Below are 57553 nucleotides of genomic sequence, written 5' to 3'. Positions count from 1 at the left end.
TCTGCCGCGCCCTCGATCGGTTGGCTGATCACGGGCCGGGTGGTGCAGGGTATCGGGGCCTCCGCACTGAGCCCCGCTTCCCTGGCCCTGCTCGCCGCCGCGTATCCCGTCCCGCAGGAACGGGTCAAAGCCATAGGGCTGTGGGCCGGATTCAGCGGAATCGGCTTGGCCGCCGGACCGCTGGCCGGTGGCATCCTGGTGGATGCCTTCGGTTGGCCCGCCATCTTCCTCGTCAACGTGCCCATCGGCGCCGTCCTGCTGCTGGCCGGTATGCGCATTCTGGGCGAGTCCCGCAATCCCGCCGCGCCGGCGCTCGACATCCCGGGGACGGTCCTGTCCGTCCTCGGCGTGGGGACGCTGACCTATGGGCTGATCGAGGGCGGTTCCCGCGGCTGGACCTCACCGGTGATCCTGGCGAGCTTCGCCGCCGCGGTGGTGATCCTCGCCGCCTTCGTCGCCGTCGAGCGGCGTGGTGCGACGCCGATGCTGCCACTGCGGCTGTTCCGGCAGCGGCTCTTCACGGTGTCCAGCACGGCGATGGTCGTGGTGGGTTTCGCGCTCATGGGTTCGTCCTTCTTCTTCTCCCAGTTCTTCGTGTACGTCCAGGGCAGTTCGGTTCTGCGCGCCGGCGTGCAGACCCTGCCCGCCACCCTCGCCATGGTGATCGTCAGCCCGTACGCGGGCCGGTTCGCCGCCAGGTACGGCTTCCGGATCGTGGTCACCACCGGCCTCACGCTGGCCGGGCTGGGGTTGCTGGCGATGGGCTTCGTGCACGCGGGCACCGGCTACGGGAACGTGTGGTGGCGGCTGGCCGTCCTCGGCATCGGTTTCGCCTTGACCATGTCCCCGCTGACCGGCGCCGCCATCCAGTCGGTCAGCCCGCAGGAGGGGGGCCTCGCATCGGGCATCAGCAGCACCACCCGGCAGATCGGCGCGGTGCTCGGCGTGGCGGTGCTCGGAGCCATCGTCCGCACCCGTGAGTCCGGCGGCGCCTCCTTCGAGGCGGGCCTCAACAGTGCCTTCGTCGCAGCCGGCGCCGTCACCTTGGCCTGCGCCGTGTTCACCGGCCTGTGGCTGGCGAGATCCGAGCCCCCGGAAGCCTCCGCACCGCGGGCACAACCCACGGTCACGACACCGTCCTGACGATTCCGCGTTCCTCAGCGGGCCAGCCTGGCAATGAGCTCTTCGCGGGCGCTCACACCGGTCTTGCGGTAGATCGCCTTCAGGTGGTCGTTGACGGTGTACGGCGACACGCCGAGGCGGCGGGCGATCTGCTTGGCGGACATTCCTTCCAAGGCGGTTTCGACGACCGCCTGCTCTCTGGGCGTCAGGCCGTGCCAGGCGGCCATCGCCGGGAGGAGTTCGGTGCCGGTGGTCGGCCGGACCGTGACGGCCATCGCGTCAGGGCCCGCGCCCCGCAACGGCTGAGCCTGGAGCGCGGCCCACCCGCCGGCCAGGGGTACCCGCGTCAGCGCCGTCCCGCCGATCCGAGGAGCCAGGTACGCGGTCGCCCAGAGCAGGCTTTGGAACTCGCCGGCGCACGCGTGGGCGGGCCCGCCCGTGAACTCGGCACCCCACTCGGACGCCGACTCCGTGGCCGACGCGGACGTGCCGTCGGGGCGGACGACGACGATCCCCGGCGGCCGCTCCAGGCGGAAGGACTGCAGCGGCCTGCCGGTCACGAAACGCCGCAGCGAGCCGACCAGGGCACCGGTGAGACGTTCGGCGCATGCCGCCTCGGCCGCCGAGAAGGGCCGGCCGCCCGTCCCGCGGAGCAGGGCCAGCGCTCCCCACAGCGACCGGCCGTCGGCCAGCGCGATGCGGAGTTCACTCCCGACCCCCTCGCCGGCCATCACTTCGTTCACCCAGCCGCTGTGCCGATGCCGCGCCGCCCGGGCGTCGATCACTCCGACACGGCACGGGCCGGTGGCCAGACTCTCGTAGGAGAACGCGTCGGCCTTCAACCGATCGTCGCTCAGCAAGCGGCGCGCGGCCGGCGAGCCGTAGCCGTGCCGCCGCGTGTAGAGGCACATGCCCCGGGTGAGCGGATCCAGCCCGGTGAGCATGTACCCGTCATGCGGCACGGCCCGTCCGAGCTGCCGTGAGACCTCCGCGCCGAGCTCGGCCACGGTGCCGACCTCCGCCGCGACCCCGGTGACCTCGACACTGATCGCCTCGACTCCGCCCCCCACCTGGCAAGTATCACCGACCCGCCCCGACACGCACAGGGCCGGTCCACCCAGCGGACCGGCCCTCGAACGCCCTCGAACCACTCCCGCCCCTGGAAGCTCGCTCTGCGGTCAGCGAAGGGGAAGCGCTTTGACCCCCGACAGCAGCGGGATGGGTGCGTAATTTCCGTCACCGTTGCCGCAGGTGGGGTCTGCGTCTTGGGTTCTGGAGACTTTCGTCCCGGCGGTGAAGCGCCCGTCGCTGCTCGGTATGACCGTGCTGAAATGGTTGGTTGCGGAGTTGGAGTAGTACATGCACTGGTGCAGATTTAGGTAGCGCCCGGTGCTGAGGTCGAGGGTCTTGACGCCAGAGAGCAGCGGGATGGGTATGTAGTTTCCGTCTCCGTTGCCGCAGGTCGGGCTCGTGTCGGGTGTGTTGGAGATCTTTGTTCCGGCGGTGAAGCGTCCGTCCTTGCTCGGTATGACCGTGGTGAAGTGGTTGGTCGCGGAGTTGGAGTAGTACATGCACTGGTGGATGTTGAGGTAGCGCCCGGTGCTGAGGTCGAGGGATTTGGCGCCTGAGAGCAGGGGGATGGGTCCGTAGTTTCCGTCTCCGTTGCCGCAGGTGGGGCTGGTGTCGGGTGTGTTGGAGACCTTGGTCTCGGCGGTGAAGCGTCCGTCCTTGCTCGGTATGACCGTGGTGAAGTGGTTGGTGGCCGAGCTGGAGTAGTACATGCACTGGTGCAGATTCAGGTAGGTGCCGGCCAGTTGGCGAGCGTCCTGCGCCGGGGCCGGCCGATGCGGACGAGCCGTGAGATCGGACCCGGCCGCCGACGCGTCGGCGGGTGTGGCGACGTTGGCCGAGAGGGGCGTCGTCGTGGCCAGCACGCCGACGACGGCGAGACGGTAGAACGCACCGGACATGGGAGCATCTCCTCATTCGATTGACTGCTCCCTCGACTTTGTCGGGCGCTGGCCATCGGCGACATCCCGAGAATTAGGGATGGCGATGGCGTGCGCGCCCATGCACGACTGCACTGGTCACTGGTCACTGGTCGCTTTCGCTCCCGTGGACGGGCGGAGGATCGAGGCTGACGATCTGGTTGAGCAGCCCGGCCGTGGCGCCGATCGCGGTCCCCGCGTCCAGCAACGCCCGGGCGAGCGACCCGGAGGAGGCGAAGGACAGGAGCCCGGCGGTGGCGCCGGCAAGGCAGGTGACGCCCAGGGCCACCACGGCGCGGACACGGATCCGCCCGGACGGCACCGGACGAGGCTTGGAGCACACGTCGTCTTCCCCTCTTTCAAACCGTGTCGGCGGCCGGGTGGCGCCGGAGGATTCCAGCAAGCCAGACCTGGGCGAGGTTGCACCACGCCGCAACGACGGCCGTGAGGGTGTTGCGACGTATGGCAACACCCGGCCGTGGCAATGAGGCTGCGCCGTCCGGGCGCGGACGCCGATGATGGACGGTATGAACAACCTCGCCCCCCAGGCACCGGCCGTCCTCAAGCCGCTGGATCCCGCGCTCAGCCCCCAAGTGCGGACTTGGGCGAGTGAGTTGCGCACGATTTGGGCGGCCTCGGGGATGTCGATCAACCGGTTCGCGCACCTGCATCCGGTCGACAAGGGCACCCTTTCGCGCTACCTCAACGGCAGGCGCGTGCCCCGCGACCACTGGTTCCTGGACAAGCTGCTGGCCGTCCAGGCCGAGCAGGGCAAAGAGGTCTCCCAAGAGGTCCGCGAACACCTCACGCGGCTGCAGCTGGAGGCGCTGCAGGTCGCGCATCCGCAGGAGTACCGGGTGCGGCTGGTCAGCGACGAGCTGGAACTCGCGGTCGTCGGCCAGCGCGAGGCCGAACGCTACGCCCGCTCACTGGAAGAACAGCTCGCCGACCGCAACCACCGGCTCGAAGAACTCACCGACCAGCACGGACGGCTCCGCGCGGCCTGGGACGCCGACCGCGCCGCCACGCAGGCCCACAAGAACCGCCTGGACACCGAGATCGCCGACCTCACCCGCCACCTCGACCAGGCCCGCCAACGCAGCACCCACGCCGAACAACGCTGCCGCAACCTGGAAGACCTCCTCGACCGTCTGGACACCCCACCTGCCAGCGCCCCAGACTTCATTCAGGGCATCCCCCTCACCGGTCCGGACGTCGTGGCGCAAGCGCTGGAGTTCCTGTGGAACATAGGTGCTGGTACGCAGGTCGCGGCACTGGCCGAGCGGGCCGCCGCCGAATTTCCGCTCACCGATCCGGTCGCTGTGGCGCGAGTGCTCGACTCTCTAATCGGAGTGGGTGCCGGTGCGCAGGTGGTGGTGCTGGCCGAGCGGACCGCCGAGGTCCCGCTGACCGACCCGGCCGCCGTGCTGCAGCTATTGCCCTCTTTGCGGGACGCGGGCGCCTGTACGGAGGCTGCGGCGTTGGCTGAACGGACCGCGGCCGAGGTCCCGCTGACCGACCCGGCCGCCTTGGTGCGATTGCTGAAATTCTTGCTCGGATTCGGTACAGGTGTGCATGGCAGGGTGCTGGCCGAACGGGTCGAAACGAGCTTTCCGCTCGCCGACCCCGCCGACGTGGCGGGGTTGCTGGTCTCCTTGCAGGACACGGGAGCCGACGCAAATGTTGTGGCACTGGCTGAACGGGCCGCCACTGATGCCCCGCTTACAGACCCGTACAACGTGGCGAAACTGCTGAAATCTTTGCGGGCGATAGGTGCTGGTGCGCAGGCCGCAGTGCTGGCTGAACGGGTCGCCACTGATGCCCCGCTCACCAACCACTACGGCGTAGGGCGGATGCTGGAATCCTTGCGGGTAGTAGGCGCCGGTGCGCAGGCCACGGCGTTGACTGAGCGGGTTGCCACCGAGTTTCCGCTCCGTGACCCGGCGGCCGTCGGGCGGACGCTGGATTTGTTGCTCGGATTCAGTTGCGACGCACAGGCCATGGCGCTGGCGAAGCGGGCCGCCGCCGGGGCGCCGCTCAGCGACCCGGCGGCCGTGGCGCAACTGTTGGACTCTCTGCGGGCGATGGGCGCCGACACGGAGGTCAGGCTGCTGAACGAACGTGAAGGGCAGTTCAGGAGGAGCCAAGGTCACACTCGGGCGCGGGCGCGGCCTTAGCGTGACCTCTCGTCCGGTACCGCTATCTGCCGGTGTAGACGGGGGTGCGGCCCTCGCGGAGTGCGGTGAGGCGTTCGGCGAAGTCTTCCGTGGCCAGGAGTTGGTACAGGGCGGGCAGCAGGTCGGCGTAGACCTGGTGGGCGTGGCCCTCCCAGGCGCGGCGGCCGAGCTTGAGGGTTTCGCGGAGCGCCAGGGGAGGGTTCGCGGCGATCTTGTCCGCGAGCGCGATGGCCCTCGGCAGCTGGTTCCCGGGGGCGACGACCTCTTGGACGAGGCCGAGGCGGAGGGCCTCTTCGGCGTCCCAGGTCTCGCCGGTGAGGATCCAGCGCATGGCGTTCGCCCAGCCCACCTCCAGCGGCATGCGGATGCCGCCGCCCGCGGCCGGGGTGGTGCCCCGGCTGGGCTCGCTCTGGCTGAACCGCGCGTCGGAGGCGGCGATGCGGATGTCGGCGGCGAGCATCAGTTCATGGGCCATGGCTCCGACGTTCCCCTGGACGGCGATCACCAGGGGCTTGGACAGGCGCGTCGTCGTCCCGAACGGGTTGATCTGGCCGGGGCCGTCGGTGCTGAACGTGCGGTTCTGGAGGGTGGGGAGGAAGCTCTTGGGGTCGAGGCCGACGGAGAAGTCGGGGCCCGCCGCGTGGAGGACGACCGCCACGATGGCGTCATGCTTGTCGGCTCGGTGGTAGGCCGCGCCGAGGGCCTGGAGCGTCGGCGGGTCGATGGCGTTGGAGGTGTCCGGACGGTCCAGCTGGATCAGTGCCAGCTTGCCCCGCCGCTCGTAGTGCACGGTCGCGCTCATGGGGTTCGGCTCCTTGTCAGAGTGCCGGCAGGGGGAGTGGCGGCAGTGCCGCCTCGATCGCCTCCCCGATGGCCAGGAGCCGGGCATCGCGGGACGCGGGGCCGACGAGTTCGAGGCCGATCGGCAGGCCGTCGCCGGACAGCCCTGAGGGGAGCGACAGGCACGGAAGGCCCGCGGTGCTCGGGGCGTCGGTGTTCCGGATGTAGGTGAGGAAGGTGTCGACGTCCTTGCCGTTGAGTTCGACGGTGCGGTCTTGCCCGGCGGGCTGGTGAGGACGAGCCGGGAGCGGCGTGGTCGGGACCAGGATGGCGCTCACGTCGTGGCCCGAGAAGTAGTCGGCGTAGGCCGCGCGGAGTGCGGGCCGGTGGATCGCGAGGGCGTCGCGGTAGTCGGCCGCGGCGACCTGGTCCTCGTCCAGGATGGATTCGAGCGTTTCCCGGACGGAGTCGGTGGCCACCTGGCGCACGAGTTCGCGCAACGTCATGGGGGCGTCGTGCTGGTAGAGGTAGGCGGAGAGCTCTCTGCCCACCTCGTACAGCACCACGGGGAAGCTGGCGAGCTCGTTCAGCCGCTGGACGTCCGGGAGGTCCTGTTCGACGAGGACGACGCCGCGTGCGGCGAGGTCGGACAGCGCGTGTTCGGTCACCGCGGCCACATCCGGGTCGAGATCCTCGTAGTAGTGCGTGCGTGGCACGCCGACGCGCAGCCCGGCCAGGTCGACGGTGATGCCGGGGTCCGCGCCGTCGGGGGCGCAGAGGCCGTCGACCAGGCGCACGTCCGCCACGGACCGGGCGATCGGGCCGACCGTGTCGCGCGTGGACGAGATCGGGACGACGCCGCGCTGGTCGTAGCGTCCGTGCGAGGGGCGGAAGCCGACGCAGCCGCACAGGGCGGCCGGGATCCGGCAGGATCCGCCGGTGTCGGCGCCGAGCCCGAAGGGGACCAGCCCGGCGCTCACGCCCGCGGCGGTCCCGCCGCTGCTGCCTCCCGGGATGTGGTTCTCGCCGTAGGGGTTGCGCACGGTTCCGAACGCGGGATTGTTGCCCGTCATGGCGAACGACAGCTCGCCCAGCGCTTGTTTGCCCATGAGGGTTCCGCCCGCGTCGAGCAGTTTCTGGGCGATCGGTGCGTTGCGCGGCGGCCGCGAGTCGCGGAGCGCCGGTGTGTTCGCGGTTGTGGGAAGGTCCGCGGTGTCGATGGTGTCCTTCAGCGCGAAGGGCAGACCGTGGAGCGGCCCGCTCGGCCGCGGGTCGTCCTTGAGCGACCGCCTGATGAGGGCGGGGTCATGCGAGATGTAGGTGTTCAGGTGCGCGAGTCGTTCCGTCCGCTCGATGAGCGCTTCCACGTATTCCGCAAGCTTCAGCTCGCCCCCGCGGAGCCGGCGGACGGCTTCGACGGCGGAAAGCCAGTGCGGCTCTTCCGGCATTGGGTACCGCCTAGTGAGCGATGGTGAGGGCGAACGGGACCATTCCGTGCCGGCGCATGATTGCCGGCACGAGCAGCATAAGTGCCTCCGGTCCCCGCGCCGTGGTGACGTCTCCCAGATCCTCGATCCACTCGGACGGCCAGCCGAGGTCTCCGAGCAATTGGCGGACGGTGCGCTTCGCGTCGTCATCGTCGCCGGACAGGAACGCGGTCGGGGCGGCCTTGATGCTGTGCGGGTCGACCATGACGGTGAAGAGCATGGTGTTGAGGGTCTTGACGACCGCCGTTTCCGGCAGGGCGTCCTGCAAATGCTCGGCGAGGCTGCTGCCCGGATAGCAGAGGTCCCCCGGCATCCCGCCCGGTCCCCGTTCGGTGGCATTGGAGACATCGACAAGGATCTTGCCCGACAGCACGCGGCTCAGGGCGCTGAGACGCTTCAGGGAACTGTCGCCGGGCGTCGCGTTGACGACCACGACCGAGTGCTCCACGGCGGCGGCGGGCTCCGCGACCGATACCGCCTTCCCTGCCCAGGCCGGCGCGGTGTCGGCGGGGTTCCTGCTGCCGATGGTGACGTCGTGCCCCGACGCGGCGAGACCGGTGGCCAGTGCGCCGCCGACGCGTCCGGATCCGAGAATGGCGATGGTCGTCATGATGTCGCTCCTTGCGGTGAGGTTGGGAAGGGTGTTGTGAGTGGGCGGCTCATCCGTTCTGCGCCAGCCATTTGTCCGCCTTGGCCAGGGTGGCCGTCCGGTCGAAGGCGTTGACCTTCTGCAGGATGTCGGTCACGAGGAAGTTCTTGAGGTCCAGGGAGCGGTCGGTCACGCCGGCTTGGAGGAGGAGCCTCTGGGCATTGTTCCACCGAGCCGGCTTGATCTCACCGAAGTTCTTCCCGTCGAAGGGGACCAGGGTCGCGGAAAGCGCCTTGAGCAGGTCTCTGGACTTCTTGGGGTCGCTCCATTCCTCGGGCGCCGCCTTCCGCGCTGCCGCCTCCGCCGCCTTCGGGCGCTGAAGGCCGGCGAACGTCGCCCGAGCGAGGGCCCGGAAGAATCGCACCAGCACGTCGCCTCTCTTGAGGGTCTGCGCCCGCACGAGGTAGCCGCCGACGGGAAGTCCTTCGAGGCCCTTGGGGGTGATGTCCCGTACCGGCAGTCCGGCCTCGTCGAAGGCGAAGAAGTCGGTGAGCGTCCCCGCGTAGGCCGCGATGCGCCCGGATTCCAGCGTCCGCGCCACCGATGGGCCGCCCGGCCCGACGACCGTGGTGTCGACGTCGCCGATTTTCAGCCCCGCCTTTTCCAGAGAGGCGGTGAGATAGGCGCGGTCCTGGTCGGGTGAGGCGAGGCCCACGTTCTTCCCCTTGAGGTCGGCGACCCCTTTGATACCGCTGCGCTCCGGGACGACCAGGCCGACGAGGAATCCGTTCCCGCCGGTCCGCTCGTCATAGGGCATTCGCAGGTCGTCGGTCCTGAGCGCCGCCGCGATCGCGTCGGTCGCCGCGACGAGGCCGATGTCCGCCTTGCCGCCTTGCACCAGGCCCGCGATCGGGATGTTGTCGGTCACCGGGGCGAGCTTCACCGTGAGGCCCTCGTCCGCGAAGAAGCCGAGCCGCTCGGCGATGACCTCGTTGAAGGTGAACAGCGAGTTCGGTGCCGGGGTGGCGAGCGTGAGCCTGCCGTCCGCGCCGTCCGAGGTCGTGCCCCCGCCGCCGCAGGCGGACGAGGCCGTGGCCAGCAGCGCGGCGACCAGGCCGCCCGCGAGCCATGCGCGTCGCCTGGACCGTGGTCTCCTCATGGGGTCCTCTCCTCCGAAGCCGCTGGTCGTGCGGATGCCGCCGTCCGCGTGGCGTCGTGCTCCGCCGGGTCTCCCGAGAGCCGCCGGCGGACGCGCCTTCCCCGGCTCCTCGTCCTGGACGGCAGGCGCCCGGCGTGGCGCCAGAAGACGAAGGTGCGGTCGGCGCACCCGATGGCGCCGTAGAGCAGGAGCCCCATCGCGGTCAGGACCACGACCACGGCGAAGGCGTCGTCCTGGTTGAGCTGGGAGCTGTACCGCTGGACGAGGAACCCCAGCCCCTTCTGCGCCGAGACGACCTCGGCGACGACCGCGCCGGCCAGGGCCAGCGTGAGCCCGATCCGCAGCCCCGCGAAGATCATCGGCGCCGCGGTGGGGAGGAGCAGGTGGACGAAGGTCCTCTTCTTGCCGACGCGCAGCGACCGGAACAGCTCCTCGGCGTCGGGGTCGGGGGTGAGCAGCCCGGTGAGCGCGTTCACGAAGATCGGGAAGAAGGAGATCAGCCCGGCGATGACGATCTTCGAGGTGGAACCGAAGCCGAACGCCGAGATCAGGATCGGGACGATCGACAGCATCGGCAGGACCTGCAGCGTGACCGCGTACGGGTAGATCATCTTCCTGAGCAGGGGGGACGATCCCGCCGCCACGGCCGAGCCGATCCCCAGGAGCGCGGCGAGGGCGAAACCGGCCAGCGTCTCGTAGAGCGTCGTCCCCAGATGCTCCCAGACGAGTCCGGTGGAGAAGAGGTCGTAGGCCGCGACGGCGACGGCGCCGGGCCGGGGCAGGATCAGGTCGCTGACCCAGCCCTGCGTGTTCGCCAGGTCCCAGACCACCAGGACGATCGCGAAGAGGGCTAACGGGGCGAGGACACGGCCGCGTCCGGACGGCGCCGCCCCCCGCGCGGGCGGCTCGGGTGGTGCCGGGCTCTTGGACTGCCGGATCAATCCGATCACTCTCCTCGCCGTCGATCGGCCTGGGGGAGCTGGATGCCCTCGCGCACCGTCAGAGCGATCTCCTGGAACCGGGGGGAGTAGGTCATCTTGAGCGAGCGCGGCCGCTCCAGGTGGACGGCCACATCGGCCGCGATCCGTCCCGGCCTGGGCGTCATCACGATGACGCGGTCCGCCAGCAGGACGGCCTCGGTGATGTTGTGGGTGACGAAGATCGTGGACGACGCCGTCCGCTCGTGGATCCTCAGCAGTTCGAGGTTCAGGAGTTCGCGCGTCAGCTCGTCGACCGCGCCGAAGGGCTCATCGAGGAGGCGGACCCCGGCGCCCGTCATCATCAGCCGGGCCAGGGCGACCCGCTGCTGCATGCCCCCGGACAGCTGCTGGGGGAAGTGGTGCTCGAAGCCTTCGAGGTGGAAGAGGCCGAGCAGCCGCATGGCCTCGCGGAGGTCGTCGTCCTCGACCCTGCGCCGCATCCGGACGGGGAGCAGCACGTTCTCAAGGGAGGTCTTCCAGGCCAGGAGGGCGGGCCGCTGGAACATCATGCCGACGTCCCGCCGGGGCGCCACGACCGGCTCGCCGTGGACCTCGACCGAGCCGCTCGTGTTCGGGACGAGCCCCGCGATGATCCGCAGCAGGGTGGACTTGCCGCAGCCGCTCGATCCGACGATCGAGACGAACTCCTCGGAACCCACCGAAAGGTCCAGGCCGCCGATCGCCTCGACGCCGCCGCCGAATCTCTTGCCGACCCCGCGCAGCCGCACCGCCGCGCCCGTGGAGAAATCCGCGGGCACATCCGTGGACACGCCTTGGCCGACCTTGGCGCCCTGCGCGGAATTCGGGTTTCCCGGTGTGGTGCTAATGCGTGCCTCCTTGGTCGAGGCCAACGGATCGCCCGTTCGCAACACGTCGGTCCGGCCAACTTAAGACGGCACGACAAGCAACCACAAATGCATGCTTGATACGCGTTGATTTACTGAGACGCAACCATGGGACGGCGGTCGGGGTTCCTCTGGTCAGCCGCCCGCGGCGGCGTGCTCCGGCGGCGTCCGCGCGGCGTCCGGGCGGCGCCGCAGGCCGTCGAAGGCGACCTTGCAGACGGCGTCGGCGATGTGCGCGCCGGTCGCGCCGCCGTGCGGCTTGTACCACTCGACCAGCGAGTTGACCAGGCCGAACAGCAGCCGCCCGGTGATCGCCGGGTCGATGTCGGGCCGGACGTCGCCCTCGGCCTCGGCCCGCGCGACGAGCGCGGCGACCAGCCGGTCGAACTCGCGGCGGCGGGCGAGCGCGCGCCGCTCGACCGGCGTGTTGCCGCGCACCCGCAGCAGGAGCGTGACGAAGGGGAGCCGCTCGACCAGCACGGTGACGCTGGCCCGCACGAGATGCTCCAGCCGGTCGACCGCGCGCCCGTCCATGGCCGCGGCCTCGTCGGCGGCGGCGAACAGCCCGTCGAGCGCGCGGTCGACGGCGAGCTGGAGCAGTTCGTCCTTGCGGGTGACGTGGTGGTAGATGGCGGACTTGGTGATCCCGAGCCGCTTGGACAGCTCCTCCATGCTGGTGCCGTCGTAGCCGCGCTCGTTGAACACCTCCACCGCGACCAGCAGCAGGGACTCCTTGTCGTAGCCGGGACGTCCCCGCCGGGCCGCCTGCCTGCCGTCCGCGTCGCTCACGTCGGCCAGTATCCCAGCCTGCCGGGTCCTCCCAGCCGAGCGCACCGGCGCGCGGCGCCGCGCGATCGGGGCCGCGCCGCTCCACGGCACCTTCCCAGCCCGGCACGGCCCGCATATACTGACCGAATGGACGGTCACTAAATCGGGTCGTCGAGACGACGGGGAGGGCCGCGGATGGCTCCGCTGCGCAGTTACGTGTCCGGTGCCTGGCATGTTCCGCCGGACGGCGGCGCACCGCTCAGGGACGCGGTGACCGGCGAGGAGATCGCCGGGATCTCCTCGGCCGGGATCGACATGGCGGCCGCGCTCGCACACGGCCGCGGCACCGGCGGCCCGGCGCTGCGGGAGCTGACGTTCCACCAGCGCGCGCTGCTCCTCAAGGCGCTGGCCCTGCATCTGCGCGAGCACCGCGACGAGCTGTACGCGCTGTCGGCGCGGACGGGCGCCACCCTCGCCGACTCGCGGGTGGACGTGGACGGCGGCATCGGCGTGCTCCTGTCCTACGCGAGCAAGGGCAAGCGGGAGCTGCCCAACGACACCGTCCTGCTGGACGGGGACGTGGAGCCGCTCGGCAAGGGCGGCACCTTCGCCGGACGGCACATCCTCACGCCGCTGCAAGGCGTCGCGGTCCAGATCAACGCGTTCAACTTCCCGGTGTGGGGGCCGCTGGAGAAGCTCGCCCCCGCCTTCCTCGCCGGGATGCCCAGCCTGATCAAGCCCGCGAGCCAGACGGCCTACCTCACCGCGCGCCTGGCCGAGCTGATCGTCGAGTCGGGCATCCTGCCCGAGGGGAGCGTGCAGCTCGTCTGCGGCGGCGCCGGGGACCTGCTCGACCATCTGACCGAGCAGGACCTGGTGGCCTTCACCGGCTCCGCGGCGACCGCCCGGAAGCTGCGCGCCCACCCGGTCGTGATCGGCCGGTCCGTCCGGTTCAACGCCGAGGCCGACTCGCTGAACTGCTCGATCCTCGGCCCGGACGCCCGTCCGGGGACCCCGGAGTTCGATCTTTTCGTGGGGCAGCTCGTCACCGAGATGACGGTCAAGGCCGGCCAGAAGTGCACGGCGATCCGCCGCGCCCTCGTCCCGGCCCCGCTCATGGCCGAGGTCGCCGACGCGGTGGCCGGCCGGCTCGCCGGGGTGACGGTCGGCAACCCGTCCAGCCCGGACGTGCGGATGGGCGCCCTCGCCGGGCTGGAGCAGCGCGAGGAGGTCCGCCGCGGCCTGAAGGCGCTGCTGGCGGGCGGCCGGATCGTGTTCGGCGACCCCGAGACCGTGCGGGTCGTGGACGCCGACGCCGAGCGCGGCGCGTTCGTCTCCCCGGTCCTGCTGCGCGCCGACGACCCGGGACGCGCGGAGCCGCACGAGATCGAGGTGTTCGGCCCGGTCAGCACGCTGCTGCCGTACACCACCGCCGAGGAGGCGGTCGCGCTCGCCGCCCGGGGCCGGGGCAGCCTGGTCGGCTCGGTCGTCACCGCCGACCCCGGCTTCGCGCGCAGCGTCGTCCTCGGCGCCGCGCCCTGGCACGGGCGGCTGCTGGTGCTCGACTCCGAGGACGCGGGGGAGTCCACCGGGCACGGGTCGCCGCTGCCCATGCTCGTCCACGGCGGCCCCGGGCGGGCCGGAGGCGGCGAGGAGATGGGCGGCATCCGCGGGGTCGTCCACCACATGCAGCGGACGGCGGTGCAGGCGAGTCCGGCCATGCTCACCGCCATCACCGGGCGCTGGACGGCGGGCGCGCCGCGCACGCGGGCGGACGTGCACCCGTTCCGCAAGCACCTTGAGGAACTCACGATCGGCGACACGGTGGTCGCCGGGCCCCGCACCGTCACCCTGGACGACATCGAGCACTTCGCGGAGTTCACCGGCGACACCTTCTACGCCCACATGGACGAGGAGGCGGCGAAGGCCAACCCCTTCTTCGGCGGCCGGGTGGCGCACGGCTACCTCGTCGTGTCATTCGCCGCCGGGCTGTTCGTCTCGCCCGAGCCGGGTCCCGTCCTGGCGAACTACGGCCTGGAGAACCTGCGGTTCCTGGCGCCGACGTTCCCGGGCGACGAGCTGACCGTGACGCTCACCGCCAAGCAGATCACCCCGCGCGAGGACGCCGGTTACGGCGAGGTGCGCTGGGACACCGAGGTCACCAGGCAGGACGGCGCGGTCGTCGCCGCGTACGACGTCCTGACCCTCGTGGCCAAGCGACCGGGGGGACGGTGACATGCCCGGAGACGTGACCGACATGCGGGGAGAGGCGACCGGCACGGCCGGAGGCGAGACCGGCACGGCCGAGGTGCAGGCCCTGTTCGAGTGGACGATCGAGCGCGACCAGCGCATCGAGCCGCGCGACTGGATGCCCGGGAAGTACCGGTCCACCATGATCCGGCAGATCGCCCAGCACGCGCACTCCGAGATCATCGGGATGCAGCCCGAGGGGGAGTGGATCACCCGCGCGCCGTCCCTGCGGCGCAAGGCGATCCTGCTGGCGAAGGTGCAGGACGAGGCCGGGCACGGGCTGTACCTGTACTCGGCCGCCGAGACGCTCGGCGCCGACCGGACGGACCTGACCGGCAAGCTGGTCTCCGGGCGGCAGAAGTACTCGTCGATCTTCAACTACCCGACGCTGTCGTTCGCCGACGTCGGCGTGATCGGCTGGCTGGTGGACGGCGCCGCGATCTGCAACCAGGTGCCCCTGTGCCGCAGCTCCTACGGCCCCTACGCCCGCGCGATGATCCGGATCTGCAAGGAGGAGTCGTTCCACCAGCGGCAGGGCTACGAGCTGCTGATGGCGCTGATGGACGGCACGCCCGCGCAGCGGGAGATGGTGCAGGACGCCGTGGACCGCTGGTGGTGGCCGTCGCTGATGATGTTCGGCCCGCCGGACGCCGACTCGACCCACACCGCGCAGTCGATGGCCTGGAAGATCAAGCGGCACACCAACGACGAGCTCCGGCAGCGGTTCGTGGACATGACCGTCCCGCAGGCCGCGGCGCTGGGCGTCACCCTCCCCGATCCCGACCTGCGGTGGAACGCCGAGCGCGGGCACCACGACTTCGGTGCGATCGACTGGTCGGAGCTCAAGCGCGTGATCAGCGGCGACGGCCCGTGCAACGCGGAGCGCATCGCGGTGCGCCGCGCGGCGCACGAGGACGGCGCCTGGGTGCGCGAGGCGGCCGCCGCGCACGCGTCGAAGCAGGCCCGGCGGGAACGCGGCGCGATGGACGACGCGGTGGAGAAGCCCGGGAGAGAGGCGGTGTGATGGAGAAGGACTGGCCGTTGTACGAGGTGTTCGTCCGGGGCAAGCGCGGCCTCAACCATGTGCACGTCGGGTCGCTGCGCGCCGCCGACGACACGATGGCCCTGCGCAGCGCCCGCGACCTGTACACAAGGCGCGGCGAGGGCGTCAGCATCTGGGTCGTCGAGGCGCGGAGCATCACCGCGTCCAGCCCGGACGAGAAGGACCCCTTCTTCGCGCCCAGCGGCGACAAGGTCTACCGGCATCCGACGTTCTACGACATCCCCGAGGATGTTCCGCACATGTGAGGATCCCATGTCCTTTGACAACGCGCTCTCCGCGCTCGCCGAGGCGGGCGGCGAGGGCCCGCAGGCGTACCGCGCCCGGTTCCACGACCCGCTCGCGGGCGTCGACACGTCCGTCCCGGACGGGACCGCCCCCGCCGACCTCGCCGCGTACTGCCTGATGCTGGGCGACGACGCGCTGATCATGTCGCACCGGCTGCAGGAGCTGTGCACCCACGCGCCCGAGCTGGAGGAGGAGGTCGCCCTGGCCAACATCGCGCTGGACCTGCTCGGCCAGGCGCGGCTCCTGCTGTCGCGCGCCGGCGGGAGCGAGGACGAGCTGGCCTACTTCCGAGACGCGCCGGAGTTCCGCAACGTCGGGTTGGTCGAGACCCCGAACGGCGACTTCGCGCACTCGATCGTCCGGCTGCTGTTCTTCGCGACCTGGCGGCTGGCGCTGCTGGACCGCCTCACCGCCTCCCGCGACCCCGTGTTGGCCGCCATCGCCGCCAAGGGCGTCAAGGAGGTCGCCTACCACCGCGACCACGCCGCGCTGTGGACGATCAGGCTCGGCGACGGCACCGAGCTGTCCCACGACCGCGCGCAGCGGGCGCTGGACGCCCTCTGGCCGCAGACGGGCGAGCTGTTCGGCACGCACGAGATCGAGCGGCGGCTGGACGGGGCGGGCATCGGCGCCGACCCGTCCGGCGTGCGCGAAGAGTTCGACCAGGTGATCGGCGAGGTGCTGTCGAGGGCATGCCTCGACCGTCCCGCACCCGTGCCGCCCTTCGTGGCCGGACGCGGCGGTGCGCACTCCGCGGCGCTGGACGACCTGCTCGGCGAGCTGCAAGGCGTGGCCCGTGCGCACCCCGGGGCGACGTGGTGAGCGCCCGCGCGGTCGCCGAGACCGTCACCGACCCCGAGCTGCCCATGGTCACGCTCGCCGAGCTCGGCGTCCTGCGGGACGTCCGGGTGGCGGCCGGCCACGTGGAGGTGACCATCACCCCCACCTACACCGGCTGCCCCGCCCTGGACGCGATGCGCGACGACCTGCGCGCCCGGCTCGGCGCGGCGGGCTACCCCGACGTCCGCGTCCGTACCGCCCTCGACCCGCCCTGGACGACCGACTGGATCAGCGAGTCCGGGCGCCGCAAGCTGGCGGCGGCCGGGGTGGCGCCGCCGGGACCGGCGCCGCGCCGGGCGGCGGGCCCGATCCCGCTGAGCCTGGGGCCGACCCGGCGGGTCCGCTGCCCCCGCTGCGGCTCGTCCGACACGACCGAGCTGTCCCGGTTCGGCGCCACCGCCTGCAAGTCCCTGCGCCACTGCGGCGCCTGCCGGGAGCCGTTCGAGCACTTCAAGGAGATCTGATCGTGCCCGTCTCCGAAACCGTGCCCGTCGCCGGAACCGTGCCCGGCACCGCGGCGGCGGCGCGCCGCGGCGGCTTCAACGCGCTGCGCGTCGCGGGCGTCGAGCGATTGTGCGAGGACGCGGTCGCGGTCACCTTCGACGTGCCCCCGGCCCTGGCGGACGCCTACGCCTTCCGGCCCGGCCAGTTCCTCACCCTCCGCCGCGTCGTCGGTGGACGGGAGGAGCGCCGCTCCTACTCGATCTGCGCGCCCGCCGGCGCGGCGCCGCGCATCGGCGTCCGCGAGATCCCGTCCGGGCTGTTCTCGTCCTGGCTGGTCCACGAGGTGCGGCCGGGCGACGTCATCGAGGCCCTGCCGCCGTCGGGCACCTTCGTCCTCGGCGCGGACGACCTCAAGGACCGGCGAGCCGAGGACCACCGGGGCACGCACCACGTGCTGATCGCCGCCGGTTCGGGGATCACGCCCGTCCTGTCGATCGCCGCGTCCGCCCTGGCAGACCCGTCCAGCCGCGTCACGGTCCTGTACGGCAACCGGCGCAGCGACACCGTCATGTTCGCCGACGAGCTGGCCGACCTGAAGGACGCCCATCCCGACCGGTTCGCGCTGGCGCACGTGCTGTCCCAGGAGCCGCGCGAGGCCGAGCTGTTCAGCGGCAGGCTGGACGCGGACCGGCTGCGGCTCCTCCTGCCGCTGCTCGTCCCCGTCCGCGACGTCGGCCACTGGTGGCTGTGCGGCCCGTTCGGCATGGTCACCGGCGCCCGCGACGTCCTCACGGGCCTGGACGTGCCGCGCGACCGCGTCCACCAGGAGCTGTTCCACGTGGACGACGTGCCGCCCGAACCGGACCGGAGGCGACCCGCGCCGCGCGGCCCCGCGAGCGAGGTCACCATCGTCCTGGACGGGCGCTCCACCACCGTGACCCAGCCGCGGGAGACGACCGTGCTGGACGCCGCGCAGCGGGTACGCCCGGACCTGCCGTTCGCCTGCAAGGGCGGCGTCTGCGGCACGTGCCGGGCCAGGGTCGTCGAGGGCGGGGTCGACATGCGCCGCAACTTCGCGCTCGACCCCGCCGAGGTGGCGGACGGCTACGTCCTGACCTGCCAGTCCATCCCGTCCACCGCCCGGCTCACGATCGACTACGACGGCTGACGCCCCATGCTCCACGGCCGCCCGGACAACCGGGCACCCGAACGCCCGGACGCCTACGCGGTGACCTGCTCGTAGAACGCGAGGGCGTCCCGGATGCGGCCGCGCAGCCACGCGTGCGCCTTGTCGTTGTCGTAGCGCTGATGCCACGCCAGGACGAGGGGGACCGGCGGCAGGTCGAACGGCAGCGGCCGGGTCCGCAGGCCCAGCACGCGCAGCGTCGGCTCGCACACGTGCTCGGGCACCGCGACCACCAGCCCGCTCTCGGCGGCCAGATACAGCGCCGCCGTGCTCGTCGGCGCGGACGCGACGACCCGGCGCCGCAGCCGCAGCCCCTGGAGCGTCTCGTCGATCGGGTCCTTCAGCCGGCCGCGCCGCGAGACGATGATGTGGTCGGCCTGGGCGAACCGCTCCGCGGTCAGGTCGCCGTCCGCGCACGGGTGGTCGGGCCTGAGCGCGGCGACGAGCCGGTCGTGCCCGATCGTCGCGTGGCTGATCTCCGGGAGGTCGGGCTCGGTGGAGCCGATCTCCAGGTCCACGCGGCCGTGCCGCAGCTCGTTGGTGTCGCTGCTGGCCTCCGCCAGCAGCCTGATCGACACGCCCGGGGCCTGCTCGCGGACGGCGGCGAGCAGGCTCGGCCCGATCGCGGTCGTGACGGCGTCGTGGCCGCGGATCGAGAACACCCGGTTGAGGGTGGCCAGGTCGAGCCCGCGTTCGGGTTCGAGCACCTCGCGGGCCCGTTGCACCAGGTCGTGGACCTCGCCGCGGATCGCGAGGGCATGCGGTGTCGGGACCATCGTGCGGCCCGTGCGCACGAGGATCTGGTCGCCGGTGATGCGCCTGATCCGTCCGAGGGTCCGGCTCAGGGCGGGGGCCGACAGGTTCAGCCGCTCCGCGGCGCCGGCGACGCTGTTCTCCTCCAGCAACGCGTCGAGGGCCGTCAGCAGGTTCAAATCTAGATGCACCAGAGTAAATCTAGCCGTAGCAAAGATGCACTGGCCAGTATCCAGGCGCCGCCTTAGTGTCGGGCTGAACCAAGGCGAGGCCAAGGAGCGCAGCATGGAAATCTGGCAGATGCCCGCCACCGACATCGCCCGCGGGGTCCGCACCGGCGCCTTCTCGGCGGTCGAGGCGACCCGCTCGGCGCTCGCCCGGATCGCCGGCGTCAACACCCGGGTGAACGCGCTGGTCGAGGTGCGCGAGGACGAGGCGCTGGACGCCGCGCGGAAGGCCGACGCCCGGCTCCGCCACGGCCATCCGGTCGGCCCGCTGCACGGGGTGCCCGTGACGTTCAAGGTGAACACCAACCTGGCGGGCCTGCCCACCACCGAGGGCGTCGCCGCGTACGCCGACCACATCGCGACCGAGACCGACCCGCAGGCGGCGAGCTGGCTCGGCGCCGGTGCGATCTTCGTCGGCCGCACCAACTGCCCGCCGTTCGCCACCCGGTGGACCACGCAGAGCGACCTGTACGGGGCGACGGTCAACCCCTGGGACCCGGCGGTGACGCCGGGCGGCTCCAGCGGCGGCGCGGCCGCCGCCGTGGCCGTCGGGATGTGCGCGCTCGCCCAGGGCAGCGACATCGGCGGTTCGATCCGCTACCCGGCCGCGTGCTGCGGGGTCGCCGGCATCAGGCCGACCCCCGGACGCGTACCGGCGTGGGCGGGATCGCCGTCCCACGACCCGCCCATGGCGGTGCAGGCGTTCGTCGAACAGGGTCCGCTCGCGCGGAACGTCGCCGACCTGCGCCTGGGCCTGCGGGCGATGGAGGTCTACGACCCGAGGGATCCCCGCGCGGTGCCCCGGCCCGACCGGGCCCACGCCGGCGAGGGCCGTCCCCGGGTCGCGGTCGTCACCGATCCCGGGGGGCCGGGGCTGCGGGGCTCCTCCACCGCCGAGAGCGTCGACGCCGCGCGGACGGCCGCCGAACGGCTCACCGCCGCCGGCTACCAGGTCGACGAGGTCGACCTGCCGCTGCTCGGCGAGGCCGCCCGGCTGTGGTGGCAGCTCGCGCTCACCGAGTTCGCGATCGGGCTGACGGCGGAGGTGGAACGCGTCGGCGACCAGGACTTCCGCCGGTTCTTCGACCTCATGTACACCGTCTACCGGGAGGAGTTCGGCGAGGTCGACCTGGCGGCCTTCGTCGCCGGCTGGGCCCGCCGGGGCATGCTCCGCCGCGAGATCTCGGTGTTCATGGACCGCTATCCCCTCGTCCTGACGCCCGTGTCCGGCGAGCCGCCCTTCCCCATGGGGTCCGACACCGAGTCGGCCGCGCGCACGGCGGAGCTGATGGGACGGCAGTGGCCCCTCATGTCCGTCCCCGTCCTCGGGCTCCCGGCCCTCGGCCTGCCCGTCGCCCCCACGGCGGGCAAGGCCCCCGTCGGCGTCCAGGTGATCGGACGGCCCTTCGACGAGGACGCGGTGTTCGCCGCCGCCGAGGTGATCGAGGCCCGCTCCGGCCTGCTGACCCCCGTCGAGCCGGTGGGCTCCGCGTGAGCGCGGTGCTCGGGGGCCTGAACCCCGCCCGGGCCGGCGACCAGGCGCTGGTGGCGAAGGTCGCCGCGGTCGTGCGGGACGCCGGCACGCAGATGCTCGAACGGTTCACCACCACGCCCCGCCTCGCCGGGCGGGACGATGTGGTGGCCGCCATCTACGCGAACGACGACGCCTCGCTCGACATCCTGAAACCGGGACTGACGCGGCTCCGGCCAGGCGCCGGCTGGGTCGACGACGAGTTGGAGAGCGGCGCCCTCCCCGAAGGCGAATGGTGGGTGGCCGACCCCGTCGAGGGGAACATCAACCACGTTCACGGCATGCGCGACTGGGGCGTCACCGCCACGCTCGTGCGCGACAACATCCCCGTGCTCACCGCCGTTCATCTGCCATTGACGGGAGAGACCTACAGTGCGGTCCAGGCGGGCGGCGCGTTCCTCAACGGGGTGAGCCTGCGCCATTCGCCGAAGACGGGCCTTGACGGGGCGCTCGTCGGGACGGGCCAGGCCAAGCCCGGCGAGTCGGCCGAGGCGTTCCGCCGTATCGGCGCGTCCGTCACGGCGATGCTCCACGCCGCCATGGTGATCCGGGTGTCGGTTCCGGCGACCCTGCAACTGCTTGAGGTCGCCGCGGGGCGGATGGACGCGTTCTGGCAGTTCAGCCAGGTGCGCTCTGGCCTGCTCGCGGGCGCCCTGCTCGTCGCCGAGGCGGGCGGCGTCGTCACGGACACGCGCGGCAGGCCCTGGAGCCTCGCCAGCGACGACTTCCTCGCCACCACCCCGGCGCTCCACGCGGCCGCGGTGAAGACCCTTTCCACGATCAGCTGACAAAGAGGACCCGACCATGAACAGGACCACTCTTGGCACGTCCGGTTTCGAGATCAGCGAATTCGTCTTCGGCGCCGGTTCGATCGGCGGGGTCGGCGCGTCCGCGAGCACACGCGCCCACGGCCTGAGTCCCGAGGAGGGATTCCAGCGCCTGGACGAGGCGCGGGAACTCGGCATCACCATCATCGACACCGCGGATTCCTACGGCGGCGGAGAAAGCGAGAAGACCGTCGGACGGTGGCTGCACGAACGGCGCCCCGAGGACTTCGTGGTCTCCACCAAGGTGGGCCTGATCAGCAGGCCGGACGGTTCCCGCGGCGTCGACCTCTCCCGTCCGCACATCGAGCGGCGGCTTGCGCGGAGCATCGAGCGCCTGGGCCGCGTCGACCTCTACCTGTCGCACGTCCCGGACCCCGGCACGCCGATCGAGGAGACGCTGGAGGCGTTCACCCGCGCCCAGGAATCCGGACTGATCGGGGCGTACGGCGTCAGCAACGTCGACCGCCAGAAGCTGGAGACCATTCTTCAGACGGCGGACGCCAAGAGCCTTCACCGGCCCGTCGTCGTCGAGAACCGCCTCAATCTCCTCGACCGTGGCGACGAGGCGGAATTGCTCCCCCTGGTGGTCGCCGAGGGACTCGCGTACACGCCCTTCTCCCCCCTCGCCGGGGGAGTGCTCTCCGAGCGGTATCTCGACGGAGCGTCCCCGGAGGCGGGCAGCCGGATCGCGGTGGCCGGCGACCTGTACTACAAGGGCTTCCACTCGCCCGAGAACCTGGAAAGGGTCGCTGCGCTCCGGGAGAGGGCGAAGGAGCGCTCGACCAGCGTCTCCGGCCTCGCCCTGGCCTGGCTCCGCGACCACCCGGCGGTCACCGCGCCGATCGTCGCGCCGAGGACGTCCGCCCAATGGGACGCCGTCCACGACGCGATGGGCATCAGGCTCGACGGCGACGAGCACGCCGAGATCTCCGGCATCTTTCCCCGGCGGGCAGCCGGCCGATGACGGCAGAGGGCCTGGAACCGATCGAGACGGCGACCGTCGAGGAACTGCGCGCTCTGCAACTCGAAAGGCTGCGCTGGTCGGTGCGGCACGCCTACGAGAACGTGCCCCACTACCGGGCCGCCTCCGACAAGGCGGGAACGCACCCCGATGACATCCGCGCGCTGTCCGACCTCTCCAGGCTTCCGCTCACCGGCAAGGACGACCTGAGGACGAACTATCCGTTCGGGATGTTCGCCGTCCCGCGAGAGCGGATAGCGCGAATCCACGCGTCCTCGGGCACCACCGGCCGGCCCACCATCGTGGGCTACACGAGCGACGACCTGGAGACGTGGGCGAGCGTCGTCGCCCGCAGCATCCGCGCGGCCGGCGGACGGCCCGGGCACCGGCTGCACAACGCCTACGGCTACGGGCTGTTCACCGGCGGCCTCGGCCTCCACGCGGGCGCCGAGAAGCTGGGGTGCACCGTGGTCCCGGTCTCCGGCGGAATGACCGAACGCCAGGTCCGGCTGATCGAGGACCTCCGGCCGGACGTCATCTCGGTCACCCCCTCCTACATGCTCGTCCTGATCGAGGAGATGGAGCGCCAGGGCATCGACCCCCGCTCGACGTCCCTGAGCATCGGGATCTTCGGCGCCGAGCCGTGGACGAACGGGATGCGCCGGGAAATGGAAGAACGCCTCGGCGTGCACGCGGTCGACATCTACGGGCTGTCGGAGGTCATGGGGCCGGGCGTGGCCCAGGAATGCGTCGAGACCAAGGACGGCCCGCACATCTGGGAGGACCACTTCTACCCCGAGATCATCGATCCCGTGACCGGCGAGGCGCTGCCGGACGGCCGGAAGGGGGAACTGGTGCTCACCTCGCTGACCAAGCAGGCGATGCCGGTGCTCCGCTACCGCACGCGCGACCTGACCCGGCTGCTCCCCGGCACCGCCCGTCCGATGCGCCGGATGGACAGGATCTCCGGCCGGACCGACGACATGATCATCCTGCGGGGGGTGAACCTCTTCCCCACCCAGATCGAGGAGCTGCTGTTCACCACGGCCGAACTCGCGCCCCACTTCCAGTGCGTCCTGACACGATCGGGCGTCCTCGACGAGCTCACCGTGCGCGTGGAACGGCGCGAGACTGCGACGATCACCTCGGCGGCCACGGCCGGCGAGCACGTCCGGCGGCTGGTCAAGAGCACGATCGGGGTCAGCGTCCGCGTCGAGGTCGTCGCCCCCGGCAGCATCGAGCGCTCCGCCGGCAAGATGCGCCGCATCGTCGACGAACGCCCGCCCCGCCACTGACCTCTCGCCATCGGTGACTCGCAACCAGCTCGCATTCCGAGGTGCCCCGGCGCGGTTCATCCGCATGTGCGCTGGTAGGGCTCGCCTTCGGGCAGGTATTGCCGCCATTCCTGTTCGGTGAGGGACCGGCCGGCGAGGGCGCACACCGAACGCAGCGGATCGCTGGGCAGGGGTATCCGCCAGGACCGGACGGCTCCTTCGTAACCGGCCGCGGTGATCGTGCCGCCGTCGGGACCGAATGCCAGTGCTCGAAGTGCCCCGGTGCCGTCGCTGGGCAGCGGACCTGCGAGCTGCCGCCGGGTCGCGACGTCCCACAACCGGAGGCCACCGTCTTTGTCGCCGATGGCCAGCGTCGCGCCGTCCGGGCTGACGGCGATCGCGGTGGGGGCGGTGCCGCTCTTGAGCGGATCACCGATCTGGCGCCAGGAAGCGATGTCCCACAGCCGGATGGTGCCGGTTCCCGTCTCGTCCGCCTCGGCGACGAAAATGACCTTGCCGTCGGGACTGAATGCCATGGACGAGGCCCCGCCCTTGGCGGCATCCGTGACCTCGTGCTTACTGATCAGCTTCAAGGTGGTGGTGTCCCACAACTGGAGATGGGTGCCCTGGACGGCAAGGACCTTGCCATCGGCACTGAACGCTATTCCGCCGGAACCGCCCGCGTCGCCGGTGTCGCCGAGCGGCAACCGCCGTCGGGCCGCCATATCGAAGGCCCGGACCTTCGGCTCGACGACGGTGCCGGAACCGACCACGCCGCTGGCGCCGGCCGTGACGAGGATCCTGCCGTTCGGGCTGAGCGCCACCGCATCGACCATGCCGACATCGTTGATGGCCAGCGGCGCGCCGATCGGCCGGCCGGTCGCGGTATCGAGCAATCGTGCGGTCCCGTTGAGGACGGACCCGCTGTTGGACTCGATCCGGACGCCGCTGAGGGCGAGAGTCCCGCCGTCCCGGCTCAGGCCCACCGCGCCGGGCCCGCTGCGTGCCATGGGAATCGGGATCGGTTCACCGGTCTGCCGCCAGATTGTGGTGTCCCACAGACGCGTGGTCCCGTCCAGGCTGCCGGTGGCCAGGGCCGTGCCGTCGGAGCTGAACGCCACCATTTGTATCCCGCTCGTGTGGCCTCTGTACGGGATGCTGATCGGCTTGCGGGTGGTGGTGTCCCACAGGCGCGCGGTGCCGTCCTGGCCACCGGTGGCCAGGCTCTTCCCATCGGGGCTGAACGCCACTGCCTCGACGTGGGCCTGCGAGCCGCCGATCTTGATGGGGGCACCCACTTGCCGGTGCGTGGACGTCCTCCACAGCCGTACGGTCCCGCCGGAACGCCCGTCGTCGCTTCCGCCGGTGGCCAGGAACTCGCCGTCAGGGCTGAACGCCATCGCGGCGACACCGCCGCTGAAGCCCTTGACCTTGAATGGTGCTCCCATCGGCCGCCGGTGGACCATGTCCCATAGCTGGACGGTCTCGGCGTTCGCGTATCCGATGGCGAGGATCTTGCGGTCCGGGCTTAGTGCCATGGGGGTGAGCTCGTCGGCTGCGGCCCTGGGCCGTCCTGCCCTGATCGGCTCGCCGATCGGCCGCCGGCGGGCCGTGTCCCAGGTGCGGATGCTCCAGTCGGAGTCGACGGTGACCAGGGTCCCACCGTCGCGGCTGAAGGCCATGGCCAGGATCTCGCCGGTGTGACCGGCGAGCGCGGCACCGATCTGCCGCCCTGTGGCGGTGCTCCACAGCCGGATGAGCCCCGGGTGCGTTTCGTCGCCGTCGCCGGTGGCCAGGACCGTCCCGTCCGGGCTGAAGGTCACGGGCCAGACGGTGGCGGCGTGCCCGGTGAGGGGGTGGCCGGTGGGACGCAGGGTGGAGGTGTCCCAGAGCTGAGCGGTCCCGTTCTCGCCGCCGATGGCCAAGCTCGCACCGTCGGGGCGGAAGGCGATTGCCAAGACCGCGCCGACGCGGCCGTTCAGGACGGCGCGCGCCGGTGTGGCCAGGGCCGCGACCATGCCGTGGCGGGCCTCGCCGGTCGGCGCGTAGCGCCAGGCCGCGGCGGCCAGCAGCCCGGACACGACCGGGTCGCTGCCGCGGACCTGATCGCCGCGCGCCGCCACCAGCCGGGAGAGGGCGAGGTCTCGTTCGCGGTCGGCGGCCCGCTGGGCGTCGACGGCGATGACCGCCGCCGTCACGGCCGCCGCGACGAGCGCCGCGAGAACGGCCAGGACGGCCCGCCGGCGCCTGCCGCTGCGGGCTTCGGCGCGGATGCCGGCGGCGAGGAAGTCGTCCTCGGCCGGGGTGAGCGAGGGGTAGCGGCCGGGATCGGCGCGCCAGCGGGCCCGGGCGTTGCGAACGGCCGCCAGTTGCTCACCCCGGTACAGATAGGAGGCGGGCCGGCCGCGGCGGTCCCAGTCCTCGGCGCTGTCGCGGAGCTGACCGTACAGGACGTGCCCGGTCAGGTCGGGTTCCAGCCAGGCCGACAGCCGGGGCCAGGCATGCAGCAGGACGTCATGGGCGATCTGAGCGCGATCACCGTCGACCACGACCAGCCGGGCCCGCGCGTAGGACTCCAGGACATGGTCGAGGTCGGCGCGTTCATCGCGGGTGCGGTTCGCGTGCAGGTCGGCGCGTCCGACCGTCCGGCGGGCCAGGGCTCCGTCGGCGGACACGGAGGTCAGCATCTGGAACATCTGCCGCGCCGCGATCCTCTGAGGTTCGGTGAGGGCGTCATAGACGGCGTCGGCGCTGGTGGCCACCGCTCGGGTGACACCGCCGGTGCGCGCATACCCCCTGCTCGTGAGCCGGTCGCCGTCGCGGTGCTCCCAGACGGTCAGCATGGTCTGGGACAGCAGCGGCAGGGCACCGGCGTCGTGACGGCCGGCGGGACGGCCCGCGGACGCGTTCAGCTCGCCGAGGATCGCGTCGACCAGGCCGGGCTCGACGTCCAGCCCGGCCGCGTCGGCGGGGCCGGTGATGACGCGCCTCAACTCGGTGTCGGACATCGGTCCGACGACAAAGGGGTCCTGTTGGAGCGCGGCGGTCAGTTCGTGGTACCCGGCGCACCGGTCGATGAAGTCGCCGCGCACCGCGATCACCACCAGTGCGGCGGGGGAGCCGCCGGCGCCATTGGGGACGCTCGCCGCGGCGTGCAGGGCGGTGATGAATCCGGAGCGCTCACCCCGCTCCCGCTCCGTCTCGTCCGAGGTGAAGATCTCCTCGAACTGGTCCACGACTAGGACGAGGCGGGCGGCGGCCGCGGCCTCGGCGGGGACGCCGCGGCGGCGGGCATCGACCTCGACGGCTTGGCGGGCCAGCGCGGCCGCGCTACCGGGATCGGCGGTCAGGCCGCGCAGCGCGGTCGGCGCGTCGACACCGGCCAGCCCGGCCAGCAGCGTGGCCAGCCGGGTCAGCGGAGAACGGGTGGGCTGGCCGAGCACATGCCGGGGCCAGTCCGCGGCCGCCCCCGACAGCTCGCCCCGGCCGATCGCGGGGATCAGCCCGGCCCGCAGAAGCGAGGACTTGCCCGCACCCGACGCGCCGGTCACGATCAGCGGCCCGGAGCAGGGCGGCCGCCGCGACAGGACGGCGACCAGCTGGGCGGTCAGGAGCTCGCGTCCGAAGAAGACCTGCGCGTCGGCCTCTCCGAACGGCGCCAGGCCCCGGTACGGGCTCCCCTCACTCCACGCGGGCCCGCGATCGTCGCGCCGGGCGGCGCGCGGACGTGTCCGCCGCTCGATCGCCGCGACCTGTTCCAGCAGCAGCCGGATATCGGTCGCCTGCCGGTACTGCAACCCCACCGACACCTGGAGCTCGGCACTGTGCCGATCGACGCCCTCGCGGATCCGCCCCAGCTGAACCCGCAGATCGTCCAGCACGAAACCGAATTCGGAGAACTCCTCGCCCACGGCCGCCAGCGCGACGGCCAGCTGGGCCTGAAGCTCACGGTCACCGGTCTCCACCGCGGCCTCGATCGCGGCACCGACCGCTCCGATCTCACTGAGCACGTGCGCGATCTCACCGCGCAATTGCTCAGCGTGCTCCCCACCGGCCTCCAGGACCCGCTGAATCCGCCGCTCCACCTCCGTTTCCAGATCCTCGGCCGAAGGCCGATCACCACCGATCCGCGCGACTGCCGCTTTCACCACATCGGTCAGCACATTCCCGCCGACCGCGGTGATCGCTCCGATTCCCGCCGCCGCGATGCCCGCTTCGGAAGCCAGCAATGGGCCGAAGGCGCCCGCCGACAATACGCCGATCATCACCGGTGAAGACCACCGGCGTGCCCCGGCGCCTGCCGCGGGCGCCAACCGAGCCACCCGCGCCCGCACTCCGGCGCGCATCGACTCCGAATGACCGCCCCGCGCGTCCTGGTCCACATGGCGATATCAGCATCCGAGCACCGGGAAAACCACGAAAGGCCGCCATCGGCCACGATCATTTGCCGCCGACCTAGTACAAATTAGGTAGATAGTTGGGCATTGAGCAGTAAAGGATCTTAACGGCAGGCACGCGGTCGAGACGAGGTCCGCGCCCCGTCGCCTAAGGCTTGCGGGCCACCGCGCCGTAACCGTGGACGTGGGCGGGCTCGCCGCCCTCGGCGGGGTCCGGCCGCCACCTCGTGATGGAGACCGTGCCCGGCTCGATCTTCTCCAGGCCGTCGAAGAAGCCGTCGATCTGCTCGACGCTGCGCAGGATGTAGGGCAGGGTCCCGGACGCGGCGTACCTGTCGGTGCTGCGCTTGGCGGCCGCAGAGGTGTCGGTGCAGTCCCACAGCGCCAGGAAGCTGCCGGGCGGCACACCCGCCATGGTGTCGGCTACGAGCCGCCTGGCGGTGTCGTAGTCCTGGCAGAACCCCAGCACGCCCATGAACATCACCCCGATCGGCTGGTTGAAGTTCAAGACGTTGGCGGCCTGTTCGAGGATCTGCTGGGGGTGGTGGTAGTCGGCGTCAAGGTAGTCGGTGACGCCCTCGGGAGTGGTTCCCCGCATCAGCGCGCGCGCGTGCGCGAGCACCATCGGGTCGTTGTCGACGTAAACGACGCGGGCTTCAGGCGCGACCCGTTGGGCGACCTCGTGGGTGTTGGACTCGGCGGGCAGCCCGGCACCGATGTCCAGGAAGTTGCGGATCTTCGCTTCGCGCGCCAGGTATTCAACGACGCGGATCAAGAAAAACCGGGACTTTCGGGCGATCGTGAGGACCTCGGGGTTCATCGCCGCGATCGCGTCCCCGACCACCCGGTCGGCCTCGAAATTGTCCTTGCCGCCCATCCAGTAGTTCCACGCCCGCGCCGGGGAAGGGATGTCGGTCCGGAACCGATCCGCGGCGTATTGAGGCAGGTCGGGAGGCAGATTCGCGGACGGGTCGCGGGGGGATGGGCCGGAAGCGGGCATTGTCGACTCCTCGAAGGCTCTTGGCCGGTTGAGAGAACCTTACGTTCCTGTGGCACGGCGCGTAAGCGACTGCCCGCGGAACCCGGCCGGATGGCCGCGACCGGCCTGCGGCCGCGGCAGGGGCCGCGTCGGCTGGCGATATGCCAGCTATGGCCGCACTATCCGGTCCTGTGTGGGACTGTCCCAGATTGCCGGAAGAGTGGGCTGCCTTGAGGGGGAATTTAAGCCATGCCGAGAACTGCGCGAATCATTGCACCAGTGTGGAGAGACGGTGGCAGAATTTCTGTCCACCTTACGTGTCACCGGCGCAGTCTTGCCATCGCCTGACATGCCGGCGACTTAACCGCCACGGAAATGGACGGCCAGGTCGCCGCGCCCGGGGGCGGTCGCAAGTCGACCGCGACGGAATGTTTGGCCGTCAGCGCACCGGGGGCACTCTGTCAACTACGGCAGGGAACAATGTGTTATCAAGGAACTACCCATCGGAGTCGGTGGGTTCCAGAGGGGGAGAAAACTCATGACTCGATGCACGCGACTGGTTCTCACGGTTGCGATGACGGTCGCGACCGTGGCGGGGACCGCGGCCACGGCGATGGCAACGGAGGATCCGGGCTATCACGGCCACCACCCGCATGGCGGCATCCAGTGCAACCAGGGGGCGCTCAACAACGTCGTCAATGTCATTTTGCCGATCTCACTCCTCGGCAACGCCCAGGCCGTAAAGGTCTGCTGACCGACACGGCGTCGGGGGATGAGCCCGTTCAAGGGGCCCATCCCCCGCGCCGGCGGTTCGGGCCGCCACCGCGGACGCGACACCAGCCCGGGTAACCGGTCACCTGGCTCCAGAACCGGGCGTGTGCTCACTCATGGACGAGAGGAAGGCCGAAGTAGCCGAACAATGTCTCGTCGATGAAGCTTGAGATGTGGACGATGCCCGAGCGGGTGACGGTGAGCACCTGGATGGAATGTGCGCGCAGAAGGCCGTCCTGCTGGGGTAGGTACATCGCAAAGGCGGGCTGGCCGTTCGCGCGGGTGGGCACGAGCCGGGGGCCGCCGGGGACGGCGGACAGCCGCGCGGTGAGCAGCCGGCCGATGGCGTCCCGGCCGGTGAACCACTGGGGGACGGGCGGCATCTCCCAGGTCGCCTGCTCGGTGAGCAGACGGGTGATGGCGGGGACGTCGACGGCCTCGAAGGCCATGGCGAACCGGTCGAGGAGTTCGCGCTGCGCCGGTTCGTCCGGCTCTATGATCTCGTCACTGGCCGGGACGAGCCGCTCCAGGCGGGAACGGGCGCGCAGCAGCGTGCTGTTCACGCCGGCGCCGGTCATGCCGAGCAGCTCGGCGACCTCGGCCGCGGGCCAGGCCAGCACGTCGCGCAGGATGACCACGGCCCGCTGCCTGCCCGGCAGGTACTGCAGCGCCGCGATCAGCGCCAGCCGCAGACCCGCCCGCGCCGCCACGATCGCGGCGGGATCCTCCGGCACGCGGCCGATCAGCCTTTCGGAGAAGGGTTCCAGCCAGGTCACCTCGGGTGCCCGCAGGCTTGTCGGCGTCGGATCCTCCGACGGCGCGGCGAGGCCGGAGGGCAGCACCCGCCGGCTGCTGTGCTCCAAGGCGTTCAGGCACGCGTTGGTCGCTATCCGGTACATCCAGGTACGCAGCGACGCCCGCCCGTCGAACGTGGCGTACGAGCGCCACGCGCGCAGGTAGACCTCCTGGACCAGGTCCTCGGCATCGTGGACGGAACCGAGCATGCGGTAGCCGTAGGCCAGCAGTTCGCGCCGGTACGGATCGGTCAGCCGCGCGAACTCCTCGGCCCCCGCATTTCTCTCATCGGTCTTCATAGGACGCACCTCCCCATGTACTGACCGGGAGCGGTGTCCGAAGTCGTCGGCTTCCGCCCGCTGAATCTCGCGGCCCGGCCGGTTTGTACAGGTGATCGGTGAAAGACGTTCACCCGAGAACCCCAAGGAACGCGCATGGCCCAGAGGACAAGCGCCTGGCTGCTCGGCCTGACCGCGGCGGCGTCGCTGATGGTGGCATTGGACGCGACGGTGGTGGCGACCGCGCTGACCAGGATCCGGCTGGATCTGTCCGCCACCATGGAACAACTCGAATGGACGGTGAACGCCTACAACCTGAGCTTCGCCGTACTGCTGATGACGGGGGCCGCGCTCGGCGACCGGTTCGGGCGCAGGCGGATGTTCGTGGGCGGGCTGGCCCTCTTCACGGCGGCCTCGGCCGCCTGCGCGATGGCCCCCGGCATCGGCTGGCTGATCGTCGCCCGCGCCGTCCAGGGGAGCGGCGCCGCGCTGGTGATGCCGCTGGCGATGGCACTGCTGAGCAACGGGTTCCCGCCGGAGCGGCGGGCGAGGATCCTGGGGGTCTTCGCCGGGCTCACGGGGCTGGCGGTGGTGGCCGGTCCGGTGGTCGGCGGGATCGTCACCCAGGGGCTGGCCTGGCAATGGATCTTCTGGCTCAACGTGCCGATCGGCCTGGTGGTCATCCCGCTGGTGCTCCGGCGCGTCCCGGAGAGCCGCGGCGCCGGAGCCTCCTTCGACCTCGGCGGCGTGGTCCTGGTGACCGGCGGCGCGCTCGGGCTGGTCTGGGGCCTGATCCGCGCCGACGGAGCGGGCTGGGGCGCGTTCGAGGTGGACGGCGCGCTCGCGGCCGGGGCGGTGCTGCTGGCGGCGTTCGTCGCCTGGGAACTGCGCGTCCGCCGACCGATGGTGCCGATGCGGCTGCTGCGCTCGCGCGGCTTCTCCGCGGGCAACGCCGCCGCGCTTTTCATGTACGCGTCGCTGTACGGCTCGCTGTTCTTCATGGCCCAGTTCCTCCAGACGGGCTTGGGGGACGGGCCGATGGCCACCGGACTCCACCTCATGGCCTGGACGGCGACGGTGACCGTGGTGGCACCTGCCGCGGGGGCACTGGTGAACCGGGTCGGAGCCCGTCCCCTCACCGTCGCCGGACTGACCCTCCAGGCCGTTGGAATGGGATGGATCGGGCTGATCGCGGAACCGTCCCTGGCGTATTCGCAGCTGATCGCGCCCATGGTCATCGCGGGCGCGGGGGTCAGCATGGCGATGCCCGCCGCGCAGACCTCGGTCATCAACGCCGTCGCGCCGCAGGAGATAGGCAAGGCGTCCGGCGTCCTCAACACTTTGCGGCAGATCGCCGCGGTATTCGGCGTGGCGGTCCTTGCCGCGGTATTCAGCGCCAAGGGCGGCTACGGCACCGCGCGGACCTTCTCGGATGGCTTCGCACCCGCCATCGCCGTGAGCGGTGCGCTGTCCCTGGCCGGTGCGTTCGCCGGCCTGTTCATTCCCGGACCGAACCGGGCGGCCCGGATGGCCCCGGTGCCGCCCGTACCCCGGCCGGCCCACGAAGCGACTCGCTGAGCCGAGTGGGGCGAGCGCCGGTCCCGGGTGGTGATCACCAGGGGCCGGGCTTGCCCGGAGTGTGGATCCACACCTTGAAGAACGGGTCGAGATCCTGCCCGGAGATCTTCTCGGCGAGCGCCTCGTACTCCTCGGTGGTGCCGGTGCCGTACTTCTTCTCCGCCAGCCAGGTGCGGGTCAGCCGCATGAACCGCTCGTCGCCGATCCTCTGCCGGAGCGCCTGCAGCATCATGCCGCCGCGGAAGTAGATCGCTCGGTGGAACATCTGGTCCCGGGACGGGTCGGCGACCACGATGTCCCAGAACGCGGGCCGGTCCGGCGGTATGGGCGGCGGGTTGTCGTAGATCTGCTGGAACGAGACCTGGGCGGGCTGGCCGCCGTGCTTCTCGGCCCAGTACTTCTCCGTCCAGAGCGCGTAGCCCTCGTTCAGCCAGACGTCCTTCCAGCGGTGGACGGAGACGCTGTTGCCGAACCACTGGTGGCTGATCTCGTGCACCACGCCCTTCTCGACGGGCTGCTTCTGGTAGGTGGGACGGGTCTGGGTCTCCAGCGCGTTCTCGATGCTGAGCGGCGGGACGGCATTGTTCTCGATGATGGAGCCGGTGCTGGTGAACGGGTAGGCGCCGAAGTAGCCGGCCAGCTCGTCGGTCGCCCGCGTGGTGTTGCGCGGCGTGCTGAGCGAGTCGGGGTCCGACGCCACCTCCGGGTCGACCGCGTCGAGCTGCCGGATGCCCGTGGCGGTGGTCGTCGTGGAGACGTTGAACCGTCCGATCGAGCTGGTCGCCAGGTAGGTCGCCATCGGCCGGTCCTCCCGCCACAGGAAGGTGTCCTTGCCGCGGGCGCTCCACCGCTTGACGAGATGGCCGTTGGCGATCGCCTTGAGCCCCCGCGGCACGGTCGTCTCGATCGTGAACAGCGCCTTGTCGCGCGGGTGGTCGTTGGCCGGGAACCAGGTGGAGGCGGCGTCGGGCTCGGAGACGATCGTGGCGCCGTCCCTGGTGTGCAGGAACCCGTACGGCAGGTCGAACACGACCGGTCCGCCCAGCGTCTCCGGGACGCCGTCGTACTGGACGATCACCGTGAACGGGCTCCGCTTCCGCAGCCCCTTGCGCGGCGTGATCTCCAGTTCGCGCACGCCGGTGCGGGCGAACGAGGCTTCGGCGCCGTTCACGCGCACCGACCGCACGTTCAACTTGTACAGGTCGAGATTGAACCGGGACAGGTTCTGGGTGGCCGTGGCGGTGATGGTGGTCGTGCCGGTGAGCTGGTCGGTGCCGGGGTCGTAGGCGGTCTTCAGGTGGTAGCGCGCGACGTCGTACCCGCCGTTGCCGAGGTCGGGGAAGTAGGGATCGCCGAGCCCGGCCGCGCCGGGCTCGAACCGGACGTCGGCGGCCGCGGCGGGTGTGAGCAGCCCGAACGCCGCGGCGCCCACCACGGCGACCGCCAGGGGAAGCCGGTGCACGGACCTGGGAAACGCCATGAAAAGTCCTCTCCGGTCGAAGGCGGGGGAGCACCCTCGGAACTCTCAACAAGATCATTACCTCGCCCGGCGAGGAATGTCGACCGTCCGGCCCGAAAATGATCAGCGCGCCCAGGGATCGGCATCGCGGACGAGTTGAGTACGCCGCCGGTGCCCGAGTGAGTACTCGCACCCATCCGCCTCATGCGAACCGGCCTCTAGCGTGAAGCACATCGGAAGCGAGCCTCAGTGAGGACCATGATGGGCAGATCGAGCAGGGCGAGGTTGCGGAACTCAACGCTGGGCTCGTGCCTCGCGCTCGTCGCGCTGCTGGCCGGCGGATGCGCGCTGGGCACGGGCAACGACAAGAAGCGCGCCACCGAACTGGCCGAGCGGCTCTATCCGGGACAGCTCAGGCTGATCGGCGCCCGCACGCTGTTCCCGGAGACCAACGGATCGGAGGTCACCTTCGCGGTGCGGGACGACCCCGACGCGGTGGTGCGGCTGCGCATCGACGGCAAGAAGGCCCTCTGCGACCGCAAGCCCTGCGAGGGCGCGCTGACGGAGGCCGTCGCGCGCGGCCGGAAGCAGGCCGCCGAGTTCCGCCTCATGAGATCCGCCTTCGAACGGTGCGGGTATCAGATCATCGGCCTGGGACCCACCGTCGGCGAACCATGGGTCACGGCGGACCTGACCAACGACAACGTCACGGCCGTGCTCGCGGAACTGGGCCGATGCGCCGTCCAGTGGTCGGCGGCCCTCACCGCCAACGGCTCGCCGCCGCAGTCGGACGGCTCCTACGGCCTGCCGGCCGGCACCCGCTCCCTGCGCGTGAAACTCGTCCGGTCAGACGTCGCCCGAGGCCGCCCGTCCGGCGACCCCAAGGCGCCCGCCTTGGCCCGGCTCACGGCCGGCAAGCTCCAGGCGGCACTGTCCAAGCGGACCTACTTCGCCGCGGGCTTCACCATGCGCGACGGCCGGGACGAGCCGGTGACCTCCGGCATCTCGATCTCGCGCCCCTTCGAGGAACGGCAGGCGTTCGGCCGGCGCGTCCGGACGGCCGTCGGCGAGCAACTGCGCGCCACACACCCCCAGGCCACGGTCACCTCTTACAACGGCGTATGGCGCCTGGAGCAGGGCCGGGTCGATCGCTTCACCGGATACGTGCTGTTCTGCGACACCCCCGGGCACGACCGCAACTGCCTCGGCAACGACGCCGTCCGCGTGACCGTCGACGAACAGGGCGTCCCAGTGAGCGAACTCCAATTCGTCCCTAACGTGCGCGAGGGCAACGGCCCCCTCCGCCTGCCACCGAACTAACGATGGCACGGAACGTCCCCGCGACAACGGATCCGCTCGGTGACAGGCGTGCCGAGACGGCCTTGGACAGCACGACCCCGGCGGCCGATGATGGGAGCGGGAGAAGCCGATAAGGAGTGATATCCATGACCGACCTCGCACTCACGATCGGATGCTTCCGGTACGACACGACGCAACCGCTGTTCGACGGAGACATAAGCGTCGGCGGCATCGATGTCACGATGAGAACCGGGGCCACTCTGCCGGAGATCTTCGAGCGGCTGGTCCGCGGGAACGAGTTCGACGTCGCCGAACTCGGGCTCACGTTCTATCTGCGGCTGCTGGAGACCGATCTGCCGTTCGTGGCGCTGCCGGTCTTCCCCAACCGCGTATTCCGGCACTCGTGCATCTTCGTCAACACCCGGAGCGGAATCACCGGACCGGGTGATCTCGCAGGCAAGACCATCGGCGAGTTCGGTACCTACGGCCAGGACTCCGGCGTCTGGGCCAAAGGGATCCTGATGGACGAGTACGGATTCAAACCCGAAGAGAGCCGTTGGGTCATCGGCGGTCTGGAACACCCCGCGGCCCCCTTCGACTTCATCCCCCACCCGCATCCGGCCGACGTCGATGTGACCGTCGCGCCTGAGGGGAAGACACTGAGCTCGATGCTCGACGCGGGCGAGATCGACGCCCTGTTCTCGGCGAACGTCCCGCAGTGCGTACTCGACGGATCCCCGAACGCCGCCCGGCTGTTCCCCGACTTCGAGCCGCTGGAGCGCGACTACCACCGGCGCACCGGAATCTTCCCGATCATGCACGCGATCGTCGTCCGGCGTGATCTCCTCCGGGACCGTCCCGACCTCGCACGCGACCTTTACCGCGCGTTCTGCGAGGCGAAGGACACCGCCGCCGACCGCTACCGCCGCAACCGCAGGCTCTACCAAATCCAGACCATGGTGCCGTGGATGCACGCCCTGGTCGAACGCAACCACGAAGAATTCCCCGAGGACTGGTGGCCCTACGGCATCTCGGCCAATCACGCCACAATTGACGCCTACCTGCGCTATCACTATGAGCAGGGCCTATCGACCAGGCAGTGGAAGATCGAGGATGTCTTCACCCCGGAACTGCTCGACACCTGAGCCTCCGAACCCGCAGACGCTCTGTTCCGGCTCATAGGCGCAAACGACGCGTTCGCTGATCGCGCCTCTCGTGGTCGCGCTAGCTGTACCAATAACTCCCCGCAGGCGGGGTCGACCGCCTGGGGGTCGGTGATCGCAAACTGTGAAGGCCAACACAGTTCATCAACACCGACCCCAGAAGGAGAATGTTGATGCGTGCTAGAACCCTGGCCGGAATGTCCCTGGCCGCCGCCGTAGCAGGGGGACTGGCGGCCGCCCCGGCCCTGGCCGCCCCGGCCCCGGCCCGGGCCGCCACGGTGTGCCAGGCCACGGTCTTCGGAAATGAGGTCGCCGTACCCGGCGACTGGGAGGCCAAAGCCGCCGACGTATGGTCGATCCAATGCCCGCAGGACCGCCATGTGAAGGTGAAGATCGACTACGTGACCGGGCGCACGGTCGTCTCGGAGACCGACATCGCCGCCGGGGAGCAGTGGCAGGCCCTGGACTTCACGCAGTCGCCCGATGGCAGAGGCGTGAACGCCGTCGTCTACGTCTACGAGAACAACGAAGAACTGACCCAGGTCGCCATCAACTGGGACTGACCGTCTTCGCCCGGAGGTAGGTCCCCAGTCCTGGGCCGGTGCTGTTCCGTCCGTGCCGAGGTCGCGCCAACCAGCCCGCATCGGGGGTTCCCGTATGCGGGCTGGTCAGGCGGTCGTCACCGGTGCGATCAATAGGGGTTCTTGGCGGACACGTCACGCGGGCTGATCGTGAAGCCCTGCCAGTGCGAGGGGAGCGGGTCGTGGTCCTCGTCGCGCGGGATGTGGTGGAAGTCGACGCTCACCCAGAGGATCGGATCGGTCAGCGTCTGGCCGTTGACGAACTTGTTCACCTGCTTGGCGCAGCGCGGCTCCTCGTTCTGAGCGGCGAGCTTCTCGCAGGCATTGCGCTGGGTGACATAGAGGTCGGACAGGGTGAACTGCTCGCCGGCCGACGCGGGTCCGCGGAACTGACTGCTGGCGATGTCGCTGATCTGCCACGAGATCGGGTGCCCGTCGGAGTTCTTGACGGTCGGATCCACCACGCGCCAGAAACGGTCGGGGGCGAGCTTGATCGCGGCCTCCCGGGTGAGCGTCTTGCGCAGGATCGTGCGCTTGAGGGCGCCCTGGCCGGAGAAGTCGAACTGTTCGACCTTCTCGCCGCCCTGTCCCTGCAGATCGAAGTCGGCGCGCCAGAACGCGTTGTGGAAGTGGTTCGGAGAGTAGTTGCTGTTCCCCCGTCCGATCGGCCAGCCGTGCTTGGCCGAGGTGCGGTCGGAGGCGAGGGAGCCGGTCGCGCCCAAGCGCGGGGTGATCTGTCCGTCGTCGGTGAACCGGTATTCCAGGATGTAGTCGTACCATCCGACCTCGAAGACGCCGAACAGCACGAGCTCGCTGGACTGCCGCTGCTTGTCCTTCTCGGCGTCGATGTCGGTCTTCTTGTATCCGTAGCCGCGGCCGTGGGTGTTGACGCAGACCAGAGGGCGGCGGTTGTGCTTGCGGATCTCGCCGCCGGGGCAGTCGCGCGGCAGGAGGTTCGCCGCGTAGTCCAGGTCCAGCGGCATGTCCAGGTGGCGCTGAGAGTTGTCGTCGTAGGGCACGTGCACCTGGGTCAGCGCCAGGTCGCGCAGCACCTTGATCTCACCGCTCCCCTTGGGGGTGTAGCGCACGTTGAGCAGGCGCAGGCCCTCGCCGTTGCGGGCCTCCCAGCAGATCTGCCATCGGGCTCCGTTCGGCAACTTCTTGTCGACCTTGTATTGGCCGCTGCAGTCGGCGGCAGGAGCCTTGGCGGTAGTCCCGGCGGCGGACGTGCCCGGTGCGAGCGCCGCCGCACACATCATCGCGGCGCAGGTCACCGCCGAGCCGAAAGCGATCTTGGTCTTGAGACGGCCCCGTAGGCGGTCAGTGGGCTTCATGGTCGGCACTCCCGCCTTACCGGTTCAGGGTGATCACGCGCTGGGTGGACATGTTGATGACGATGCGGCCGGTCTCCATCCAGGTTCCGTTCGGGAGCTTGAGGTTCACCGAGAAGCAGCGCTGGTCACCGCACTTGGCCACCGAGGCCGCGTTGCTCGCGCCGGCCGCCTGCGGGGCCAGGAAGATGTGGCCGCGCGTGTGGATGTCGGCGGCCGAGGACGGTTCGCGGCCGGCGGCGTTCTTGTACGAGGCGCGCAGCGCCGGGCCGAGACGGCCGTCGGCCAGGATCAGCCCGACCGCGTGCCGGAGCTCCTCGACGCTCGCCATCGGCTGCGTTCCCTTGGCCCGCTCCGACTTGACCACCCGGCCGGAGGCTAGGTCCACGTGCCGCACGACCAGTTCATCGGTGCGGTAGTCGTACAGCCGGACGTCCGCCACCCGCGGTCCGCCGTCCGGCCCGTCCAGCCGGTTGGCGCTCACGAACGCGACCTGCGGGCGTCCGGCGGCCGCCTGCCCGCGCGGCTGATCGGCCAGCGCCGCGCGCTGCGCCTCCTGGATCTCCTGGTCGGTGAGCGGATCGAGGCCGGCACCCTGCGGGGCCCGGACGTGCGCGTCGCGATCGGCCTTCACCGGTGAGGACGGATCGGACAGCTGATAGATCGCGAGCACCGTCAGCCCCACGCCGGCCAGCGCTGCCGCGATCCGTGCACCGGGGCCGCGCCACGCGCGTCCCCCCGAAGACGGTCTTCTGCTCATGGTCGTCCCGGCCCCCCTGATGGTCATCTGTGCTTGATCTTTAGACAGCCGAGACCCTCCCGAAGGTTGTCGGAAAAGTCCACTCAAATGTGGCTTGATCCGGCCACACAGGGGACCACTGGCGGGGTTGTGCTGGACGGCGGGAAGCGGTAAACGATCATCGGCGTCAGACGCCTGCGCCCCTTAGGCGGGGCGGCTGATCAGCCGGTCATCTCGGACGGCGCCGGGTGCGGTTCTGCCGTCCGTGGCGGTTACCGGTGACGGCCTGCCTTGCTAGCGTGGTCGCCATGCAGAATGATCTGCCCGACATGCGCGCGTCGCACGAGGATCGCGAGCGGGTCGTGGAGGCGCTGCGGGTCGCCGGCGGGGACGGCAGGCTCAGCGCCGAGGAGCTCGACACGCGGCTGGAGGGGGCGCTTTCCGCCCGGACGCTCGGCGAGCTGGCCGGGCTCACCGCTGACCTGCCGGTCGCGCCCGCGGCCAAAGAGGTGCTCGTGATCGAGCAGGAGGGCGGCAAGTACGCGCAGGAGGGGCGCTGGCTGGTGCCTGCGCGCATCGACCTTCGCACGCAACTGTGCCGCGTCACGCTCGACTTCACCAAGCTCAAGCTCCGCGCCAAGGATGCCGCCGCCCATCCCCGCCTCCACATCGAGCTCGCCGGAACGCTCCTGCACGCGAAGATCATCGAGCAGCGGCGATGACGCCGGCCTCGGCCGAGGCCGCGCTGCTCGATTCCGGCGAGCAGCGCGCAGACGTTGACCTCGGCACCGCGTCACTCGCAGAAGATCTGCACTTTGGACTCGGTGTCGTCGACGTCGACGCTGATCTCGTCGAGCTGGTCGACGAGGTCCTCAAGGTGCTGCGGCTTGAGGTCGGTGAGGTCGACCGGCACCCCCGACTTGCTCAGCTCCGCGTTGACCTTGGCGAGCGCCTGCGGAGGGACGAGGCTCGCGAGCCGGACCCCGGCGCGCAGCAGCTGGAGCGGGACCCGGATGTTGATCCGGCTCGTTCCGTCCTCGCCGTCGTTGGCGTTCACCACCACGCGCAGGTACTTGGGCCGGGCCTTCGGGCTGGACGCGACCGTCGGCGGCAACTCGGGCCGCTGCTGCTCAAGGGCGTCGATCAGCCGCTCCGCCTCGCTCGCGGTGATCTTGCCCTCGGCCAGCATCTGCAGGATCTGGTTGCGCTGCTCGTTCATGGTTGCCGGTTCCCCCTCGCTCATTTCACGCTTACCTGTACGACCGTTCGGCCTTGCTCGATCTGGATGCCGGGCAGTGCCCACAGCGGCGATGGCTGACCGTCACCGGTTGCGGGATCATCGGGACCTCTCCAGCTCGGCCAGCGCCTCCTCGGCGCTGATCTCTCCCCGCCGCAGGCGGTCGACGACGTCGGCGCCGGTCGGCGCCGGGTCGGTGTCGACGAAGTCGAGGTGCTCGGCGATCCGGTTCAGCCTGGACTTGACCGTCGGGTAGCTCACCCCGAAGATCCGCTCCATTTCCTTGATCGAACCGTGTGACCGCACGAACGCGGCGACGAACACCTGGTCGTTGACGCTGAGCTGGGCCAACTGCGGCGGCTCGAACCGGCCCTCGACCACGACGCCGCTGCCGGCCAGGCGGACCCGCTCGACCACGAACGGCCGTCCGTGCGTCAGGTCCGTCAGTTCCTGCCAGTCCACCCTCGACCCCCCTTGCTGTCGGCGACGTGCTTGCCCTTCATGTGTACCTTGACTTTCTCAAGCGGTCAACGCGAGAACATTGATTTTTTTGATTTGATCTTCAAGGATCCGTATCCGCCCAGGTGAGCGCGTCCCCGGGCCGCAGCACCCGGCGATCGTCCGGCCCCGCACGGCACGCCCCACCCGTCCCGTCCCGGCGCGGCAGCGGGTCCGGACGGTCGGAATGGTGCGGTGTTCTGCCCCGGAGAGAGAAAACGCCTAAGCTGGATGATCTATCGATAGCCGGAGGATCAGGGGACCGATGTGACCGACAGCGAACTGAATCTGCAGACCGGAATCCCGCATTCGGCCCGAATTTACGACTACATTCTCGGCGGCAAGGACAACTACCCTGCTGATCGGGCGGCGGCGGCGAGCATCGTCGAGGACTGGCCCAACCTTCCGACGTCCATGCGGGCCAACCGGAAGTTCATGGCCCGGATGGCCCATCATCTCGCCGCCGAACACGGCATCAGGCAGTTTTTGGACATCGGAACCGGACTGCCCACCTCCCCGAACCTGCATGAGGTCGTACAAGCCGTCGCACCCGAATCGCGGGTCGTTTACGTCGACAACGATCCGATCGTGCTCGTCCACGCGCGGGCCCTGCTCACCAGCACCCCCGAGGGCAGGACGGGCTATCTGGACGCCGATTTCCGGGACTCCGACGCGATCCTGGAGTCCGGCCGGTTGCGCGATTACCTGGACCTGGACCGGCCCGTCGCGCTGAGCCTGATCGCGATCCTGCATTTCATCGTCGACGACGCCGAGGTGCGGCGGATCATCAATCGCCTCATGGAACCGCTGGCTCCGGGCAGCATCCTGGCGCTGTCCACGACCACTCTCGACAACAACCCCGAGGTCGTGGCCGCGGGGGTGGCCGCCTACAACGCCCACGGCATCCCGACCGTCGCCCGCACCAAATCAGAAGTGGAGACCTTCTTCAACGGACTGGAGATCCTCGACCCGGGCGTCGTGCCCGTCCACCATTGGCACCCCGACCAGGAGGCGGCCGCGCTCGACGACGCCCAGGTCACCATTCACGGCGGCATCGCCGTCAAGAACTGACGGCCCGAGGCGTCGCGTGCGGCCGGCTGCCTCGCATGGCGGCGTCACGTCCCCGGTACGGCATTGGAATCGGGCGCGCCTTCGGAAGCGGCACCCTCCACAGGCACCCAGCCTCGCCGCAGTGCGATGAGGGCGGCTTCGGTACGGCTGTGCACGCCCAGTTTGCGGAAGATGGAGTAGACGTAGTTCTTCACGGTCTTCTCGGAAATGCCCATTCTTTTGGCGATGTAGCGGTTGGAGTGGCCTTGCCCGATGGACCAGATGACGCGTTGCTCCTGCGCTGTGAGCTGGTAGTCGGTGTCGTCCGCCGGCGGCCGTGCCTCTGAGTCCGGATACCGGGCGTTGGGCGACGCCCCGGCCGGGCTCGGTTCCGCGAGCATCCGGTGCCGGGTCTGCTCAAGGAGGCGCAATGTTTCCGCCTGGAAACGCAGCGCCTTGCGCGCGAAGGCGATGGCCTCCTCCAGATAGGTGAGCTCCGGCCTGGCGGCGGCATCGCAACGGTCGATGTACGGCGCGGGATCGCGCGCGTCCCCGGCGCACCCGCCGTCCCGGGCATGGCTGGCCATATGACCGCTACTCCGTCCGCATTAAAATGATCATGACTTTTCGCGCGCCCCCGTCCCGCCGGCGTTGCGGGCCGTCTCCATGACTTCGTGAAAGGCCGTGTCCATGGATCGCATGAAGGAGTCGGTGTCGGTGACGGCGGCGGAGTCCAGGGTGAAGGCGATCGAGCACTTGTCCCGGTGGACGAGGAGCAGGGCCATCACGGCGCAGCCCGGCACGGGCCCGAAGCAGTACGCGTCGGTGACCGCCGCTCCGGCCATGTAGGACGGACGGTAGATGCCTGCCACCTGGCTGGCCTGGAGGTCGTAGCTGTTGCCCAACCGGGCCACCAGGTCGGTCACCACCGGCGTCGGCAGGCGGTTCAGCGCGTTCAGGAGCACGTCCAGGCCGCCCGGTGCGAATGCCGCGCTCGCCGCGGCGATGCTGTCGCGCACGGCGACCATGCGGGCCCGGGGGTCGGGCTCTGCCATCGGACCGGTGAAGCGGATCCCTCCGAAACGGTTGCCGGTCCGGGGGCTGTCGGCCCGGCGCAGGCTGATCGGCATCGCGATGGACAGGGAGTCCATCACCGCACCGTGCCTTTCGTGGTAGTGCCGGAAACCGCCGAGCAGGGCGGCGATGAAGGCATCGTTGACCGAGCACTGCGCCAGTCTGGCCGCCGCTCTCATCGGGTCCAGCGGCATGCTCAGCACCGCCGGCCGCCGCGCGGTCCCACGGTTCTCCAGCAGCGCGGACGGCTCGCCGACCCGGCGCGGCATCAGCTCGCCGATCGTCCGCACCGCCCGGATCGTCTCCATCACCGTTCGCCGGGGACGCCTGGCGGCCCGCCAGACCTCGCGGGCGGGACGCACGAGCGCGGCCGGGCCGGGCAGCGGGGCACCGGGGAGACCGATCGGCCGGAGCAGCCCGGCCGGTGGGCGCGGCGGCATCGGCGGTGGCTGGGGCCTGTCCGGATCCGGTTCGGCGGTGCGGCCGAGCACCCTGGTCAGCCAGAAACCCAGAGTCGGGCCATCGCTGACGCAGTGGTGCACCTTGAGGATCCAGGCGGCGCCCGGGGCGCCGTCTTCCCACCGGACGTCCTCCACGAGCACGCTGTCCCAGGGGGGACGGCCTTCGTCGAAGGGCGTGGCGGTGACCATCTGGACCAGGTCGAGGAGCTGCCGGCGACCGCCGGGCCCGGGCAGCCGCGTCCGCCACAGGTGCCGGCCGAGGTCGAACCCCGGATCGGTCTCCCACCTCCCGAGCCCCGAGGGGAGCAGCGGCGCCACGGCCCGCTGCCGCAGCCGGGGGAGCATGCGCGTGACCCAGTCATGGGTGGCGGCCCAGCACTCCCAGTCCGGTGTCCGGTCGAGCAGGATCAGGCAGACCAACGGCGAGTGCAGCCGCGGATCGGCCCGGCATCTCCACATCAGCGTGTCCAGTGTGTTCATGCGCTGCGGGAGGCGCCAGGCGCCCACGCCGAAGGCCCGCGAAGGTCGCATTCACTCCTCCCCGGACTCCGCGGCCATGGCCGGTGCCGGCTCCCCGGCGGCCGGGTCCGCCTCGTCCGGTGCCGGGATCTCCTGCCACCTGCTGAGGGTGTCGATGTACAGCCGGCGCACCTCCTCCACCTTCCGTCCGAAGTCGCGGACCTTCCACGAGCCGACGTCGATGGGGTCGTGGACGACGACCTCGACCACTCCCGGCCGTATCGTCTTGGCATTGCGCCACATGAGCTGACCGCTGTTGCGGATGACGATCGGGACCACCGGCACCCCCGCCCGCTTCGCGACCAGGAAGGCGCCCTTCTTGAACGGGCCCGGCGACGGGGTGAGGGAGCGGCTGCCCTCGGGGGCGATGGCGAGCGACAGCCCGGCGGCGAGCCGCCGCACCGCCGAGTCGATCACCTCGGGGGTGCGGGCGGCCGAACCGCGGTCGACGAACACCATCTCCAGGAACTCCGCGGCCTGGGCGAGCACGGGGAAGCGCCGGGCCTCCTTCTTGGCGAACCCGGTGTATCCGCGCTCCAGGAGTCGGCTGACGATCGGCGCGTCCAGGGGGCTCTGGTGGTTGACCAGGAACACCGCCGGGCGATGGAGCCACAGGTTCTCCTCGCCCGTCACCCGCAGCCGCACGCCGGCGAGGCCGAGGCACAGGTCGCTGCCGAACCGGAGACCGAGCTCCGCGGCGCGTCTGCGGTCGGCGCCGACCAGCACCGTCCCCAGGCCGGTGCCCACGCCGGTGAGCATGCCGCCGCCGGCCGCGACGGACCGGGCGAAGGTGATCGGGCTGGGGACCGGGCGACCGTCCATGTGCAGCACATGCCAGCCGTGCTCGGCGGCGGCACGGGACAGCTCCTTGCCGGGATTGACGACGCAGGACCTGCCCGCCGTCTCCAGGAAGGGGATGTCGTCGAGGGAGTCGGCGTAGGCGTGGCTGAGCGTGAGCTCGATGCCGTGCTCGGCGGCGAAGGCGTCCACCGCCTGCGCCTTCACCGGCCCGCGCAGCGGCGGCCCGCCGAGGCGTCCGGTCAGCCTGCCGTCGAGGGTCTCCAGCGGGCTGCAGAGGACGTGCTCGATGCCGAGGTGGTCCGCCAGCGGGGCCACCTGGTAGCGGGTCGCCGCGGACAGCAGGACGACGGAATGCCCCATCCGCTGGTGGGCTTGGACGAGCGTCCACGCGTCCTTGCGGAGCTTGCCGGCGAGCCCTTCCCAGAGCACCCGTCGCCCGAACTGGAGCAGCTCGGTCTCGGTACGCCCTGACAGAAGCGCGAGAGCGAACTCGTAGACCGCTCGCAGGTCCCGGTCGCAGGTCTCCTTCCCTATGCCCGCCCTGGCCAGCCGGTAGGCGCCGAGGGGGCTGGTCCCCAGAACGCCGCGCACCAGGTCGCGCGGCATGAGCTCCCGGTGACGCAGTCGGTTGAGGACGAACTCGTTGACCGAGAAGCCGTCGATGAGGGTTCCGTCGAAGTCGAGGAACGCTCCAATCTGCGGGCCCGCTGGGCCGTGCAGGATCTCTTCGGCGTAGTCCTCGGCGGTGCTCATGGGTTCTCCTTCGGTAGGGAGGGGGAGGACGCGGCGTCATGGGCCGCGATGCGGCGGAGCCTGCCAAGGAGGCCCGCCACCTCCTCCTCGAAGCGGCGCCGGGCGTCGGTCTGATGGGCACCGGCGGCCAGCAGGCCCTCTGCCGTCGCGGCGGCCGCGGCCGCCCGGAGCAGTTCTTTGGACACCGACTCCGGCCACTGGGCCGTGTGCGAGGCGTCGGCGTCGATCCGCAGCAGTCCTTCGCGCTCGGCGGGACGGTCGGTCGGAAGCATCGTGAGCCGGACGGCGACCGTGTGGGTCGCCTCGACGGCGGCGCCGAGTAACCGGTGCGCGAGCAGGAATGGCTGCTCGGCCAGCGCGTGCTCCGCGTCGCCCTGCGTCGCCGCCGTCAGTTCCGCCGTTTCCCGCCATACCTGATCGGCGAATCGAGGCCAGGGCGGCAGGACGAAGGCATGGCCGAGCAGGCCGTGCAGCCGGCGGGCGGCGGCGAGGACCCGGTCCTCGGGCTGCGGCAGGGCACCCGCCGCCATCATGAGCGACAGCTCGGCCACGGCGCGCGGGACGAACCAGTGCCCGCCCGATTGCAGGTAGTACGAGGCGAGGTGCCGCTGGTGCCGGCCGATCTGGTAACACGGCTCACCGCCGCGGCGGACCGAGGAGACGATCCCCGCCCTGACCATGCGGTCGAGCGACTTCCGCAGGCGTGGGCCGCCCTTGAGCCGGTCCGTACCGATCGCGGGGATTCCCCTGCGCTCCATGAAGCCGAGGAGCGGGACGAGCGCGCGCGCGATGGCGGGGACGCCGTGCGGGCGCCCTTCTCCGGCCGCCAGCACGAGGGCGATCAGCGACTCGGCGGTGACCGGCGTCGCGACGTGCAGTTGCTCGGTCAGCCGCTCGGCCACGGCCCGCGCCGTCTTCCTGTGGCTGCGGTCGCCAGGCCGGGCGTCCTTTCCGGCGCCCGGACGGGCATCCGCCCGCTGGATGGGGAAGGGCGTCCCGAAGCCGAGGTAGGCGGTCCTGCCGACACGCCGGTTCGTCCGCAGATAGCGCACCAGGCTCCGCAGGTTCTCGGCGGGCTTGCCCGCCCCGCCGTCCTCGGCCACCAGCCATGCGGCCTCGGGCAGGAGGTCGTAGGTGATCGAGACCGGCACGATGTGGACATCGCCCCGCCCGGTTTCGTCCAGGGCCTTCAGCAGCTCGCAGACCAGGCCGATGCGCGGCGTGCGGAGCCGCCCGGTGCGAGAGCGCCCGCCCTCGACGTACCACTCCAGGTGCACACCCCGCTCCAGAAGACGGGCGAGGTAGGCGCGCACCGCGAAACGGTAGAGCCGATCGGAGCCGAAGGACCGGCGAATGAAGATCACACCGCAGTGCCGGGCCAGCCAGGAGAACGGCCAGAAGGACAAATTGTCTCCGGCGAACCGGAACGTGGCGGGGAGTTCCAGCTTCCGCAGGGCCCGCGAGAGCAGGTGGGAATCCGCGTACGAACGGTGCGCCGGAAGGAAGATAAGCGATTCGCCGCCATTGATCTCCCGCAATGCGGACAGTTCCCGCTTTGTGATCACCGCGGGGACCGGAGCCGCATAGACGAGCCTTTCGAGCGGCGTCAGCAGCCGGCGGGCCCAGGTGCGCTGATCAGTGACGAGACCGTCCAGTCGGGTACAGATCCGCTTCTCCACCGTCGGCGGCGGCAGATGCATTCGAGCGGCCAGGTCGTTGATCCGGCGGCGGTTATCGGGATCTTCGAGAAGGGCGACGGTCTCATGGCGATCGCGGTAATGGTTCATGGTCCTCTGGGCCTGCTACGGGGGTGGTACTCGCTCGTCATCGGGGGAAAATTCGACCTTCCCTCGTCAGATTAGTTGGCAGTTGCGTCAAATGCAATAGGACTTTGTTCCCTGAAGTTTTCCAGATCAATATTTGCGGATCTGGGGTACATGGTTTGGGAGGACACGCGATCCATGGAATGGGAGCATAAATGACTAGAAAAGGACGGCCTTCGGTGGCTTTCGTCCTTGGCGGTGGAGGTGTGCTGGGCGCGCACCAGACCGGGATGCTCAGCGCCCTGCTCCTGTCGGGCATCCGGCCGGACCTCGTCGTCGGTGTCTCGTCGGGAGCGCTGCACGGCGCGGTGCTGGCGGCGGACCCGACCCTGAACAGCCTGATCACCATGCGCCGCTTCTGGCACGACTTCCACGAACGGGCGATCTTGCACCGCTGCCGGCTGGAACGGGTCGTGTCGACCTTGGCCCCCTCGGGGCGCCGGCGCACGTCCCAGCGGTTCCGCCGGCTGGTCGAGGAGCACCTGGCAGCCGAGCGTTTCGAAGAACTCGCCATCCCCTTCCACTGCATGGCCACCGACATAGGCGCGGCGTGCGAACGCTGGTTCGCCCGGGGGCCGCTGCTACCCGCCGTGCTGGCCTCCACAGCGGTCCCGGCACTGATGGAGACCGTCTCCCTGGACGGTGTGCAGCTGGCCGACGGCGGGCTCGTCAACAGCCTGCCGGTCGACCGGGCGGTCACGCTGGGAGCGCGGACGCTCTACGTCATGCAGACGACCCCCGGACCGGGCTCGACCGAAATACCAGATCATGTCTGGGAATGGCCGTCCATGGCACTGAACATCACACAGCGGTACCGGGTTCGCGCATCGCTGGAGGCCGTACCGGAAGACGTCACCGTGCATGTGCTGCCGACGGGCATATCCCGGCCTGAGCAGTTCAGCGTCCAGCGGCAGATCCAGACGGCCGGCCCGGCCGAAGGGATCAAGGACGCGGAGATACGCATCGAACGCTCCTATCTCGCCACGCAACGGTATCTGTGGCGGCATGGACTGGGATCGTGACGAAAGGGCTCCGCGTGCTCGGATGGGCCGCTCTGACGGCGGGCGTGGCCATCGGCGTGCGCATCGCCGTGCGGGCCGGGAACGCGCGGACGGCCCGGTCCCGAGCCGCCGCCGCGTTCACTTCGCCTTCTCATCGGGACGAGCGGGCGGAGCGGGGCGGCGGATCCCTCATCAGCATGGCCGACCGGCGTGCGCGCCGTGCCGGCCGGGACCCGGGCGAGCGGCCCGGGGCACCGGCCCGGCGGGCGACCCGCGGCATCTCCTCAATGACCCACCGGAACGGCGGGGGACCTGCCGGCCGCAGGTAGGGGCGTTCCGTAGTGGCGCCGCCCCGGAATCGGGACCATTCCACGTTCCTCCAGGGCGGGCCGGTATTCACGGACACGGGACCTTTTTCCCCTGGCACATTGATTTGCGCGGCGCAATGCTGAAAGAAATCCCCCGGCAAGGCCGCCGACTTCTCTCAGAGAATGGAGCAGAACATGCCCGAAAGCACCACCGGCCTACGTGAGCGCGTCACCGGCATCATCAGCGACCAGTTCGACGTGCCCAGCGAACGCATCAGGCCCGAGGCCACGTTCGCCGATCTCGACCTGGACTCGCTGGCGCTGATAGAGCTGGCCGCGGTCCTGGAGGAGGAGCTCGACGTCCAGGTCACCGACCAGAGCGTGACGATGAACGACACCCTCGGCAAGGTTCTGGAGCTGCTGGAGGCCAAGGGGGCCGCCTCGTGAGCCGACGGGACGTGGCGATCACCGGGCTCGGACTGATCACCCCGGCCGGCACGGGGGTGGCGGCGGCCTGGACGGGCCTGTGCGACGGCCGGCCGACGGCCGACCACCACGGGGACCTGACCGGCCTGGACGTCGACTACGCCTGCGCGGTCGAGGACCTGGAGCCCGAGACCCGCCTCGGGCGCCGGCTCGCCCGCCGGCTCGACCGGATCTGCCAGCTGGCGCTGATCGCGGCCCAGGAGGCCGTCCGGGATTCCGGCCACGACCCCGCGACCTGGGACGGCTCGCGCGTCGGCGTGGTGCTGGGCTGCGCGGCCACCGGTGTGCACACCTGGGAGACGGCCATGGAGCGGATGTGCGAAGGCGGCCCGCGCAAGGTCTCCCCGGTGGCCATCACCCAGTACCTGCCCAACATGGCCGCCGCGGAGGTGAGCATCGCGCTGGGCGCCGGCGGCCCGTCGTTCACCGTCGCGTCCGCGTGCGCGTCGGGCGCCTCGGCCGTGCACCTCGCGCGGGAGCTGCTGCTGTCCGGCGCGGCGGACATCATGATCAGCGGTGGCAGCGCGGCGGAGCTCACCCCGCTCACGGTCACCTGCTTCGACCGGCTCGGCGCGCTGGCGCGCAGGCCGGACAAACCGCAGACGGCGGCCCGGCCGTTCGAAGCCGACCGCAACGGGTTCGTCATGGGCGAGGGAGCGTCCGTGCTGGTGCTGGAGCGCGCCGCGGACGCCCGCGCCCGCGAGGCCCGGTCACACGCCACCCTCGTCGGCTGCGGCGTCACCGACGACTGCTACCACCCGACCGCTCCCCAGCCCGACGGCCGCGGCGCCGAACGCGCGGTCCGCCTCGCCCTGGCCGACGCGGGCGCCGGGCCCTCCGACGTCGGTCACGTGAACGCGCACGGCACCGGCACGCGGCTCAACGACGCCGTCGAGGCGCGCGTCCTCGAAACCGTCCTGCCCGCCGGCGTCCCGGTGACGTCGATCAAGGGCACCATCGGCCACACGCTCGGCGCCGCGGGCGCGGTGGAGGCCGCGGCCGCGGCGCTCAGCCTGCGCGAGGGCCTCATCCCGCCGACGGCGAACCTCGACCGCCAGGACCCGGAGATCGCCCTCGACGTCGTGGCGGGCGCCCCCCGCCGCACGCCGGACGGCCTGGTGCTGAGCAACTCCTTCGGCTTCGGCGGCCACAACGTCGTGCTCGCCCTCGCCCCCGCCTGAGCCCCCACGGACGGAACCGATCTCGCCATGCCCGCATTCGACGACCACGCGATGCTCACCGAACTGCTGCCGGTGGTGGAGAAGGAACTCGACCGCCATTACGCAGCCGCAGAGGAGTGGTTTCCCCACCAGTACGTGCCGTGGAGCGAAGGGCGGAACTACGACGGCCCCTTCGGGGGCAGCCCGTGGGCGCAGGAGCAGTCGCCGCTTCCTCCGGTCGTCCGCACGTCGCTGCTGGTGAACCTCCTCACCGAGGACAACCTCCCCAGCTACCACCGGGAGCTGTCCGCGCGGCTCGGCCGCGACAGCGCGTGGGGTGCCTGGCTGCACCGGTGGACGGCCGAGGAGGCACGGCACAGCGTCGTCATCCAGGACTACCTCATCGTCACCCGGGCACTCGATCCGGTCGCGCTGGAACGCGCCAGGATGCGGGCCGTCAGCACCGGGTTCGCCAGTGAGGCGCAAGGCGTCCTGGGCGCACTCTGCTACACCACGCTCCAGGAGCTGGCCACCAGGATCGCCCACCGCAACACCGGACGGCTGAGCGGCGACCCCCGGTGCGACAGGATCCTCGCGCGCGTGGCACGCGACGAGAACCTGCACATGGTGTTCTACCGCAACCTGCTGCGCGCGGCCTTCGAACTGGCCCCGGACACGGCGATGCGGCGGCTCTACGAAACGGTGCGCGGCTTCCGTATGCCCGGAACCGCGATCGGCGGCTTCCAGCGAAAGGCCCTCGACATCGCCGAGGCGGGCATCTATGACCTGCGCATCCACCTGGACGAGATCGTCCTGCCCACTCTGCGCAGACTCGGCGCGCTGGAGTGCGGGGATCTCGGGCCCGAGGGGAGAGCCGACCAGGAACGGCTGTGCGAGCTGCTGGAAAGGATGGACGGGTTCGCCCGGCGTTTCGAAGAGCGCCGCGCCGGCCGGAACGCCGCGCTCCCCGCGAAGGCGAGGCAGAGGTGAAGACCGGAGCCGACGTGGCCAGGGAGGCGGTGGCCGCCGCCGCGAGGGCGCTGGCGGCGCCGCGGACTCCCGCGGACTACCTCCGGCTCGTCGATCCCCTCGCCCCCGGTACGGGGATCCGCGGCCGGGTCCGGGCCGTGCGCCGCATGACGGAACAGGCGAGCCGACTGGTCATCGAGGTGGGCCGGAACTGGGCCGGCCACCGGGCCGGGCAGTGGACGATGGTGGGCGTCGAGGTCGACGGAGTGCGCCACTGGCGTCCCTTCTCCCTGTCCTCGCCTCCTGGCGGATCCGGTCTCATTGAGATCACGGTGAAGGCCTCCCACAACGGCTTCATCTCCCGTCGACTGGCGTTCGGCACACCGCCCGGAGACCTCGTTCACCTCCAGCCGGCCCGGGGAGAGTTCACCGTGGACGGCAGGGGATCCAGGTTCCTGTTCATTACCGGCGGCAGCGGGATCACCCCGGTGATGTCCATCATCCGCAACCTGCTCCGGCCGCGGCGACGGCCCCTTGACCTGGTTCTCATCCATTCGGTGAGAACCCGCGATGAGTTCATCTTCGGTCCGCGGCTGCACACGATGAGCGAGTCGCGTCCCGATTTCCGGCTGGTGGAGAGGCGAACAGCCGAGCACGGCCAGCGGGCCGGGCGGCCGGGTCCGGTTCCTGGCGAGCGGCGCGGAAGCCGAAGCGGCCGCGGATATGTCACTGCTGGAGTCGGCCGAGCGCGCCGGGGTCCTCCTGCCCAGCGGATGCCGGATGGGGGTCTGCCTCAGTTGCGTGGGCAGGCTGTGCGGCGGACGAGTCCGCGACCTGGCGACCGGCGAGGTCCAGAACGGAGAGGGACAGTTCGTCAAGACGTGCGTCTCCGCCGCGGTCGGGCCAGTGGAGATCGATCTCTGACCCCTTTGGAGGACGGCGTGAAGCGGTGCAGTTCCCCCACCGAGATGAGCACGGCCTGCCTCGCATTGTCGAAGATCCTGGAGAACTGGGAGATCGGCCATAACGTCATGCACGGCCAGTGGGACTGGATGCGCGACCCGGAGATTCACTCGTCGCACTGGGAATGGGACACCTACATGCTGTTCTTCGACCTCATGCTGGTGCCCTACGGCATGGAACTGGAGAAGGCGCTCGAAGGAGAGGAGCCACTCGGCGGGCTTCTGGCTCGGCTCTCCGCGGCCGCACGCAAGACGACGAGGCTTGCGGCAAAGGAGTACCTCCTTTTCCCGCTGCTGTCCGGCCCGTCCTTCCTGCCCACACTTATCGGGAACCTGACGGCGGGCACCGTGCGCAACGTCTGGTCCGCCGGCATCGTCATATGCGGCCATTTCCCGGCCGACACCGCCGTCTTCGACGAAGCGCAGATAACTCGTCCATGCCCTCCCGGCAAGGGGGGCGGTGGGTGATCTGTCTCCGCTCAGGCTGTGCCTGTTTCGGCGGTCGGGCGCATCAGGGGCAGGATCCGCTGGGCCAGTGCGCTGAGGTTGGCGGCTCCGAGAAGCTCCACGACCGGGAGTCTGCAGTTGAGCTGATCCTGGATGAGGTTGCCGAACTCGGCTCCCATGAGCGAGTCCATGCCGAGCTGGTCGAGCGGGCGGGTGCGGTCCAGCCGGTCGGGTGTGGTCAGGAGCACCTGAGCCAGCAGGTCGGCGAGCGCCGTCTCCACGATGGTCAGCGGCTCCTGTTCACCGGCGGCCAAGGCCCTCCTGACCTCTCCTTCGGCCTGTGCGTGCGCCTGTGCCGGCAGGAGACCGGCCAGCCGGGGTTTGGAGATGGAGCCCGTCATCTGAGCTAGACGGTTCCAGTCGACGCGGGCGACCGTCAGCACGGGGTGGTCGACCTTGCCGAGCAACGGGTCGAGTTCGGCCAGGGCCTCCCGTGACGACAGGGGGGCGAGTCCCGCGGCGTCGAGCTTCTCGACCAGGTCGAGGCGACGCGTGACACCGACGTCGCCGATGGTCCCCCACTGCAGAGCGAGCCCCGGAAGACCGGCCTCGCGCCTGGCCAGCACCATTGACTCCAGGGCCATGTTGGCCGCGACGTACGGCGCCTGCCGCTGGTTGCCGATAAGGGCCATGAACGAGCTGTAGACGACGAAGAAGTCCAGGCCCGGGTCCCTGGTGAGTTCATCGAGGAGGAGCCCACCCCGCATCTTGGCGGCGAGCGCCCTGCGCACCTGGCGGTCGTCGAGCTCATCGAGCCGGGCGTCTTCGAGCACCATCGCCGCGTGGACGACACCGGCGAGACGCCGGCCTGAGGCGTGGACCTCGGCGAACAGTTCCCGCAGCGCCTCGGCGTCGGCCACATCGACCGCGTCGGCGACGGCCTCCACTCCTGACCGGCGCAGGTGGTCGAGGAGTTCGGACGCTTCGGGCGTCGCTGCTCCGCGGCGGCCCAGCAACCTGAGATGGCGTGCCCCGCGCTCGGCGAGACGGCCGGCGGTGGCCGCGCCGAGTCCTCCCAGGCCGCCTGTGATCAGGTAGGTGGCCTCTGGATCGAGGGGCGGCGGGCTCATGGGGACCTCGACCCCGACGGGCTCGTCGAACGTGACGACGATCTTGCCGGTGTGGCGTGAGTGCCGCATCTGCTCGAACGCCTCGTGGATGCGGGCGGCGGAATAGGTCCGGTGGAGCAGGGGCCGGTACGTCGCGGAGCCGATCTGGTCGGCGAAGCTCATGAGGGCGCATGCGTCCTCCTTGGAGCCGCGGACGAATCTGTCCATCACGTCCACGCCGATGAAGGTGAGGTTGTGGAGGAACGGCGCCATGGGGAGGGCGGAGTCGGACAGAAGGTCGCGCTTGCCCAGCTCGACGAAGCGCCCGTACGGCTTGAGGATCTCCAGGCTCCGGACGAGGCCCTCACCGGCGAGGGAGTTGACGACCACGTCGACGCCCTGTCCACCGGTCAGGTCCAGGACCTGGCCGGCGAAGTCCAGCGAACGCGAGTCCAGGACGTCCCGCACGCCCAGCAGGCGGAGGAGGTCCCGTTTCGCGGGCGTTCCGGCGGTGGCGATGACCCTGGCGCCGATACGGCGGGCGTATTGCAGGACCGCCAGCCCGACTCCTCCCGCGCCGCTGTGCACCAGGACGGTCTCCTCCGCCCGCAGGCCCGCGCGGTGATGGAGGCTCTCCTGGACGGTCGCGAACGCCACGGGGAGCGTTGCCGCCTCCGCGCATGTCATGCCGTCGGGGATCCGGAAGGCGAGGTCGGCGGACATCGGCGCGTGCGAGCCGAACCCGCTGGTGGCCACACCTGCGACACGGTCGCCGACGGACAGGTGCCCGACCGAGGAACCGACGGCGACGACCGTTCCCGCGCAGTCGAGACCCGCGTGGACACGTTCGGGACGGCGCCGGTCGAAGGTCATCGGGATCAGATCGAGCGCGGTGAGCACGTCGCGGTAGTTCAGCGCGGCCGCGCCGACCCGGACGACGATCTCGTCGGGCTCCGGCTCGGGGATCTCGACGGGCAGCCACCTCAGCCGGTAGTGCAGCCCGGGCTCGTCGATCCGCAGCGCGAACGAGGGCACATCCATCGAGCTGACGTGCGGCGGGGTCACCGGGCACGCCCGGCTGACGAACCTGCCTCCGGCGGTGAGGGTGACCTCGTCCTCGTCCGTCCTGGATTCGAGCTCGTCGGCCAGCCGCCCGGCCAGGGCGTCCGGGTCCTCGCCGGCGCCCGTGAGCATCACCCTGCGGACATCGAGCCCCGGAGCCTCGGTCGCTAGCGTACGGGCCGCGCCCCAGAGCGCGGCTCTGGCCCCCGGCAGCGCGGCCGGGTGCCGCCCGATCCCGGCCTGCGTCCCGCACACCACCCACAGGCGCGCCGCCATCTCCGTCTCGATCCCGGACGCGGCGGACGCGGCGGCTCGCAAGGCCGCGATCGCCCGCACGGCGCCCTCGGTCTCCTTCTCGGCCGAGGTCTCCTCGTCCCCGGCGGCTACCAGCACGACGTCGGAGGTCCGGGCGTCGGCCAGCACGCTCCGCCAGGTCATCGGGTCGGCGTTCGCGTCCCAGTCCCCCTCTACCCGGCGGTCGCGGGCGGCGAGCTCCCCGACCAGGCGACGGCTGAAGTCATCGAGGCCGCCGCCGGTCAGCGCCGCCACATGCACGCTGCCCGGACCCGCCCCGGCCTGACGATCGCGAGGAGCGCGCGGGGCGCGGGAGGTGAGGATCGTGGAGATGCTCTGGTGGGGGGCGTCGAGTTCCTCGGTCTGTGCGGTGGCGGTGAACCCGCACTCGTCCAAGATCTCGACCCAGCCTTCGCGGGAGAGCATCGGGCCCTCGGGCCGCAGATCCGGGTCGCCCGGCCAGTAGGAGTCGAGCAACCCGAAGGTCGGCCCGCTGTAGAACTCGTCATGGACCTCCACCGCCAGGAGCCGGCCGTTGTCGGCGAGCAGTTCCGCGATGTTCCGCAGGCTGGATCGGAGGTCGTCGGTGGCGTGCAGGACGTTCGCGGCGATGACCAGGTCGAAGGAACCGGGGCTGAAGCCCTGCTCGGCGAGGTCGGCCTCCAGGTCCAGGGTGCGGTAGTCCAGGAAGCCGTACGAGGCGAAGCGGTTCTTGGCTCTCTGGAAGAAGGCCGAGGAGATGTCGGTGTAGGTGTACCGGGTCCGTTCGGCCGGCAGGACCGGCAGCGCGGCGGCCGTGGTCCCGCCCGTGCCCGCGCCCACTTCCAGGATGCGCAGCGGCCTGTTCCGCTGCAGGCACTTGACGATCTGCCTCAGCAGTTCGGCGCAGACGCCGTTCTGAAAGGAGACGAGCGGCTCATGGTCATAGTGCTGAGCCGCCAGATCGCTGTCGGCGAAGAACAGGTCCAGCGGGTCGTCGCGCCCCAGCAGCACCCCGCCGAGATGACGGCCGGCCACTCCGAAGAGCTGGAGCTCGACCCCGTGGCCCGGATGCTCCAGGGCGATCGCCTGGAAGATCTCTTCCGGCTCGGGACGGCCTGTGATCAGCCACCGGCCGGCGTCCTCGGCCAGCAGCCGGTACCGGACGGCCAGCCGGAACAGCATCCTCAGCAGCCTGGTGTGCTCGGCCCGGACACCCGCCTCGATGAGATCGGCGATCTCGAAGCCGTCATGCCCGGGCACGATGTCGCGTACGGCGCGGACCGTGAAATGCGCCATCATCTCCAGAAGCCGGTGGTGGGCGTGGAAATGCCGCGTCTCGGCGAACCTGTCCTGCAGTTCCGCGATCGTATCCGCGGCTGCGGCGAAGGTCTCGGCCGGGGACGGGAGATCGCCGGCATCGGGTGATGTTCCCGGCAACGGAGCCGCTCGCAGGACCTCCGTCACCATGGTCACATCGGCGGGGCGGGCCCCGGCGAACCGGCGCAGGCGGAATCCGCTCATCTCAAGCGTCACGGTCCCTGCCGGATCGGTCATGACCACATCGACCATGACCTCGCCGGGCGCGCCTCCGACCCTCCGGACGTGTGCCGTCCCTTCGGAGGGAACCGTCCGCCAGCAGCGTACGGCGTCTACTGAAACGGGGAGATAGGGGATGGTTCCTTCCCCGAACTCCAGCAGCAGCGACAGCGCCGCCTGGAGCCCGCCATCGACCGCGGCCGGATCGGCTTCCGCCGTTCGACCCGGCGCCGCCGATGTGTAGCGGGCCAGTACTTCGTCCGTCCCGACACGCAGTCCGGTCAGGGGGCGGAAGGCAGGCCCGTACGGAAGGCCGGCGGCAGCGCAGTGGGCATAGTGGTCATCGGCCGTCACCGCCTTCGGGCACCGCGCGCTGATCGCCTCAAGGTCGAGCCCCGGCGGCGGGTCACCCGCCAGCTTGCGGACGCGTCCCCGGACATGCCCGGACCATTCGGCCTCGACGCCGCGCTGGCTGCTGACCTGGAAGACACCGCCGTCCGACAGCGACGTGTGCAGGCGGACGTCCGGTTCCGGGGCGTCGAACGGCAGGGGCAGCGTCCGCTCGATGGACAACCGGACGACCTCGGCGGGACCCCCGTGCACCGATCGGCCGGCCGACAGCGCCATGTCCAGGTAGGCCGCGGCCGGCATGACCGCCACCTGGCCGACCCTGTGGTCGGCCAGCCAGGCGTGCGTGGCCAGGCTGATCGTCTGGACCCAGGACGGATCCGGACTGCGCCTGCGGCGTCCGAGCAGAGGGTGCGCGGGATGTTCCGCCGGCGGGCCGTCACCGTCCGCGTTCCACCAGTCCGGGCTGCCGTTCCAGTGGTGCTCCTTCTGCCACGGATAGGCGGGAAGAGAGACGACCTTCCCCCGGCGGGGGAGGTGCGGGGACCAGTCCACCCTCCCCCCGGCCGCGAGGACCCGGGCCAGCGCGGTGTCCAGCGTGGCGGTGCCCGCACCGCTGCGGGACAGGGTCGGGATGACCGCCGCCTGCTCGTCCCGGCCGATGGTGCAGCGGCGCAGGTAGCCGTTGAGGACGGGGTGCGGGCCGATCTCGATCAGCACATCGCAGCCCTCCGCCTCGGTGAGCGTGCCGACCGCGGCCGCGAACT

General features: G+C 70.7%; 50 protein-coding genes (2 of these 50 running past the window's edge). 26 read left to right on the top strand and 24 right to left on the bottom strand.

Annotated features, from left to right (window positions below; genetic code table 11):
- Positions 1–1143, top strand: partial view of a DHA2 family efflux MFS transporter permease subunit gene (locus tag E1298_RS00515; RefSeq protein WP_131888701.1) — the 3' portion only. 279 nt of this gene lie to the left of the window's left edge; only the last 1143 of its 1422 coding nucleotides appear in the window; the start codon falls outside the window, past its left edge; its stop codon occupies positions 1141–1143.
- Between the two features lie 14 nt (positions 1144–1157).
- Here the strand turns inward: E1298_RS00515 and E1298_RS00510 are convergent, their stop codons facing one another.
- The 3 genes from E1298_RS00510 to E1298_RS00500 all read right to left on the bottom strand — a co-directional run bounded on the left by E1298_RS00510 (position 1158) and on the right by E1298_RS00500 (position 3453).
- On the bottom strand, positions 1158–2192 hold the full coding sequence (locus tag E1298_RS00510) for a helix-turn-helix transcriptional regulator (protein ID WP_131888700.1): 1035 nt from the start codon (positions 2190–2192) through the stop codon (positions 1158–1160).
- A 108-nt stretch (positions 2193–2300) separates the two neighbouring features.
- The gene (locus E1298_RS00505) at positions 2301–3092 is read right to left on the bottom strand and encodes a hypothetical protein (protein ID WP_131888699.1); all 792 of its coding nucleotides are present in this window, start codon (positions 3090–3092) and stop codon (positions 2301–2303) included.
- A gap of 124 nt (positions 3093–3216) precedes the next feature.
- Complete coding sequence (locus E1298_RS00500; RefSeq protein ID WP_131888698.1) at positions 3217–3453, bottom strand: hypothetical protein; 237 nt, start codon at positions 3451–3453, stop codon at positions 3217–3219.
- 184 nt (positions 3454–3637) lie between these two features.
- On the opposite strand from E1298_RS00500, the gene E1298_RS00495 reads away from it, so the two are divergent.
- Positions 3638–5287 carry a hypothetical protein gene (locus E1298_RS00495; protein WP_131888697.1) on the top strand — a complete coding sequence of 550 codons (1650 nt, stop codon included), beginning with the start codon at positions 3638–3640 and terminating at the stop codon, positions 5285–5287.
- Between the two features lie 22 nt (positions 5288–5309).
- On the opposite strand, the gene E1298_RS00490 is transcribed toward E1298_RS00495, so the two are convergent.
- The 7 genes from E1298_RS00490 to E1298_RS00460 all read right to left on the bottom strand — a co-directional run bounded on the left by E1298_RS00490 (position 5310) and on the right by E1298_RS00460 (position 11916).
- Positions 5310–6089, bottom strand: coding sequence for an enoyl-CoA hydratase-related protein (locus tag E1298_RS00490; protein ID WP_165975216.1), 780 nt, complete (start codon positions 6087–6089; stop codon positions 5310–5312).
- Positions 6090–6105: 16 nt separating this feature from the next.
- A complete protein-coding gene (gene iaaH, locus E1298_RS00485) occupies positions 6106–7515 on the bottom strand; it encodes an indoleacetamide hydrolase (protein WP_131888695.1) in 1410 nt (469 codons plus the stop codon).
- Positions 7516–7525: 10 nt separating this feature from the next.
- Positions 7526–8164, bottom strand: coding sequence for an NADPH-dependent F420 reductase (locus E1298_RS00480; protein ID WP_131888694.1), 639 nt, complete (start codon positions 8162–8164; stop codon positions 7526–7528).
- 49 nt (positions 8165–8213) lie between these two features.
- Positions 8214–9302, bottom strand: coding sequence for an ABC transporter substrate-binding protein (locus tag E1298_RS00475; protein WP_131888693.1), 1089 nt, complete (start codon positions 9300–9302; stop codon positions 8214–8216).
- Complete coding sequence (locus E1298_RS00470; protein ID WP_131888692.1) at positions 9299–10252, bottom strand: ABC transporter permease; 954 nt, start codon at positions 10250–10252, stop codon at positions 9299–9301. Before E1298_RS00470 ends, E1298_RS00475 begins: the two co-directional genes overlap by 4 nt.
- Positions 10249–11052 (bottom strand): ABC transporter ATP-binding protein, encoded by an 804-nt coding sequence (locus E1298_RS00465; RefSeq protein ID WP_131888691.1) that lies wholly within the window; start codon positions 11050–11052, stop codon positions 10249–10251. Before E1298_RS00465 ends, E1298_RS00470 begins: the two co-directional genes overlap by 4 nt.
- A gap of 210 nt (positions 11053–11262) precedes the next feature.
- On the bottom strand, positions 11263–11916 hold the full coding sequence (locus tag E1298_RS00460; protein WP_341770584.1) for a TetR/AcrR family transcriptional regulator: 654 nt from the start codon (positions 11914–11916) through the stop codon (positions 11263–11265).
- 174 nt (positions 11917–12090) lie between these two features.
- On the opposite strand from E1298_RS00460, the gene paaZ reads away from it, so the two are divergent.
- The 6 genes from paaZ to paaE are packed head-to-tail and all read left to right on the top strand — an operon-like array spanning position 12091 to position 17945.
- Entirely contained in the window at positions 12091–14130 is a 2040-nt protein-coding gene (gene paaZ / locus E1298_RS00455) for a phenylacetic acid degradation bifunctional protein PaaZ (protein WP_131888689.1), read from the top strand.
- Between the two features lie 22 nt (positions 14131–14152).
- Positions 14153–15169 (top strand): 1,2-phenylacetyl-CoA epoxidase subunit PaaA, encoded by a 1017-nt coding sequence (paaA, locus tag E1298_RS00450; protein ID WP_131888720.1) that lies wholly within the window; start codon positions 14153–14155, stop codon positions 15167–15169.
- Positions 15169–15453 (top strand): 1,2-phenylacetyl-CoA epoxidase subunit PaaB, encoded by a 285-nt coding sequence (gene paaB, locus E1298_RS00445; RefSeq protein WP_131888688.1) that lies wholly within the window; start codon positions 15169–15171, stop codon positions 15451–15453. The genes paaA and paaB overlap by 1 nt, the downstream gene beginning before the upstream one ends.
- A gap of 7 nt (positions 15454–15460) precedes the next feature.
- Positions 15461–16315 carry a 1,2-phenylacetyl-CoA epoxidase subunit PaaC gene (gene paaC, locus E1298_RS49230; RefSeq protein ID WP_131888687.1) on the top strand — a complete coding sequence of 285 codons (855 nt, stop codon included), beginning with the start codon at positions 15461–15463 and terminating at the stop codon, positions 16313–16315.
- Positions 16312–16797 (top strand): 1,2-phenylacetyl-CoA epoxidase subunit PaaD, encoded by a 486-nt coding sequence (paaD, locus tag E1298_RS00435; protein ID WP_279497406.1) that lies wholly within the window; start codon positions 16312–16314, stop codon positions 16795–16797. The genes paaC and paaD overlap by 4 nt, the downstream gene beginning before the upstream one ends.
- A gap of 2 nt (positions 16798–16799) precedes the next feature.
- Positions 16800–17945 carry a 1,2-phenylacetyl-CoA epoxidase subunit PaaE gene (paaE, locus tag E1298_RS00430; RefSeq protein WP_424923045.1) on the top strand — a complete coding sequence of 382 codons (1146 nt, stop codon included), beginning with the start codon at positions 16800–16802 and terminating at the stop codon, positions 17943–17945.
- Between the two features lie 53 nt (positions 17946–17998).
- Here paaE and E1298_RS00425 read toward each other — a convergent pair whose 3' ends face one another.
- A complete protein-coding gene (locus tag E1298_RS00425; protein WP_131888685.1) occupies positions 17999–18907 on the bottom strand; it encodes a LysR family transcriptional regulator in 909 nt (302 codons plus the stop codon).
- Between the two features lie 94 nt (positions 18908–19001).
- Between E1298_RS00425 and E1298_RS00420 the strand changes: the two genes are divergently transcribed.
- Genes E1298_RS00420 through paaK form a run of 4 tightly spaced genes read left to right on the top strand, consistent with a single transcriptional unit; the run spans position 19002 to position 23557 of the window.
- Positions 19002–20438 carry an amidase gene (locus E1298_RS00420; protein WP_165975214.1) on the top strand — a complete coding sequence of 479 codons (1437 nt, stop codon included), beginning with the start codon at positions 19002–19004 and terminating at the stop codon, positions 20436–20438.
- Positions 20435–21262, top strand: a complete 828-nt coding sequence (locus tag E1298_RS00415; protein WP_207944367.1) for an inositol monophosphatase family protein — start codon at positions 20435–20437, stop codon at positions 21260–21262. The genes E1298_RS00420 and E1298_RS00415 overlap by 4 nt, the downstream gene beginning before the upstream one ends.
- A 16-nt stretch (positions 21263–21278) precedes the next feature.
- Positions 21279–22265, top strand: a complete 987-nt coding sequence (locus E1298_RS00410; RefSeq protein WP_131888683.1) for an aldo/keto reductase — start codon at positions 21279–21281, stop codon at positions 22263–22265.
- Positions 22262–23557 carry a phenylacetate--CoA ligase PaaK gene (paaK, locus tag E1298_RS00405; protein WP_131888682.1) on the top strand — a complete coding sequence of 432 codons (1296 nt, stop codon included), beginning with the start codon at positions 22262–22264 and terminating at the stop codon, positions 23555–23557. Before E1298_RS00410 ends, paaK begins: the two co-directional genes overlap by 4 nt.
- Before the next feature lie 56 nt (positions 23558–23613).
- On the opposite strand, the gene E1298_RS00400 is transcribed toward paaK, so the two are convergent.
- Complete coding sequence (locus tag E1298_RS00400) at positions 23614–27546, bottom strand: WD40 repeat domain-containing protein (protein WP_131888681.1); 3933 nt, start codon at positions 27544–27546, stop codon at positions 23614–23616.
- Between E1298_RS00400 and E1298_RS00395 the strand changes: the two genes are divergently transcribed.
- The gene (locus tag E1298_RS00395) at positions 27547–27810 is read left to right on the top strand and encodes a hypothetical protein (RefSeq protein ID WP_131888680.1); all 264 of its coding nucleotides are present in this window, start codon (positions 27547–27549) and stop codon (positions 27808–27810) included.
- A gap of 271 nt (positions 27811–28081) precedes the next feature.
- On the opposite strand, the gene E1298_RS00390 is transcribed toward E1298_RS00395, so the two are convergent.
- Positions 28082–28933 (bottom strand): SAM-dependent methyltransferase, encoded by an 852-nt coding sequence (locus E1298_RS00390; protein ID WP_131888679.1) that lies wholly within the window; start codon positions 28931–28933, stop codon positions 28082–28084.
- Positions 28934–29486: 553 nt separating this feature from the next.
- Here E1298_RS00390 and E1298_RS00385 point away from each other — a divergent pair.
- On the top strand, positions 29487–29666 hold the full coding sequence (locus E1298_RS00385; RefSeq protein ID WP_131888678.1) for a hypothetical protein: 180 nt from the start codon (positions 29487–29489) through the stop codon (positions 29664–29666).
- A gap of 127 nt (positions 29667–29793) precedes the next feature.
- Here E1298_RS00385 and E1298_RS00380 read toward each other — a convergent pair whose 3' ends face one another.
- Positions 29794–30777: a sigma-70 family RNA polymerase sigma factor gene (locus E1298_RS00380; protein WP_131888677.1), complete on the bottom strand. Its 984-nt coding sequence runs from the start codon at positions 30775–30777 to the stop codon at positions 29794–29796.
- Positions 30778–30912: 135 nt separating this feature from the next.
- On the opposite strand from E1298_RS00380, the gene E1298_RS00375 reads away from it, so the two are divergent.
- Complete coding sequence (locus E1298_RS00375) at positions 30913–32334, top strand: MFS transporter (RefSeq protein WP_131888676.1); 1422 nt, start codon at positions 30913–30915, stop codon at positions 32332–32334.
- Positions 32335–32368: 34 nt separating this feature from the next.
- Here the strand turns inward: E1298_RS00375 and E1298_RS00370 are convergent, their stop codons facing one another.
- A complete protein-coding gene (locus E1298_RS00370) occupies positions 32369–33814 on the bottom strand; it encodes a M1 family metallopeptidase (RefSeq protein ID WP_131888675.1) in 1446 nt (481 codons plus the stop codon).
- Between the two features lie 264 nt (positions 33815–34078).
- Here E1298_RS00370 and E1298_RS00365 point away from each other — a divergent pair, with 264 nt between their 5' ends.
- From E1298_RS00365 to E1298_RS00355, 3 genes are all read left to right on the top strand, one after another.
- Positions 34079–35113 carry an SCO7460 family lipoprotein gene (locus E1298_RS00365; protein WP_207944366.1) on the top strand — a complete coding sequence of 345 codons (1035 nt, stop codon included), beginning with the start codon at positions 34079–34081 and terminating at the stop codon, positions 35111–35113.
- A 125-nt stretch (positions 35114–35238) separates the two neighbouring features.
- A complete protein-coding gene (locus tag E1298_RS00360; protein ID WP_131888674.1) occupies positions 35239–36237 on the top strand; it encodes an ABC transporter substrate-binding protein in 999 nt (332 codons plus the stop codon).
- A gap of 191 nt (positions 36238–36428) precedes the next feature.
- Positions 36429–36818: a hypothetical protein gene (locus E1298_RS00355; RefSeq protein ID WP_131888673.1), complete on the top strand. Its 390-nt coding sequence runs from the start codon at positions 36429–36431 to the stop codon at positions 36816–36818.
- A gap of 128 nt (positions 36819–36946) precedes the next feature.
- Here E1298_RS00355 and E1298_RS00350 read toward each other — a convergent pair whose 3' ends face one another.
- Both E1298_RS00350 and E1298_RS47595 read right to left on the bottom strand, forming a co-directional pair.
- Positions 36947–38170, bottom strand: a complete 1224-nt coding sequence (locus tag E1298_RS00350) for a copper amine oxidase (RefSeq protein WP_131888672.1) — start codon at positions 38168–38170, stop codon at positions 36947–36949.
- A 16-nt stretch (positions 38171–38186) separates the two neighbouring features.
- Entirely contained in the window at positions 38187–38954 is a 768-nt protein-coding gene (locus tag E1298_RS47595; RefSeq protein ID WP_165975213.1) for a hypothetical protein, read from the bottom strand.
- Positions 38955–39214: 260 nt separating this feature from the next.
- On the opposite strand from E1298_RS47595, the gene E1298_RS00335 reads away from it, so the two are divergent.
- A complete protein-coding gene (locus tag E1298_RS00335) occupies positions 39215–39628 on the top strand; it encodes a DUF1707 SHOCT-like domain-containing protein (protein ID WP_207944365.1) in 414 nt (137 codons plus the stop codon).
- 71 nt (positions 39629–39699) lie between these two features.
- On the opposite strand, the gene E1298_RS00330 is transcribed toward E1298_RS00335, so the two are convergent.
- Positions 39700–40125: an SHOCT-like domain-containing protein gene (locus E1298_RS00330; protein ID WP_131888669.1), complete on the bottom strand. Its 426-nt coding sequence runs from the start codon at positions 40123–40125 to the stop codon at positions 39700–39702.
- A gap of 117 nt (positions 40126–40242) precedes the next feature.
- Positions 40243–40605 (bottom strand): DUF2089 domain-containing protein, encoded by a 363-nt coding sequence (locus E1298_RS00325; protein WP_131888668.1) that lies wholly within the window; start codon positions 40603–40605, stop codon positions 40243–40245.
- Positions 40606–40908: 303 nt separating this feature from the next.
- On the opposite strand from E1298_RS00325, the gene E1298_RS00320 reads away from it, so the two are divergent.
- Entirely contained in the window at positions 40909–41712 is an 804-nt protein-coding gene (locus E1298_RS00320) for an SAM-dependent methyltransferase (RefSeq protein ID WP_207944364.1), read from the top strand.
- 44 nt (positions 41713–41756) lie between these two features.
- Here E1298_RS00320 and E1298_RS00315 read toward each other — a convergent pair whose 3' ends face one another.
- Genes E1298_RS00315 through E1298_RS00300 form a run of 4 tightly spaced genes read right to left on the bottom strand, consistent with a single transcriptional unit; the run spans position 41757 to position 47086 of the window.
- On the bottom strand, positions 41757–42278 hold the full coding sequence (locus E1298_RS00315; protein ID WP_131888667.1) for a helix-turn-helix transcriptional regulator: 522 nt from the start codon (positions 42276–42278) through the stop codon (positions 41757–41759).
- A 30-nt stretch (positions 42279–42308) separates the two neighbouring features.
- Complete coding sequence (locus E1298_RS00310; protein ID WP_131888666.1) at positions 42309–43757, bottom strand: wax ester/triacylglycerol synthase domain-containing protein; 1449 nt, start codon at positions 43755–43757, stop codon at positions 42309–42311.
- The gene (locus tag E1298_RS00305; protein ID WP_131888665.1) at positions 43758–45299 is read right to left on the bottom strand and encodes an HAD-IB family hydrolase; all 1542 of its coding nucleotides are present in this window, start codon (positions 45297–45299) and stop codon (positions 43758–43760) included.
- Positions 45296–47086, bottom strand: coding sequence for a 1-acyl-sn-glycerol-3-phosphate acyltransferase (locus E1298_RS00300; RefSeq protein ID WP_131888664.1), 1791 nt, complete (start codon positions 47084–47086; stop codon positions 45296–45298). Before E1298_RS00300 ends, E1298_RS00305 begins: the two co-directional genes overlap by 4 nt.
- A 215-nt stretch (positions 47087–47301) precedes the next feature.
- Between E1298_RS00300 and E1298_RS00295 the strand changes: the two genes are divergently transcribed.
- From E1298_RS00295 to E1298_RS51655, 6 genes are all read left to right on the top strand, one after another.
- Complete coding sequence (locus E1298_RS00295; RefSeq protein ID WP_165975212.1) at positions 47302–48144, top strand: patatin-like phospholipase family protein; 843 nt, start codon at positions 47302–47304, stop codon at positions 48142–48144.
- Positions 48141–48452 (top strand): hypothetical protein, encoded by a 312-nt coding sequence (locus tag E1298_RS00290; RefSeq protein ID WP_131888662.1) that lies wholly within the window; start codon positions 48141–48143, stop codon positions 48450–48452. The genes E1298_RS00295 and E1298_RS00290 overlap by 4 nt, the downstream gene beginning before the upstream one ends.
- 174 nt (positions 48453–48626) lie before the next feature.
- Positions 48627–48878, top strand: a complete 252-nt coding sequence (locus E1298_RS00285) for an acyl carrier protein (RefSeq protein ID WP_131888661.1) — start codon at positions 48627–48629, stop codon at positions 48876–48878.
- Positions 48875–50098, top strand: coding sequence for a beta-ketoacyl-[acyl-carrier-protein] synthase family protein (locus E1298_RS00280; RefSeq protein WP_131888660.1), 1224 nt, complete (start codon positions 48875–48877; stop codon positions 50096–50098). The genes E1298_RS00285 and E1298_RS00280 overlap by 4 nt, the downstream gene beginning before the upstream one ends.
- Before the next feature lie 27 nt (positions 50099–50125).
- The gene (locus tag E1298_RS00275; protein ID WP_131888659.1) at positions 50126–51067 is read left to right on the top strand and encodes an acyl-ACP desaturase; all 942 of its coding nucleotides are present in this window, start codon (positions 50126–50128) and stop codon (positions 51065–51067) included.
- Entirely contained in the window at positions 51064–52476 is a 1413-nt protein-coding gene (locus tag E1298_RS51655; protein ID WP_424923044.1) for an FAD-binding oxidoreductase, read from the top strand. The genes E1298_RS00275 and E1298_RS51655 overlap by 4 nt, the downstream gene beginning before the upstream one ends.
- A gap of 11 nt (positions 52477–52487) precedes the next feature.
- Here E1298_RS51655 and E1298_RS00260 read toward each other — a convergent pair whose 3' ends face one another.
- A protein-coding gene (locus tag E1298_RS00260) for a type I polyketide synthase (protein ID WP_131888657.1) crosses the window boundary here: on the bottom strand, positions 52488–57553 show its 3' portion. Its footprint extends 2356 nt past the window's final position; only the last 5066 of its 7422 coding nucleotides appear in the window; its start codon lies beyond the right edge, outside the window — the gene reads right to left on this strand; its stop codon occupies positions 52488–52490.

The sequence above is a fragment of the Actinomadura rubrisoli genome (genome assembly GCF_004349215.1).
GTDB lineage: Bacteria > Actinomycetota > Actinomycetes > Streptosporangiales > Streptosporangiaceae > Spirillospora > Spirillospora rubrisoli.
This window is presented reverse-complemented; position numbering and strand designations above follow the sequence as displayed.

Excerpts from the sequence above, each read along its gene's own strand:
- E1298_RS00300 (WP_131888664.1), bottom strand. The coding sequence starts at position 47,086 with ATGAACCATTACCGCGATCGCCATGAGACCGTCGCCCTTCTCGAAGAT.
- E1298_RS00505 (WP_131888699.1), bottom strand. The coding sequence starts at position 3,092 with ATGTCCGGTGCGTTCTACCGTCTCGCCGTCGTCGGCGTGCTGGCCACG.
- E1298_RS00480 (WP_131888694.1), bottom strand. The coding sequence starts at position 8,164 with ATGACGACCATCGCCATTCTCGGATCCGGACGCGTCGGCGGCGCACTG.
- iaaH (WP_131888695.1), bottom strand. The coding sequence starts at position 7,515 with ATGCCGGAAGAGCCGCACTGGCTTTCCGCCGTCGAAGCCGTCCGCCGG.
- paaK (WP_131888682.1), top strand. The coding sequence starts at position 22,262 with ATGACGGCAGAGGGCCTGGAACCGATCGAGACGGCGACCGTCGAGGAA.
- E1298_RS00360 (WP_131888674.1), top strand. The coding sequence starts at position 35,239 with ATGACCGACCTCGCACTCACGATCGGATGCTTCCGGTACGACACGACG.
- paaC (WP_131888687.1), top strand. The coding sequence starts at position 15,461 with ATGTCCTTTGACAACGCGCTCTCCGCGCTCGCCGAGGCGGGCGGCGAG.
- paaZ (WP_131888689.1), top strand. The coding sequence starts at position 12,091 with ATGGCTCCGCTGCGCAGTTACGTGTCCGGTGCCTGGCATGTTCCGCCG.
- E1298_RS00420 (WP_165975214.1), top strand. The coding sequence starts at position 19,002 with ATGGAAATCTGGCAGATGCCCGCCACCGACATCGCCCGCGGGGTCCGC.
- E1298_RS00380 (WP_131888677.1), bottom strand. The coding sequence starts at position 30,777 with ATGAAGACCGATGAGAGAAATGCGGGGGCCGAGGAGTTCGCGCGGCTG.
- E1298_RS00335 (WP_207944365.1), top strand. The coding sequence starts at position 39,215 with ATGCAGAATGATCTGCCCGACATGCGCGCGTCGCACGAGGATCGCGAG.
- E1298_RS00330 (WP_131888669.1), bottom strand. The coding sequence starts at position 40,125 with ATGAACGAGCAGCGCAACCAGATCCTGCAGATGCTGGCCGAGGGCAAG.
- E1298_RS00275 (WP_131888659.1), top strand. The coding sequence starts at position 50,126 with ATGCCCGCATTCGACGACCACGCGATGCTCACCGAACTGCTGCCGGTG.
- E1298_RS00310 (WP_131888666.1), bottom strand. The coding sequence starts at position 43,757 with ATGCGACCTTCGCGGGCCTTCGGCGTGGGCGCCTGGCGCCTCCCGCAG.
- E1298_RS00355 (WP_131888673.1), top strand. The coding sequence starts at position 36,429 with ATGCGTGCTAGAACCCTGGCCGGAATGTCCCTGGCCGCCGCCGTAGCA.
- E1298_RS00350 (WP_131888672.1), bottom strand. The coding sequence starts at position 38,170 with ATGAAGCCCACTGACCGCCTACGGGGCCGTCTCAAGACCAAGATCGCT.
- E1298_RS00285 (WP_131888661.1), top strand. The coding sequence starts at position 48,627 with ATGCCCGAAAGCACCACCGGCCTACGTGAGCGCGTCACCGGCATCATC.
- E1298_RS00495 (WP_131888697.1), top strand. The coding sequence starts at position 3,638 with ATGAACAACCTCGCCCCCCAGGCACCGGCCGTCCTCAAGCCGCTGGAT.
- E1298_RS00370 (WP_131888675.1), bottom strand. The coding sequence starts at position 33,814 with ATGGCGTTTCCCAGGTCCGTGCACCGGCTTCCCCTGGCGGTCGCCGTG.
- E1298_RS47595 (WP_165975213.1), bottom strand. The coding sequence starts at position 38,954 with ATGACCATCAGGGGGGCCGGGACGACCATGAGCAGAAGACCGTCTTCG.
- E1298_RS00385 (WP_131888678.1), top strand. The coding sequence starts at position 29,487 with ATGACGGTCGCGACCGTGGCGGGGACCGCGGCCACGGCGATGGCAACG.
- paaB (WP_131888688.1), top strand. The coding sequence starts at position 15,169 with ATGGAGAAGGACTGGCCGTTGTACGAGGTGTTCGTCCGGGGCAAGCGC.
- E1298_RS00305 (WP_131888665.1), bottom strand. The coding sequence starts at position 45,299 with ATGAGCACCGCCGAGGACTACGCCGAAGAGATCCTGCACGGCCCAGCG.
- paaA (WP_131888720.1), top strand. The coding sequence starts at position 14,153 with ATGCGGGGAGAGGCGACCGGCACGGCCGGAGGCGAGACCGGCACGGCC.
- E1298_RS00475 (WP_131888693.1), bottom strand. The coding sequence starts at position 9,302 with ATGAGGAGACCACGGTCCAGGCGACGCGCATGGCTCGCGGGCGGCCTG.
- E1298_RS00410 (WP_131888683.1), top strand. The coding sequence starts at position 21,279 with ATGAACAGGACCACTCTTGGCACGTCCGGTTTCGAGATCAGCGAATTC.
- E1298_RS00315 (WP_131888667.1), bottom strand. The coding sequence starts at position 42,278 with ATGGCCAGCCATGCCCGGGACGGCGGGTGCGCCGGGGACGCGCGCGAT.
- E1298_RS00490 (WP_165975216.1), bottom strand. The coding sequence starts at position 6,089 with ATGAGCGCGACCGTGCACTACGAGCGGCGGGGCAAGCTGGCACTGATC.
- E1298_RS00390 (WP_131888679.1), bottom strand. The coding sequence starts at position 28,933 with ATGCCCGCTTCCGGCCCATCCCCCCGCGACCCGTCCGCGAATCTGCCT.
- E1298_RS00375 (WP_131888676.1), top strand. The coding sequence starts at position 30,913 with ATGGCCCAGAGGACAAGCGCCTGGCTGCTCGGCCTGACCGCGGCGGCG.